This is a genomic window from Amycolatopsis kentuckyensis (assembly GCF_041679295.1).
Lineage (GTDB): Bacteria > Actinomycetota > Actinomycetes > Mycobacteriales > Pseudonocardiaceae > Amycolatopsis > Amycolatopsis kentuckyensis_A.
Window position 1 is genome coordinate 56,436 of record NZ_JBGDMD010000002.1, and the last position, 55,314, is coordinate 111,749.

General features: G+C 71.1%; 56 protein-coding genes and 2 tRNA genes (2 of these 58 running past the window's edge). 30 read left to right on the forward strand and 28 right to left on the reverse strand.

Going from position 1 to position 55,314, the window contains the following annotated elements:
• Positions 1-675, reverse strand: the beginning of a protein-coding gene (locus ACERZO_RS06055) for a DNA/RNA helicase domain-containing protein (protein WP_372663106.1). It extends 1,227 nt beyond the left edge of the window; the window shows 675 of its 1,902 coding nt (coding positions 1-675); it begins with the start codon at positions 673-675; its stop codon lies beyond the left edge, outside the window.
• A gap of 293 nt (positions 676-968) precedes the next feature.
• Here ACERZO_RS06055 and ACERZO_RS06060 point away from each other — a divergent pair, with 293 nt between their 5' ends.
• Complete coding sequence (locus tag ACERZO_RS06060) at positions 969-2,783, forward strand: DNA/RNA helicase domain-containing protein (protein WP_372663108.1); 1,815 nt, start codon at positions 969-971, stop codon at positions 2,781-2,783.
• 57 nt (positions 2,784-2,840) lie between these two features.
• Here ACERZO_RS06060 and ACERZO_RS06065 read toward each other — a convergent pair.
• Positions 2,841-2,916, reverse strand: a tRNA-Arg gene (locus tag ACERZO_RS06065).
• 76 nt (positions 2,917-2,992) lie between these two features.
• Between ACERZO_RS06065 and ACERZO_RS06070 the strand changes: the two genes are divergently transcribed.
• The 10 genes from ACERZO_RS06070 to ACERZO_RS06115 all read left to right on the forward strand — a co-directional run bounded on the left by ACERZO_RS06070 (position 2,993) and on the right by ACERZO_RS06115 (position 13,103).
• Positions 2,993-5,155 carry a hypothetical protein gene (locus ACERZO_RS06070; protein ID WP_372663110.1) on the forward strand — a complete coding sequence of 721 codons (2,163 nt, stop codon included), beginning with the start codon at positions 2,993-2,995 and terminating at the stop codon, positions 5,153-5,155.
• A gap of 35 nt (positions 5,156-5,190) precedes the next feature.
• The gene (locus ACERZO_RS06075) at positions 5,191-5,493 is read left to right on the forward strand and encodes a hypothetical protein (protein WP_372663112.1); all 303 of its coding nucleotides are present in this window, start codon (positions 5,191-5,193) and stop codon (positions 5,491-5,493) included.
• A gap of 219 nt (positions 5,494-5,712) precedes the next feature.
• Positions 5,713-6,366 (forward strand): response regulator, encoded by a 654-nt coding sequence (locus ACERZO_RS06080; RefSeq protein WP_003087851.1) that lies wholly within the window; start codon positions 5,713-5,715, stop codon positions 6,364-6,366.
• Complete coding sequence (locus ACERZO_RS06085; RefSeq protein ID WP_372663115.1) at positions 6,367-6,975, forward strand: trimeric intracellular cation channel family protein; 609 nt, start codon at positions 6,367-6,369, stop codon at positions 6,973-6,975.
• A 67-nt stretch (positions 6,976-7,042) separates the two neighbouring features.
• Entirely contained in the window at positions 7,043-7,735 is a 693-nt protein-coding gene (locus tag ACERZO_RS06090; RefSeq protein WP_125312437.1) for a response regulator transcription factor, read from the forward strand.
• Positions 7,732-9,150 (forward strand): sensor histidine kinase, encoded by a 1,419-nt coding sequence (locus ACERZO_RS06095; RefSeq protein WP_372663118.1) that lies wholly within the window; start codon positions 7,732-7,734, stop codon positions 9,148-9,150. The genes ACERZO_RS06090 and ACERZO_RS06095 overlap by 4 nt, the downstream gene beginning before the upstream one ends.
• A gap of 48 nt (positions 9,151-9,198) precedes the next feature.
• On the forward strand, positions 9,199-9,624 hold the full coding sequence (locus ACERZO_RS06100) for a hypothetical protein (RefSeq protein ID WP_372663120.1): 426 nt from the start codon (positions 9,199-9,201) through the stop codon (positions 9,622-9,624).
• 96 nt (positions 9,625-9,720) lie between these two features.
• Positions 9,721-10,521 (forward strand): DeoR/GlpR family DNA-binding transcription regulator, encoded by an 801-nt coding sequence (locus ACERZO_RS06105; protein WP_372663122.1) that lies wholly within the window; start codon positions 9,721-9,723, stop codon positions 10,519-10,521.
• Positions 10,518-11,600, forward strand: coding sequence for a galactose-1-phosphate uridylyltransferase (gene galT / locus ACERZO_RS06110; RefSeq protein ID WP_372663124.1), 1,083 nt, complete (start codon positions 10,518-10,520; stop codon positions 11,598-11,600). The genes ACERZO_RS06105 and galT overlap by 4 nt, the downstream gene beginning before the upstream one ends.
• A 72-nt stretch (positions 11,601-11,672) precedes the next feature.
• Positions 11,673-13,103 (forward strand): trypsin-like peptidase domain-containing protein, encoded by a 1,431-nt coding sequence (locus tag ACERZO_RS06115; RefSeq protein WP_372663126.1) that lies wholly within the window; start codon positions 11,673-11,675, stop codon positions 13,101-13,103.
• A gap of 141 nt (positions 13,104-13,244) precedes the next feature.
• Here the strand turns inward: ACERZO_RS06115 and ACERZO_RS06120 are convergent, their stop codons facing one another.
• The 5 genes from ACERZO_RS06120 to ACERZO_RS06140 are packed head-to-tail and all read right to left on the reverse strand — an operon-like array spanning position 13,245 to position 16,948.
• Entirely contained in the window at positions 13,245-13,886 is a 642-nt protein-coding gene (locus ACERZO_RS06120) for a hypothetical protein (protein ID WP_372663128.1), read from the reverse strand.
• Entirely contained in the window at positions 13,883-15,001 is a 1,119-nt protein-coding gene (locus tag ACERZO_RS06125) for a molybdopterin-dependent oxidoreductase (protein WP_372663130.1), read from the reverse strand. The genes ACERZO_RS06120 and ACERZO_RS06125 overlap by 4 nt, the downstream gene beginning before the upstream one ends.
• Positions 14,998-15,627: a methyltransferase domain-containing protein gene (locus ACERZO_RS06130; RefSeq protein ID WP_372663132.1), complete on the reverse strand. Its 630-nt coding sequence runs from the start codon at positions 15,625-15,627 to the stop codon at positions 14,998-15,000. Before ACERZO_RS06130 ends, ACERZO_RS06125 begins: the two co-directional genes overlap by 4 nt.
• Positions 15,624-16,307, reverse strand: coding sequence for a TIGR04282 family arsenosugar biosynthesis glycosyltransferase (locus tag ACERZO_RS06135; protein WP_372663134.1), 684 nt, complete (start codon positions 16,305-16,307; stop codon positions 15,624-15,626). Before ACERZO_RS06135 ends, ACERZO_RS06130 begins: the two co-directional genes overlap by 4 nt.
• Positions 16,304-16,948 carry a glycosyltransferase family 2 protein gene (locus ACERZO_RS06140; protein ID WP_372664573.1) on the reverse strand — a complete coding sequence of 215 codons (645 nt, stop codon included), beginning with the start codon at positions 16,946-16,948 and terminating at the stop codon, positions 16,304-16,306. Before ACERZO_RS06140 ends, ACERZO_RS06135 begins: the two co-directional genes overlap by 4 nt.
• A gap of 159 nt (positions 16,949-17,107) precedes the next feature.
• Between ACERZO_RS06140 and ACERZO_RS06145 the strand changes: the two genes are divergently transcribed.
• Genes ACERZO_RS06145 through ACERZO_RS06155 form a run of 3 tightly spaced genes read left to right on the forward strand, consistent with a single transcriptional unit; the run spans position 17,108 to position 20,296 of the window.
• Complete coding sequence (locus tag ACERZO_RS06145; RefSeq protein ID WP_372663136.1) at positions 17,108-18,535, forward strand: hypothetical protein; 1,428 nt, start codon at positions 17,108-17,110, stop codon at positions 18,533-18,535.
• Positions 18,536-18,545: 10 nt separating this feature from the next.
• Positions 18,546-19,250, forward strand: a complete 705-nt coding sequence (locus tag ACERZO_RS06150; RefSeq protein ID WP_372663138.1) for a response regulator transcription factor — start codon at positions 18,546-18,548, stop codon at positions 19,248-19,250.
• Entirely contained in the window at positions 19,247-20,296 is a 1,050-nt protein-coding gene (locus ACERZO_RS06155) for a sensor histidine kinase (protein WP_372663140.1), read from the forward strand. The genes ACERZO_RS06150 and ACERZO_RS06155 overlap by 4 nt, the downstream gene beginning before the upstream one ends.
• Here ACERZO_RS06155 and ACERZO_RS06160 read toward each other — a convergent pair.
• Both ACERZO_RS06160 and ACERZO_RS06165 read right to left on the reverse strand, forming a co-directional pair.
• The gene (locus tag ACERZO_RS06160; protein WP_372663142.1) at positions 20,293-21,123 is read right to left on the reverse strand and encodes an MBL fold metallo-hydrolase; all 831 of its coding nucleotides are present in this window, start codon (positions 21,121-21,123) and stop codon (positions 20,293-20,295) included. The two genes, ACERZO_RS06155 and ACERZO_RS06160, sit on opposite strands and share 4 nt — an antisense overlap.
• Positions 21,124-21,151: 28 nt before the next feature.
• Positions 21,152-22,219: an NAD-dependent epimerase/dehydratase family protein gene (locus ACERZO_RS06165; RefSeq protein ID WP_372663144.1), complete on the reverse strand. Its 1,068-nt coding sequence runs from the start codon at positions 22,217-22,219 to the stop codon at positions 21,152-21,154.
• Between the two features lie 122 nt (positions 22,220-22,341).
• Between ACERZO_RS06165 and ACERZO_RS06170 the strand changes: the two genes are divergently transcribed.
• The 3 genes from ACERZO_RS06170 to ACERZO_RS06180 all read left to right on the forward strand — a co-directional run bounded on the left by ACERZO_RS06170 (position 22,342) and on the right by ACERZO_RS06180 (position 23,478).
• The gene (locus ACERZO_RS06170) at positions 22,342-22,842 is read left to right on the forward strand and encodes a MogA/MoaB family molybdenum cofactor biosynthesis protein (protein ID WP_086678714.1); all 501 of its coding nucleotides are present in this window, start codon (positions 22,342-22,344) and stop codon (positions 22,840-22,842) included.
• 73 nt (positions 22,843-22,915) lie between these two features.
• Positions 22,916-23,182: a hypothetical protein gene (locus tag ACERZO_RS06175; RefSeq protein WP_372663146.1), complete on the forward strand. Its 267-nt coding sequence runs from the start codon at positions 22,916-22,918 to the stop codon at positions 23,180-23,182.
• 122 nt (positions 23,183-23,304) lie between these two features.
• Positions 23,305-23,478, forward strand: a complete 174-nt coding sequence (locus ACERZO_RS06180) for a hypothetical protein (RefSeq protein ID WP_372663148.1) — start codon at positions 23,305-23,307, stop codon at positions 23,476-23,478.
• A 6-nt stretch (positions 23,479-23,484) separates the two neighbouring features.
• Here the strand turns inward: ACERZO_RS06180 and mscL are convergent, their stop codons facing one another.
• The 4 genes from mscL to ACERZO_RS06200 all read right to left on the reverse strand — a co-directional run bounded on the left by mscL (position 23,485) and on the right by ACERZO_RS06200 (position 25,657).
• On the reverse strand, positions 23,485-23,898 hold the full coding sequence (gene mscL / locus ACERZO_RS06185) for a large-conductance mechanosensitive channel protein MscL (RefSeq protein ID WP_372663150.1): 414 nt from the start codon (positions 23,896-23,898) through the stop codon (positions 23,485-23,487).
• A 30-nt stretch (positions 23,899-23,928) separates the two neighbouring features.
• Complete coding sequence (locus tag ACERZO_RS06190) at positions 23,929-24,549, reverse strand: SAF domain-containing protein (RefSeq protein ID WP_372663152.1); 621 nt, start codon at positions 24,547-24,549, stop codon at positions 23,929-23,931.
• Between the two features lie 131 nt (positions 24,550-24,680).
• A complete protein-coding gene (locus ACERZO_RS06195; protein WP_372663154.1) occupies positions 24,681-24,980 on the reverse strand; it encodes an FmdB family zinc ribbon protein in 300 nt (99 codons plus the stop codon).
• Between the two features lie 86 nt (positions 24,981-25,066).
• The gene (locus ACERZO_RS06200) at positions 25,067-25,657 is read right to left on the reverse strand and encodes a 5-formyltetrahydrofolate cyclo-ligase (RefSeq protein WP_372663156.1); all 591 of its coding nucleotides are present in this window, start codon (positions 25,655-25,657) and stop codon (positions 25,067-25,069) included.
• Between the two features lie 24 nt (positions 25,658-25,681).
• Between ACERZO_RS06200 and ACERZO_RS06205 the strand changes: the two genes are divergently transcribed.
• From ACERZO_RS06205 to ACERZO_RS06235, 7 genes are all read left to right on the forward strand, one after another.
• Positions 25,682-26,587 carry a UTP--glucose-1-phosphate uridylyltransferase gene (locus ACERZO_RS06205; RefSeq protein WP_372663158.1) on the forward strand — a complete coding sequence of 302 codons (906 nt, stop codon included), beginning with the start codon at positions 25,682-25,684 and terminating at the stop codon, positions 26,585-26,587.
• Positions 26,584-27,861, forward strand: a complete 1,278-nt coding sequence (glp, locus tag ACERZO_RS06210; protein ID WP_372663160.1) for a molybdotransferase-like divisome protein Glp — start codon at positions 26,584-26,586, stop codon at positions 27,859-27,861. The genes ACERZO_RS06205 and glp overlap by 4 nt, the downstream gene beginning before the upstream one ends.
• Positions 27,861-28,529, forward strand: a complete 669-nt coding sequence (locus ACERZO_RS06215) for a GNAT family N-acetyltransferase (RefSeq protein ID WP_372663162.1) — start codon at positions 27,861-27,863, stop codon at positions 28,527-28,529. Before glp ends, ACERZO_RS06215 begins: the two co-directional genes overlap by 1 nt.
• 163 nt (positions 28,530-28,692) lie before the next feature.
• Positions 28,693-29,541, forward strand: a complete 849-nt coding sequence (gene sepX, locus ACERZO_RS06220; RefSeq protein ID WP_372663164.1) for a divisome protein SepX/GlpR — start codon at positions 28,693-28,695, stop codon at positions 29,539-29,541.
• Between the two features lie 53 nt (positions 29,542-29,594).
• A tRNA-Ala gene (locus ACERZO_RS06225) sits at positions 29,595-29,667 on the forward strand.
• 193 nt (positions 29,668-29,860) lie between these two features.
• Positions 29,861-30,805, forward strand: a complete 945-nt coding sequence (locus ACERZO_RS06230; protein ID WP_372663166.1) for an ATP-binding cassette domain-containing protein — start codon at positions 29,861-29,863, stop codon at positions 30,803-30,805.
• The gene (locus tag ACERZO_RS06235) at positions 30,802-31,542 is read left to right on the forward strand and encodes an ABC transporter permease (RefSeq protein ID WP_372663168.1); all 741 of its coding nucleotides are present in this window, start codon (positions 30,802-30,804) and stop codon (positions 31,540-31,542) included. The genes ACERZO_RS06230 and ACERZO_RS06235 overlap by 4 nt, the downstream gene beginning before the upstream one ends.
• Here the strand turns inward: ACERZO_RS06235 and ACERZO_RS06240 are convergent.
• Complete coding sequence (locus tag ACERZO_RS06240) at positions 31,526-34,615, reverse strand: BTAD domain-containing putative transcriptional regulator (protein ID WP_372663170.1); 3,090 nt, start codon at positions 34,613-34,615, stop codon at positions 31,526-31,528. The genes ACERZO_RS06235 and ACERZO_RS06240 overlap by 17 nt on opposite strands.
• 104 nt (positions 34,616-34,719) lie before the next feature.
• Here ACERZO_RS06240 and ACERZO_RS06245 point away from each other — a divergent pair, with 104 nt between their 5' ends.
• Positions 34,720-35,922 (forward strand): cytochrome P450, encoded by a 1,203-nt coding sequence (locus tag ACERZO_RS06245; protein WP_372663172.1) that lies wholly within the window; start codon positions 34,720-34,722, stop codon positions 35,920-35,922.
• Positions 35,923-35,961: 39 nt separating this feature from the next.
• On the opposite strand, the gene ACERZO_RS06250 is transcribed toward ACERZO_RS06245, so the two are convergent.
• The 5 genes from ACERZO_RS06250 to ACERZO_RS06270 form a co-directional block, all read right to left on the reverse strand.
• Positions 35,962-37,290, reverse strand: coding sequence for a restriction system modified-DNA reader domain-containing protein (locus ACERZO_RS06250; protein ID WP_372663175.1), 1,329 nt, complete (start codon positions 37,288-37,290; stop codon positions 35,962-35,964).
• 53 nt (positions 37,291-37,343) lie between these two features.
• Complete coding sequence (locus ACERZO_RS06255) at positions 37,344-38,000, reverse strand: hypothetical protein (protein WP_372663177.1); 657 nt, start codon at positions 37,998-38,000, stop codon at positions 37,344-37,346.
• Complete coding sequence (locus ACERZO_RS06260) at positions 37,997-38,944, reverse strand: ParA family protein (protein ID WP_372663179.1); 948 nt, start codon at positions 38,942-38,944, stop codon at positions 37,997-37,999. The genes ACERZO_RS06255 and ACERZO_RS06260 overlap by 4 nt, the downstream gene beginning before the upstream one ends.
• 191 nt (positions 38,945-39,135) lie before the next feature.
• Complete coding sequence (locus ACERZO_RS06265; RefSeq protein ID WP_372664574.1) at positions 39,136-40,008, reverse strand: alpha/beta hydrolase; 873 nt, start codon at positions 40,006-40,008, stop codon at positions 39,136-39,138.
• 121 nt (positions 40,009-40,129) lie between these two features.
• Complete coding sequence (locus ACERZO_RS06270) at positions 40,130-41,431, reverse strand: cytochrome P450 (protein ID WP_372663181.1); 1,302 nt, start codon at positions 41,429-41,431, stop codon at positions 40,130-40,132.
• A gap of 180 nt (positions 41,432-41,611) precedes the next feature.
• Between ACERZO_RS06270 and ACERZO_RS06275 the strand changes: the two genes are divergently transcribed.
• Both ACERZO_RS06275 and ACERZO_RS06280 read left to right on the forward strand, forming a co-directional pair.
• On the forward strand, positions 41,612-42,430 hold the full coding sequence (locus tag ACERZO_RS06275; RefSeq protein WP_372664575.1) for an SAM-dependent methyltransferase: 819 nt from the start codon (positions 41,612-41,614) through the stop codon (positions 42,428-42,430).
• 13 nt (positions 42,431-42,443) lie between these two features.
• Positions 42,444-44,555, forward strand: a complete 2,112-nt coding sequence (locus ACERZO_RS06280) for a putative bifunctional diguanylate cyclase/phosphodiesterase (RefSeq protein ID WP_372663184.1) — start codon at positions 42,444-42,446, stop codon at positions 44,553-44,555.
• Here ACERZO_RS06280 and ACERZO_RS06285 read toward each other — a convergent pair.
• From ACERZO_RS06285 to ACERZO_RS06310, 6 genes are all read right to left on the reverse strand, one after another.
• On the reverse strand, positions 44,510-45,394 hold the full coding sequence (locus tag ACERZO_RS06285) for a DMT family transporter (RefSeq protein WP_372663186.1): 885 nt from the start codon (positions 45,392-45,394) through the stop codon (positions 44,510-44,512). The two genes, ACERZO_RS06280 and ACERZO_RS06285, sit on opposite strands and share 46 nt — an antisense overlap.
• 30 nt (positions 45,395-45,424) lie before the next feature.
• Complete coding sequence (locus tag ACERZO_RS06290; RefSeq protein WP_372663188.1) at positions 45,425-47,539, reverse strand: MMPL family transporter; 2,115 nt, start codon at positions 47,537-47,539, stop codon at positions 45,425-45,427.
• Between the two features lie 113 nt (positions 47,540-47,652).
• Entirely contained in the window at positions 47,653-47,901 is a 249-nt protein-coding gene (locus ACERZO_RS06295; protein ID WP_364451598.1) for a hypothetical protein, read from the reverse strand.
• Positions 47,898-48,239: an ArsR/SmtB family transcription factor gene (locus tag ACERZO_RS06300; RefSeq protein WP_372663190.1), complete on the reverse strand. Its 342-nt coding sequence runs from the start codon at positions 48,237-48,239 to the stop codon at positions 47,898-47,900. Before ACERZO_RS06300 ends, ACERZO_RS06295 begins: the two co-directional genes overlap by 4 nt.
• A gap of 55 nt (positions 48,240-48,294) precedes the next feature.
• Positions 48,295-49,032, reverse strand: coding sequence for a Long-chain-fatty-acid--CoA ligase (locus ACERZO_RS06305; protein ID WP_372663192.1), 738 nt, complete (start codon positions 49,030-49,032; stop codon positions 48,295-48,297).
• Between the two features lie 132 nt (positions 49,033-49,164).
• On the reverse strand, positions 49,165-49,887 hold the full coding sequence (locus ACERZO_RS06310; protein WP_372663194.1) for a DUF2786 domain-containing protein: 723 nt from the start codon (positions 49,885-49,887) through the stop codon (positions 49,165-49,167).
• Between the two features lie 88 nt (positions 49,888-49,975).
• Between ACERZO_RS06310 and ACERZO_RS06315 the strand changes: the two genes are divergently transcribed.
• Entirely contained in the window at positions 49,976-50,974 is a 999-nt protein-coding gene (locus tag ACERZO_RS06315; protein WP_372663196.1) for a GNAT family N-acetyltransferase, read from the forward strand.
• On the opposite strand, the gene ACERZO_RS06320 is transcribed toward ACERZO_RS06315, so the two are convergent.
• On the reverse strand, positions 50,949-51,506 hold the full coding sequence (locus tag ACERZO_RS06320) for a TetR/AcrR family transcriptional regulator (RefSeq protein WP_372663198.1): 558 nt from the start codon (positions 51,504-51,506) through the stop codon (positions 50,949-50,951). The two genes, ACERZO_RS06315 and ACERZO_RS06320, sit on opposite strands and share 26 nt — an antisense overlap.
• Positions 51,485-52,282 (reverse strand): SGNH/GDSL hydrolase family protein, encoded by a 798-nt coding sequence (locus ACERZO_RS06325; protein WP_372663200.1) that lies wholly within the window; start codon positions 52,280-52,282, stop codon positions 51,485-51,487. The genes ACERZO_RS06320 and ACERZO_RS06325 overlap by 22 nt, the downstream gene beginning before the upstream one ends.
• Positions 52,283-52,391: 109 nt before the next feature.
• Here ACERZO_RS06325 and ACERZO_RS06330 point away from each other — a divergent pair, with 109 nt between their 5' ends.
• On the forward strand, positions 52,392-52,817 hold the full coding sequence (locus ACERZO_RS06330) for a YybH family protein (protein WP_372663202.1): 426 nt from the start codon (positions 52,392-52,394) through the stop codon (positions 52,815-52,817).
• A gap of 3 nt (positions 52,818-52,820) precedes the next feature.
• Here the strand turns inward: ACERZO_RS06330 and ACERZO_RS06335 are convergent, their stop codons facing one another.
• A complete protein-coding gene (locus tag ACERZO_RS06335) occupies positions 52,821-54,293 on the reverse strand; it encodes a helix-turn-helix domain-containing protein (protein WP_372663204.1) in 1,473 nt (490 codons plus the stop codon).
• Between the two features lie 104 nt (positions 54,294-54,397).
• Between ACERZO_RS06335 and exaC the strand changes: the two genes are divergently transcribed.
• Positions 54,398-55,314: the 5' portion of an acetaldehyde dehydrogenase ExaC gene (exaC, locus tag ACERZO_RS06340; RefSeq protein WP_372663206.1), read on the forward strand. The gene runs 607 nt beyond the window's last position; the window shows 917 of its 1,524 coding nt (coding positions 1-917); it begins with the start codon at positions 54,398-54,400; its stop codon lies off the right edge, out of view.

Below are 55,314 nucleotides of genomic sequence, written 5' to 3' on the forward strand. Positions count from 1 at the left end.
GTGGGCGAGCAGTGGCTTGGTCGGCCGGTGGGCGAAGCCGAGGAACTCGTCGCCCGCGGCCCGGTTGGCTCTCGGTTCTGCGGCGGAGTCGAGCAGTGAGAGCAGGTGGTCGGCCAGCTTGGCCCTGTCGTCCATCGTGAACAACTGGCTGTGTGTGCTGACCGGATAACGTGTCAGCCCGACGACGTCCGTGCGCCGGGCATTGTGCAAATAGGCCACACCGTGAACCGCGCCCGGCCGGTCGACCAGCGCGGGTGTGTGATCGGTGAAGTACTGGCAATAGCCGCGCACCTGCTCAGCCGGGTGGAGGTGGTGCCCGGGCAGCCCGGCCACGTTGAGGACATCGGCAACGTGGATCTCGGCTTTCGACCATTGCTTGAGTTCGACGAACACGAAGCTGCTGTCGCCGGTGCGGGGGTGGGTTCCGCAAAGCACCACGTCGATCCGCTGCTTGCTGTGCGGAAGCTGGTGCTCCAGCAGTACTTCCACCTCCCCAAGCCCGGCGTCGACCAGGTCGCGGAGCAGAACCGGCAGGCTTTTGCGCCAGGAGTTGACCTCGCCGAGCCCGGCGCGGGTACCGAGGACGTAACCGGACTGCTCGCGGAGCCGGACGTGCAGGTGGCCGGCCTTCGCTTCGGTGAGAAGCGCGGTTGCCGTTCCGCGGATCAGAGCCACTTCGTTCCCCCAAAGACGCGCGTCATCGACGACGGTTTTGGGGGCAACGACGAGGGAGCCTCGGTGCCCGGCGGGCCGTGTCGACCACGGTAGTCGATTCGCCCCGGTCGGCTACGAATCGGTTGCCGACCAGGACCTCTGATTGCAACAGAGGGCGATGCTATAGCTTGAACGGGTTAATTCGAAAGTGTGACTTGGGGAGGTTGCGCTTGCTCTCGACGGCGGACTCCGCCCAGAACTTGCGGCGAGTCGATCGTGAGGTTCTTGTTCGTCAGCTGGCCAGGCAGACTGGGGTGCGCTACCTGCCAGGTGAGGACCGAGGCCAGCTGGGTGCCTGGCGCAACAGCCTGCCGGCCCTGTTCGACCTGCTTTGCACCGTCGGACTCGGGCACGTTCAGGTCCTGCTCGAACACCGGTTGCCGTACAGTCCCCGCAGGGTCGACGCCATGCTCTGCGGCGTGCATCCGGAGACCGGCCGACCGTCGTACGTGCTCGTCGAACTCAAGCAATGGTCGAAACCGACCATGGTCGCACGGGGCCTGGTGCGAGGCTTCGCGCAAAGCGGCCAGCCGGATCTTCACCCGGCCGAACAAGTCCGGCGGTACTGCCGCTACCTGCTGGACTTCACGCCGCAGCTGGCGCGCAATCCGGCGCAGGTGAAGGGGTTGGCGTACCTGCACAACGCCGAACGGTCGGCCGGCTGGAACCTGGACGATTTCCACTTCGACGATTTCGGGCAGTTGTACACGCGCGACCAGATGGGCGATCTGGTCGCGGACTTGACCGGATTGCTGGCCGATGACCCGCACAGTGCCGATGCCGCGCGAAGTGCCGCTCAGGCCCTCGTCGAGGCACCGCGTACGCCGGCGCGCACGTTGCTCAAGGCGGCTGCCGACGCGATCGCGGGCAGGGGGAGTTTCCTGCTGCTCGACGAGCAGAAGGTCGCCTACGACCGGGTGCTGAGCGCTGTGGAGCGAGCCGACCGTCCGGCTGGGCGCGACGATTGGCGGAAGACGGTAGTCATCGTTCGCGGTGGTCCCGGATCCGGCAAGAGCGCGATCGCGATAGCGCTCTTGAGTGCGCTGGCCGGTCGGCGGGAGAAAGTCCTGCACGCCACGGGTTCGCGCGCTTTCACCGAGACACTCTGGCGGGAAGTCGCCGGCGGTGACGAGCGGATCATGGACCTCTTCAAGTACTTCAACAACTTCGACCATAGCGCCGAAAACTCGTTGGACGTACTGATCTGCGACGAGGCGCACCGCATCCGCGACAACAACAATGTCCCCGCTCGCTGGCAGCACAAGATCCCACCCCAGGTCGCTCAGCTGATAGATGTGGCCAAGGTGCCAGTCTTCCTGCTCGACGAACACCAAGCGGTGCGGCCTGGTGAAGCCCACACCGTTCGGCGGATCGCCGAGGTGGCGGAGGCGAAGGGCTGCCTGGTCGAGAAGATCACGCTCGACGGTCAGTTCCGGTGCGGCGGCTCGTCCTACTACGACGACTGGGTCTTGCGGTTGCTCGGCGTCGCAAGCGGTGGCCCGGTCGTGTGGTCCGAGTTCGTCGCCGGGACGGACGACGAGTACGTCGTCGATTCCGTGAACTCCCCGGACGGCCTCGAGGCTTGGCTTAACCGCCAGGTGGACAACTTCTCCGGGACCGCCAGGATCGCTGCCGGCTACTGCTGGGAGTGGAAGAACCCACTTCGTGAGAATGGTGGCTACACGCCTGTCCGGGACGTCCGGATCGGGGGCTGGAGCCGGCCGTGGAACATCAGGCAGGGACATGAGGCTGAGGGATTCCCGTCCGCCTCGTATTGGGCGTCCGATCCCGACGGCTTCGGTCAGGTGGGCTGCATCTACACGGCCCAGGGCTTCGAATACGACTGGTCTGGCGTCATTTTCGGCGAGGACCTGGTGATCCGGAACGGACAGTGGCGGCCTCAACCAGGCAAGTCGTACGACGGGTCGGTGAACAGGACGGACCCGCAGACCTTCGGGCGGCTGGTGCGCAATACGTACAAGGTGTTGATGACGCGCGGCATGTCAGGCACGTGCTTGTACTCGGTCGACGAAGAGACCAATGAATTCCTGCACGAGTATTGCCGATAGCCACCTGGACGCGACCGCTCGCTCGGACGGCGACGCAGTCGCCTGCATTCACAGGTCTGGTGCCCCCGGCAGGATTCGAACCTGCGACACCCGCTTTAGGAGAGCGGTGCTCTATCCCCTGAGCTACGAGGGCCTGTGTATCCCGTACAGGCTACCCGACAGCCGGCGGACAGAGTGGTGGGGCTCGCGAGCGGGCTCCGGATCAGGCCATGAGCTTCTCGGTGCAGAGAGACGTGATCAGTGACAACTTGTCACTCAGTGTATCGCTGAGGCCGCAGGCGGGTTCGACCTCCTTGATGGTTGTCCGGCTCTCGGCACTACCGTCTTCGGCATTCCAAAGGACGGGAGCCGGAGTGCGGACCTACTACGACGAGGACGACTACGAGGGCTACGAGGCGGGGCAGGACCTGCTGGTCCGCCGCTTCACCGCCTGGGCGGCCACGCAGGGGTGCGAGATCGACCCGTACGCCGTCATCTCGGCGATCGAGTTCCGGCACACGTCGGTCGACGGGCGGCTCGCCTATTGGACCGCCGCTCTGGTTCGGGACTTCCTCCTCTCTTATGTGCCGCGCACGTTGTCGGCCACCGCTGATGACGCCGTGCTTGTGCCCGGGACGTTGCTCCGGTTCCTCCGGTACCTGCACGAGACCGGGCTGGCCGATCCGACGGGCGAGCCCTTCGCCGACCTCGAAGAGGCCGTTGCGAAGGCGACGGCCGAGTTTCCGGCCGCCATGGCTGACGAGCGCAACTTCGGTGTCGGCAAGTACTGGGTGATGACCGCCATGCGGAACGGGGTCGATCCCGCCGACTCCGATGCCATGAATGCCTTCCTCGCCGAGGTTCGCAAGGGGAAGTACCCATACGACGCCGAACTCGTTGCCGACCTTGCCGCCAGGCAGGTCATCGAACAGTCCGGACGGGCGCTTCCGCAACTACCGGTGTCGTTGCCGGCGGAGGCGGAGCTCGTGGACGCCGCGGAACGCTCCTCACTCGTGGTCAAGCTGCGGAAGTTCGTCGAATGGGTGGGTGACGGCCGGGCGCTGACCGGTACCGGCACCCTCAAACTGGCCGACGCCCGGGAGCTCGTGTCACTGCTGGATACCGGTGACCGGCTCGAATGGGAACTCGGTGGCGCGGTCCACCATGTCCGCAGCAGCGCCGATCTGCCGAACCTCGGCGCCCTCGTCGAAATCGCGAAGCGCGCGCGGATCGTGCGGGTGGTCAAGGGCAAGCTCGTTCGGGTGGCGAAAGCGGTGCCGCTGGTGAAGAACGCTCTCGCCTTGTGGGCTGCGGCGTTCGACACGCTCGCCGAGCGGGGCCTGCTGGTCAAGGAGCGTGGTTGGGCCCCCGGCTACGCCGTGCTGCTCGACGACTGTCTTGACCTCGTGCTGCCGGACGTGCTCAACACGGTGTACGGGATGCCCGAGCCGATACCCGTGGTGCGGCTCGCCGAAAGTTCCTGGCTGGCCTGCCTGGAAAGTGCTTACCTCGATCTCGACCCGTCGACCGAGGCGATGTGGCGGGACGGGTTCGCCGGCGAGTTCCGGCGGTTGCTCACCAAGCTGGCCGAATTCGGTGCGGTCGAGCTGACGACGGGACCGGCCGACCCGATGTACACCATGGACCTCGTGCCGGAGAACCCCGAGCTCCCGCCGGATGTCCAAGGCCGCCTGCGGGACGCTCTCGACGCGCCGTCGCTCGACCTGGTCGCCCTCACTCCGCTGGCGACCTGGGCGGTCCGGGAACGGCTGCTGCGAGAGGGCCGGTTCGCGCCGGTGGTGGGTGAGCTCGCCGCCGCCGCTCCCGCGGCCATGCTGGGCGTCGTCACGGAACATTTCAGTGAAGAGGCGGCCGTGGCCGAAATCGGCGGCTGGCTGGCCGCGCACGGTGGCCGCGAGGCCGGGCTGCCCTTGCTGCTGGACGCCGTCCGCGCGTGCCCGTTCCGCACGCGAGCATCCGTCATGCTCGGGATCCTCGTCGATTCCCTTTCCGACGGCGGTGCGGTGCTCGACGGTCTGCGCGCCGACCCGGACCTGGGTCCGATCGCGATTCAGCTGCTGGTCGAGCGCGGCGAACTGGCTCTCGAAGACTTGGATGCGCGCGAAGGTCTGCTTGGCATCACCGAGCAATTCCTCGCGCTGCTGGAGACGGCCGGGCCGGAAGGGACGGCAGCGACGTTGGCCGAGGTGCCCGCCGACGAACGCGCGCACCTCGCGGAAGCGATCTCCGCGTCAGGCCATCCGGACGAGGTGGGGCTCGCGGAGCTGGCCGAAGTGTTCGAGGAGGTCCGGTCCGTCCAAACCGCACATCCGCTCGGTGGTGTGACCCGGTCCCGGAAGAGCAAGGGGAAGAGCAAGAAGCGCCGACGCTGACCCGGGCGCGCGCCAGTGCCGGATAATGTGCTGCTGTGGGGACGAAGGACGAGCGTCGGGCGGCTCGTGAGGCTGTCGCCGCTTACCACGAAGCGCGGCTCGCCGAACTGGTTGCGCGCGTGGCCGAGGCGGTCGACCACCATCGGGCAGGCGAACTGGATGCCTTCGAGGTCGACGAGGTGATCCACCAGTACCACCGCGCCGCCCGAAAGCTGTGGACATTCTGCGAGCGATTCGGTTCGCACGCCGAGATCACCGCACACACCATTCAGCACATGGCCGACGAGGGCGAGTCCATCGACTGGTGGGAGCGTGGCGCGGCTCGCCGCCATGGGTGATCACTGAGGCGACCAGACTCTCGTCGTCACCCAGGTGAGTGGTTCTTACCCGCAGCCGACAGCGTGGATACACCCAGCCGGACAGCCCACCGCACCTGACCTGGACGGACCAGTGCCTCACCTGGTCGTGTCTGGTTTCGAACTGCTGAACAACAGTAGGTAACCTTCGTTAACGGGACGCGGGGAGCCGCCTCCTACTGGCTGTTGCGGAGGGCTTCGTTGATCAAGCTCATGTTCGCCGACGACGAGGAACTGGTGCGCTCGGGGTTGCGCGCGATGATGTCCGGGGCTCAGGACATCGAGATCGTGGGCGAGGCCTCCGATGGCAGATCCGCAGTGGAGGTCGCCCGGCGGTACCACCCCGATGTTGCCCTGCTCGACATCAAGATGCGGGCTCCTGACGACGGCATTCGCGCGCTCCGGGCCATCCTTGCCCTTCCCGATCCGCCCACCGTTGCCATGCTGACCACCTTCGACATCGACGAATACGTCAGCCTCGCTCTCCGGCTCGGTGCCAACGGCTTCCTCCTGAAGGACATCGATCCCGCCGCGCTGCTCCGGGCGGTCAGGGACCTCGCGCGCGGGGGTGCCGTCCTCGATCCCGGGGTCGCCGCGCGGATGGTTCAGTCCCACCGGGACGAACAACGCGCTGCTCAGCCCGCCCGGAAGCTGCTCGCCTCACTGTCCGAACGCGAACGGGAGGTCGTCGCGCTGATCGGGCAGGGATTGAGCAACGCCGAGATCGGCGGGCGCCTGCACCTCTCCGAAGCCACCGTCAAGGGGTACGTCTCCGCCGTGCTCTCGAAGATCGGCGCCGCCAACCGCGTGCAGGCCGCTCTGCTGGCCTATCGCGGGGGCCTGCTCGACCAGTAGATGCTGCTCACGGCGCTGGAGTTCCTCGGGCTCGTCGCCTTCGCGGCGTCCGGGGCGCTCGCCGCCGTGCGGGCTCGGCTCGACGTCTTCGGCGTCGTGGTCGTCGGGCTCACCACCGCGCTCGGCGGGGGTGTCATCCGGGACGTCCTGCTCGGCATCCACCCGCCCACGACGCTGCGAAACTGGCCCTACCTCGCCGTCTGCGCCGCGACCGCCCTCGTCGTCTTCGCCTTCCACCCGCAGGTCGCGCGGCTCCGGCGGGGCGTGCTGCTCGCCGACGCGCTCGGGCTCGGCGTCTTCGCGACCGCCGGGACGACCATCGCCCTGAACGCCGGCGCGACCGTCTACGCCGCGTGCCTGATCGGGATGACGACCGGCATCGGCGGCGGGGCCGTACGGGATCTGCTGCTCCGGGAAATCCCCCTCGTCCTGCGGAAAGAGATCTACGCGATGGCCGCGCTGGCCGGCTCGGTGCTCGTCGTCGTCGGTCACGTCGCGCGACTTCCGGAGGGACCGGTCACCGTCGCGGCGGCCGCAGTCGTCGTCGCCGTCCGGATGATTGCGCTCTGGCGGCACTGGAACGCGCCCGTCGCGCGGGCGCCGGAGTGAGGATTCTCTTTGTTAGTTCTGTGTGTGTTCTTAGGCGAGTCTCAGCACGCTGAGTAAGACTGACGCCATGCGCATCCTTGTGGTGGACGACGACCGCGCCGTCCGTGAGTCGCTCCGGCGGTCCCTGGAGTTCAACGGCTACCAGGTCGAGCTGGCCAGCGACGGTGCGCAGGCCCTGGAGGCGATCATCGCCGACCGGCCGGACGCGATGGTCCTCGACGTCATGATGCCCCGGCTCGACGGCCTCGAGGTGGCCCGCCGCCTGCGCAGCACCGGCGACGACCTGCCGATCCTCGTGCTCACCGCGCGCGACACCGTCTCCGACCGGGTGTCCGGGCTCGACGCCGGCGCCGACGACTACCTGCCGAAGCCGTTCGCGCTGGAGGAACTGCTCGCCCGGCTGCGGGCGCTGCTGCGCCGCGCCAGCCCGGACGCCCAGAACGGCCAGGCGTCCGAGATCCTGTCCTTCGCGGACCTGACGCTCGACCCCGGCACGCGCGAGGTCCGCCGCGGCGGCCGCGAGATCAGCCTGACCCGGACCGAGTTCGCACTGCTGGAACTGTTCCTCTCCTACCCGAAGCACGTCCTCACGCGGGGCCGGATCCTGGAGGAAGTATGGGGTTACGACTTCCCGACGTCGGGCAACGCGCTGGAGGTCTACGTCGGCTACTTGCGCCGCAAGACGGAGGCCGAGGGGGAGCCGAGGCTGATCCACACGGTGCGGGGGGTGGGGTACGTCCTGCGGGAAACCCCACCGTGATCGACGCCGGCGAGCCCGGTGATCCCCGCGGCACGCGCTGGGGGACGCGCCGGTTCTCGCTGCGCGGCCGGGTGACGCTGCTCGCCGCCGCATGCGTGGCCGGCGCCGTCGCGCTGGTGTCGATCGGCGCGTACATGGTCGTGCGCAGCAACCTCTACCAGCAGCTGGACGACGGCCTCATGGCACGCGCGCAGGCGGCCGTCGCGTCGCCGCAGGTGCAGACCGAGCTGCGGCAGGTGCCGGGGGCCTTCCTGGCCAGCGCCGACCTGCAGATCGGGCAGCTCAACGCCGCGCCCGACGTCGCACACGCCGTCATGACCTACCCCCTGTCGAGCTCGGCGCCGCCGTTCGACCAGCGCGAGCTGGCCGTCGCGAACGGCGACTCGCCGGAGTCGATGCGGACGGACTTCCGCACCGACAGCCGCGTGGTCGCGCTGCCGTCCGGGCACGGCGAGGCGATCGTGCTGGCCCAGTCGATGGGCCCGACCAAGCGGACGCTGAACGAGCTCGCGCTGGTGCTGTTCCTGATCGGCGGCGCCGGCATCCTGGTCGCCGCCGCGGCGGGCACCGCGGTCGCGCGGGCCGGCCTGCGCCCGGTCGACCGGCTGACGTCGGCCGCCGAGCGCGTCGCCAAGACCGGCGACCTGCGGCCCATCCCGGTCAGCGGCGACGACGAGCTCGCGCGCCTCACCACGACCTTCAACACGATGCTCGGCACGGTCGCGGACTCGCAGGAACGCCAGCGCCAGCTGGTCGCGGACGCCGGCCACGAGCTGCGGACGCCGTTGACGTCGCTGCGCACCAACCTCGAGCTGCTGCTCGCCGCGAGCAAGCCGGGCGCGCCGCCGCTGCCGGACGAGGACCGGATCGACATCGTGGCGGACATCAGCGGCCAGCTCGACGAGCTGACCCAGCTGATCGGCGACCTCGTCGAGCTCGCGCGCCAGGACGAGCCGCGCGAGCGCTTCGAACGCGTCGAGCTGCTGGACGTCGTCGAGCGCGCGCTGGACCGGGCGCGGCGGCGGGCGGGGGAGATCAACTTCGACGTCTCGCTGCAGCCGTGGGTGCTCACCGGCGACAACAGCTCGCTCGAGCGCGCGGTGCTGAACCTGTTGGACAACGCGGTGAAGTTCTCGCCGCCGGACGCGACCGTCTGGGTGCGGCTCTACCCGCTCGGCGACGGCACGGCCGTGGTCGAGGTGGCCGACGCCGGCCCGGGCATCGCCGAAGAGGACCTGCCCAAGGTGTTCGACCGGTTCTACCGCTCGTCGGAGGCGCGGACGCTGCCCGGCTCCGGGCTCGGCCTGGCGATCGTGAAGCACGCGGCCGAGCGGCACGGCGGAGCGGTGTACGCCTCGCAGGCGCCCGAGGGCGGCGCACTGATGACGATCCGGCTGCCGGGGGCGCCCGGCTGATCCGGGCGTTTTCGAGACGCCGCGGGCGGCATCGGCCAGGATCGGCGGATGTCCGCCCGCGAACTGATCCTGCGTTGCGTGGTCGCGGCGGCGAGCGGGCTGCTGGCGACGCTGGCCTTGTGGGCGCTTCCGGCGAAGGACCTGTGCGCCGGATCGGCGTGCTTCTTCGTCGCGCTCCTCGCCGTGCCGCTCATGGTGCTCGGTGCGGCGCTGCTCGCGTATGCGCTCATGGCGCTGGCGCGCGTCCGTCCGGCCTGGCCCGTCGCGCTCGGCGGGCCGTTCGTGGGCCTCTCGCTGCTCACCACCGTGCTCCACCCGTCGTCGTTCCCGGTCTTCGCCGCCGTGGTCGCCGGCTGCTACGCGCTCGCGGCGCTCGTCACGGCGGACGGACTGCCGAACCCGTGGCGGGTTGCGCTCGGGTCGCCGGTGGTGGTGTTGTTCGCGTGGGGCGTGGTGTGGCCGATCCTGCGGTGACCTGGTCATTCGAAGTTCACCCGCGCTGATCCTGCGAATCCGGTGTTGAATCGTGTAGGATTTTGTGTGGTTGGGGTGCGACGGACGGAGTGAGCGGTGCTGGCGCGTCAGCGACAGGCGGTGATCCTGGAAGAGGCACGCCGGACCGGGGCGGTCCGGGTCAGTGACCTCGTGACCAGGCTGGGCGTGTCCGACATGACGGTGCGCCGCGACCTCGACGTCCTCGCCGGGCGCGGGCTCGTCGAGAAGGTCTACGGCGGCGCCACCTCGATCGTCGGCAAGAGCACCGACGAACCCGGCTTCGAGGCGAAGTCCGTGCGCCAGCGCGCGCAGAAGGAGGCCATCGCCGAGCTCGCCGCGACGCTCGTCCGGCCCGGCACCGCGATCGGCATCTCCGCCGGTACCACCACCTGGACGCTCGCCCGCGCGCTCGACGCCATCCCCGGGCTCACCATCGTGACCAACTCGATCCAGGTCGCCGACGTGCTCCGCGGGTCGACGCAGCCGGACCGCACCGTCGTGCTCACCGGCGGGGTGCGGACGCCGTCGGACGCGCTGGTCGGCCCGGTCGCCGTGCACAGCCTGCGGTCGCTGCACCTCGACGTCGTCTTCCTCGGCGTGCACGGGATGGCCGACGGGCCGGGCTTCACCACGCCGAACCTGACCGAAAGCGAGACCGACCGCGCGCTGGTCGAGGCCGGGCGCAAGCTCGTCGTGCTCGCCGACCACACCAAGTGGGGCACCGTCGGGATCTCCACGATCGCCGACCTGGACGAGGCCGACGTCGTCGTCACCGATGACGGGATTCCCGACGAGGCCAAGGAAGTACTCGCCGAACGGGCGGGGGAACTCATGATCGCCGAGACGGCGGAGACGGACGAGGCCCAAGAAGCGTGAAGCGCACCGTACGACACCTGGCCGACGGCCGGGAGATCATCTACTTCGACCAGCCCGGCGCGCCCGACCGCGTCGCCGAGGACACCCGCGACCTGCCGCCGGTCGCGGCCGCGTCCGAAATCCGGCTGGACCCGCTGACCGGTGAGTGGGTCGCGATGGCCGCGCACCGGCAGACGCGGACCTACAAGCCGCCGGCCGACCTCTGCCCGTTGTGTCCGAGCAAGCCCGGAAAACCGAGCGAAATCCCCGAAAGCGACTACGACGTCGTCGTCTTCGAGAACCGCTTCCCGTCCTTCGCCGAGGACGTCATCGGCGAGCCGTCCACTGTGGACGGACTCGGGCTGGTGCCGGTGCGGCCCGGACGTGGCCGCTGCGAGGTCGTCTGCTTCACCAGCGACCACGAGGGCGCTTTCTCGCGGCTGAGCCCGAAGCAGGTGCGAGCCGTCGTCGACGCGTGGGCCGACCGCACGGCCGCGCTGTCCGAAGTGCCCGGTGTGGAACAGGTCTTCCCGTTCGAGAACCGCGGCGAGGAAATCGGCGTCACGCTGTCGCACCCGCACGGGCAGATCTACGGCTACCCGTTCGTCACGCCCAAGACCGAGCGGATGCTCGACGTCGCCCGCGCCTACCAGGCCGAACACGGCCGCCCGGTGCTCGGCGACGTGCTGGCCGCCGAGCGGAAGTCCGGTGCGCGCGTGGTGGCGTCCGGCGAGCACTGGACGGCGTACGTGCCGCCGGCGGCCCGCTGGCCGATCGAGGTCCACGTGGTGCCGCACCGGCAGGTCGCGGACATCCCCGCGCTCACCGACGCCGAGCGCGACGACTTCGCCGACGTCTACCTCGACGTGCTGCGCCGCTGCGACGCGCTGTACGACCGGCCACTGCCGTACATCGCGGCGTGGCACCAGGCGCCGGTGCGCCGGGACCGCGAGCTAGGCTGGCTCCACCTGGAACTGTTCTCTGTGTTGCGCGCCAAGGACAAGCTGAAGTACCTGGCGGGGTCCGAATCGGGCATGGCGGTGTGGGTCAACGACGCGACGCCGGAACAAATCGCGGAACGGCTCCGCGCGGCGGGCTGATCCGGCCATACTCATCTCCGATGCACAGGTTCGGCTCAGGAACCTCTCAGGACCATCGCGCAAGGTGAGGACATGACCGAGAACGACCCCAGCGCGCACGACCCCGCGGCGCCGCGGCACCCCGAGACCGGCCAGCAGGCGGTTCCGGGCGGTTGGGCGGGGAGCCCGTACGGTGACCAGGCCGCCACGCCAGAGTCCGGCGGCACGCCGCACTACTCGGCGCCGGAGCCGTCCTACCACGCGGTGACCGGGGCCGATCCCTCCTACGGGGCGCAGCAGACCGCAAACCCCTGGTCCGCGCAGGGGGCCGTACCGGGCCAGACCCAGCAGAGCGTCTACCCGAACCCGAACCCCTACACGCAGCCCGGTACGGCCGCCTACGGCACGCCGCCGGCGCCGCCCGCGCAGCCGAAGCGGTCCGGCGGCAAGCTGCTCGCCGGCGTCGCGCTGGTCGCGCTGCTGGTCGGCGGTATCGCGGGCGGAACGGTCGGGTACTTCACCGGCGGGACGTCCGGGCCGGTCGGCAACGCGCTCGACGCGCCGAAGCCGGCGCAGCAGACCGGCAACGCGCCCGCCGGCTCGGTCGAGGCGGTCGCGCAGAAGCTGTCGCCCAGCGTCGTCGAGCTGCAGGTGAGCGGGCAGCAGGGGGCCGGTGAAGGCTCCGGGTTCGTCATCAGCACCGACGGCTACATCCTGACCAACAACCACGTCGTCGAGGTCGCCGCGAACGGCGGCCAGATCCAGGCCGTGTTCCAGGACGGCAAGAAGGCCGCCGCCAAGGTCGTCGGCCGCGACCCGACGACCGACATCGCGGTCGTCAAGGTCGACGGCGTCAGCAACCTGACCCCGGTGGAGATCGGCCGGTCCGACGACCTGCGCGTCGGCCAGTCGGTGGTCGCCATCGGCTCGCCGTTCGAGCTGGCCGGCACGGTCACCTCGGGCATCGTCAGCTCGCTGCACCGGCCGGTGCGCGCGGGCGGTGGCCAGGGCGGCCAGGAGACGGTGATGGACGCCGTCCAGACCGACGCGGCGATCAACCCGGGCAACTCGGGCGGCCCGCTGGCGAACATGTCCGGCCAGGTCATCGGCATCAACTCGGCGATCTACAGCCCGCAGTCGGCGTCCGGCGGCCAGGGGCAGGGCGGCTCGGAGAGCGGCAACGTCGGCATCGGGTTCGCGATCCCGATCGACCAGGCCCGCCGCACTGCGGACACGATCATCAAGACCGGCCAGGCGGTGCAGACCTACATCGGCGCCCAGGTCACGGACGCCCCGCAGGGCGGCGCGAAGCTCGGCGCCATCACGCCGGGCAGCCCGGCGGAGAAGGCCGGCCTCAAGTCCGGCGACGTCGTGACGAAGATCGACGACCGCAACATCGACACGTCGGACACACTGGTCGCGGCGATCCGCACCCGCGCCCCGGACGAGAAGGCGACGTTCACGCTTTCCGACGGCCGCACGGTCGAGGTGACGCTCGGCGGCCAGCCCGTCCCGGCCAACTGATCCCTTCCAGACGCTCGGCCGCCCTGGTGCGGCCGAGACCAAACATCGGCTCGACCCCCGCATCTCGGGGCCGGACCCCCAAGGCCACGCGCGACCCAGGCATTCCATGCCGGTCGCGCGTGGCCGCATTTGTAGGTGGGGTCAGGCGGTGGGAGGGTCGGTTGGCTTGCCGGTCGGGTCGGTCGGCGTGCGGGGAGGGGTTTGGCGCGAACCGGGCGGGTCGACGGGCGGCTCAGCCGGCGCGCCGAGAGCGGCGGGGCCGGTGCTGGATGGCTCGGCCGGCGTGCCGGGCGGGTCGCTTGGCGCGCCAGGAGGAGCGGCCGGCGTAACGTTCGTGTCGGTTCGCGTGTCCGGTGTGGCACCTCGAGTACTCGCGGGAACGACACGGCGGACCAGCGGGACAGCCAGTGCTACCAGCCAGACCGCGGCCAGCGTCAGAGCCAACCCCAGGCCTGGGTTGCCGTCGTGCAGGCCTGGCATCGGCGGCGTTCCGTACGGGCGCCAGAGCAGCGGGAACGCCACGATCAGCAGCACCCCCGTGATGACCGTCCCCGTGACCACCGGGACCCGCCACGGCCGCGGGACGACCCGGGCCAGGATGATGCCGAGCACCGCCGTCAGCGGGGCGACCACACCGTCGTTGACCAGCGGGCCGCCGACGATCCAGCCCACGGTGCCGAACACGTCCGGGCGCAGCGGGAACGCGTATTCGACGAACAGCACCACACCCCACGCCAGCGCCGCGAGGCCCGGCAGGACGAGCAGCGTGCGAGCGGTTTTCACAGCGCCTCCAGCTTCGTTACCCACTTCGTCTGCAGCACGCCGGGACGGTTCGGGGCGATGATCCGGCACGGGAAGCCGTGGTCGAGGTCGAGGACCTCGCCGTTCAGCTCCAAGGCGAGCAACGTCAGCTCGTCCGACGTGTGCTCGCCGGGCAGGACGCTCACCCCGTACAGCCCGGAACGCTCCGAAGAGGACACTCGCACCGCTGTGCCCGGCGCCACGCCGACGGCTTTCAGCAGCGCCGGCAGGGAAACGCCGCGCCAGGTCGCCGACTGGCTCCAGCCCTCCACGCACGCGATCGGCAGCTCGGCCGTCGTCTGCGGGAGCGCGCGCAGCTCGTCGAGTGAGAACTTCTTCGTCCCGGCCGGAGTCACCACCGAGAGCCGCCACGACGCCGACCACGTGACGCCCGCGGCCGCCGCTGTGCGGTTCACCGGGAGACCTTGCGTGCCCTTGCTCGTCTTCCAGGCGAGGCCGGAAACGCCGCGCAGGAACGGGACCGTCGCGCCGGCCGTGGCGACGACCGCGACGCCCGTCGCAAGCCCGGTGGTGCGGAGGAATCCGCGGCGGGACAGGCCGGCGGCCGATGGCTCGTCCTCGGGGGCGCCGCGGGTCAGCGCCCGGCGGATGATCGGCAGCTTCACCGCCACGTGCACCAGGATCGAGCCGATCGCCAGCCACGCCACCGCGTAGTGCACCTGCGGGAAGTAGAAGCCCCACGGGTAGTTCTGCGCGACGTTCAGCAATCCCGTCGTCAGCTCGAAGAACGCCGCGCCCGAGAGCACCAGGATCGACAGGCGCTCCAGCGCGTGCGGCAGCGAGCGGACGAGCGGTCGGCCGAACAGCTTCGGGTAGACGCTCCACAGCTTCGCCAGCAGCAGCGGGATCGACGCGACGCCGGAGATCACGTGCAGCCCCTGCGTGACGCGGTAGAGCCCGACCGGGCGGCTGGGCCAGAAGAACCACGCCGGCGGGTGCTGGATCAGGTGGCTGATCAAGCCGGTCACGAAACAGGTCGTGAACGTGACGGCGAGCGCCAAGCCGATCTTCGACGTCACGCGCTCGTCGTGCGCCGGCGCCTTGAACTGTTCTTCACTGGGAATCGGCAGCTTCACGACCGCTCCAATCGCGTGAACCAGCGGTGGCCGTGCCGGGTGGTCCAGCCGACGCGCAACCCGGCGCGCGCGGCGACTTCGGCGATCGCGTCCACGCCGACCCACGCCCAGGTGAACCAGGCGACCTCGGCGTGCCCCGGCCGCAGCCGGACGCGCTCGCGCCGCAGTCCGCGTCCGGGCGGCTCCAGCTCGACGAGCACGTCACCGTCGGCCGCGATCAGCTGGGCCGCGCGGCGCAGCAGGACGACCGGGTCGCCGCCGATGCCGATGTTGCCGTCGGCGAGCAGGGCGTGCCGCCACCGGCCTTCGCCGGGCACGCGGTCGAAGACGTTGCGGTGCAACGCACTCCCGCCGCGCCGCCGCGTCAGCCGGACGGCTGTGCGCGAGCTGTCCACGCCCAGCGCGACGACCCCGCGGCCGGCCAGGGCGGCGGTGAGCCGACCGGGACCGCAGCCGATGTCGAGGGTCGGGCCGCCGCAGGCGTCGAGCAGCACCTCGTCGCCGTCGGACGGCGCGGTCCAGCGCTCGACCGGCAGCTCAACCCGCTCGCCGTTCGCCAGTTCGAGCCAGCACCGGTGGCCGAGCAGACCGCGGTCGAACTCGTTGCCGAGAAGCGCCGTCTTCATGCGACCGCCTGCCCGCGCACCGCCGCGACGGCACGGGCGAACCGGCCGTCCGGGCACATCGCCGCCACCGTCCGAGCGTCCGTCATTGTGTCCACATCGGACAGTTCGGCCGCCCGCCGCGGCCGCAAGCCACACGCGGTGAGCGCGCGCATCGTGCGTTCGCCGGTGTCTTCGCGGGACATCGGGACGCCCGCGAGCACCTGTGCGTGCCGCGGCTCGGCGAGTCCCAGCGCCCACCAGCCACCGTCGACGGCCGGGCCGAGCACCGAGTCGTGCCCGCCGTCCACGACCGGCGCGGCCGCCTCGGCGAGGGACGCCGGCGTGACCTGCGGCGTGTCCATGCCGATCTGGAGGATCGGCAGGCCCGAGTGCACCGCGGCCGCGTCGGCGTGGGCGTGGGCCAAGCGGGCCCCGAAGTCCCAGCCGCGCTGGGGAATCGTGGTGACGTGCCGCAGCGCCGCCCCGATTTCGGGGGCCAGCGCGGCGGCGCCGAGGTCGCCGGTCATCGCGACGACCGGCGCGGCGCCGGGGACCGCGCACACGGCGTCGAGCGTGTCCAGCAACGCGGCCGCGGCGATCCGCGCGGCCTGCGCCGGGGTCGCCGGCGGAGACAGCCGGGTCTTGGCGAGCCCCGGCACCGGCGCCTTGGCCACGACCAGCAGAACGAACTTCGCCGTCATCGCGCCAGCACCCGCCCGAAGTCGCGGACCGCGCGCAGCGTGCCCCGCACCGACCCGGAGACCTTCGACTTCGTTCCCTTGGCGCGTTCGCCGTAGCGGACGTCGAACTCGCGCACCCGCCACCCGGCGCGCTGAGCCTTGACCAGCAGCTCGAGCGGGTAGCCGAACGCGCGGTCCGTGATGCCCAGGCCGAGCAGCGCCCGCCGGTCCGCGGCTCGCAGGGGCGCGATGTCCCGCACCGGCAGTCCGCGGTGGCGCAGGAGCCGTGCCAGCACGAAGTTGCCGGCGCGCGCGTGCCACGGCCACACGCCGGGCCCGGTCGGCACCCGCCGTCCGACGGCCAGGTCGGCGCCGCCCTCGACCGCGGTCACCAGCCGCGGCAGGTCGCGCAGGTCCAGGGACTCGTCGGCGTCGGCGAAGCACACGATGTCCGCGGTGGCGGCTTCCAGGCCCGTGTGCACAGCCGCGCCGTAACCGCGGCGCGGCTCGTGGACGACCTTCGCACCGAGGGAGGCCGCCACTTCGGGCGAGCCGTCGGCCGAACCGTTGTCGACCACGATCGCGCGGTAGCCCGGCGGCAGCCCGGCCAGCACGCCGGGGAGGGCGCCCGCTTCGTCGAGGCAAGGGAGGACCACGTCCACTCCTGAGTCAGTCACGGCGCCGACCGTAAGTCCGGGATGGACCGTGGAAAACCCTTGCGCTCCTTACTGAATCATGACGAGTGACGAGTTCTTACCGCGTCGTTACGGCTGCCCCGGCCGGCCCGCCGAACGCCGCTCGCGGGCTTATGGTGGACAGCGATGAGCGAGCCGAACCCGGCAGCCCGGCTCGCCGAGCCGCCTGCCCGCGAACCCGAAAACCCGGCACCCGATCGGCCCGGACGCCGCGCCACCCGGGCCGATCTCCTCTCTGTCGCGGCGGCCGTGCTGCTCGTCGCCGCGGCCGCCGCGGTCGGCACCTACTACAACCGGCCGCACTCCGGCGTGGTCATCTTCGTGTCGGCGCCTCCGCTGTTCGCGGACTGGCTGCCGCACGTCGGCCCGGGCTCGGTGTTCGCCGTCCTCATCGCCGCCGCGGTCGTGCTGCACGGGCCGGCGCTGGCCGCCCGCCTCCCGTGGCGCCGGGCGCTCGCCGTCGGCTACCTGGCCTCGCTCGCCTGGATCTTCTCGCTGGCCATGGTCGACGGCTGGGCCCGCGGGTTCGCCGGGCACCTGACCATTCCGCAGGAGTACCTCCACGAGGTCCCCGGTATCACCGACATCCCGCGGATGCTGCGCGAGTTCTCCTCCCGCATCCTCGACTTCCAGCCGAATTCGTGGACGACGCACGTGTCCGGGCACCCACCGGGCGCGACGCTCGTCTTCGTCTGGCTGGACCGGCTCGGCCTGCACGGCGGCGCCTGGGCCGCGACGGCCGTCGTGCTCGTCGGCAGCCTGGTCGCGGTGGCCGTGCCCGCGACGGTCGCCCTGCTCGGCCGGCCCGACGCGGCTCGCGTGGTCCTGCCCTTCGCCATCCTGACCCCCGGCGCGGTGTGGATCGGTGTGTCGGCGGACGGCCTGTTCGCCGGGACGACCGCCACCGGGCTGGCGCTGCTCGCGTTGTCCGCGCGCGGGTTCGCCGACGGTCGCCGGTACGCCGGGCCGGCCGGGCTGGCGGCCGGCGTGCTGCTCGGCTTCGGGATCTTCCTGTCGTACGGCCTCGTGCTGCTCGGCCTGCTCGCGGTGGCCGTGGCCGTCCTCGGCCGGCAGTGGCGAGCCGCCGTCCTGGCCGTCGCGGCTGCGCTGGCCGTCGTGGGCGTCTTCGCCTGGGCCGGGTTCTGGTGGCTCGACGGCTACCACCTGGTCGTCGAGCGCTACTACCAGGGCGTCGCGCTGGTGCGGCCCTATTCGTACTGGGTGTGGGCGGACCTGGCCGCGGTGACCGTCGCCCTCGGTCCCGCGGTGATAGCCGCGCTCCGGCGTGGCCTCGCCGACGCCTTCTTGCCCAGCCCGCGTCGAGCCCTGCTCGCCGATCCGGTGCTGCTCCTGGGCCTCGCCGCCCTGCTCACCATCGTGCTCGCCGACGTCTCGGGCCTGTCGAAGGCCGAGACCGAACGGATCTGGCTACCGTTCGGGGTGTGGTTGCTGCCGCTGACGGCCCTGCTGCCGCGGCCCGGACGCCGGTGGTGGCTCGCCGCCCAGGCGGCGACGGCCCTGGCGGCCAACCACCTGTTGCTGACCGGCTGGTGAGGGAGACGTGATGAACGACGATCAGGCCGGGCGCGTGCTCGTGGTCGACGACGACGAGACGGTCCGCGACGTCGTCCGCCGCTACCTCGAGGTCGCCGGCTTCACCGTCGACCAGGCCGGCGACGGCGCCGACGGGCTGGCCAAGTTCGCCGCCCACGAGCCGGACCTGGTCGTCCTCGACGTCATGATGCCGGGGATCAACGGGCTCGAGGTCTGCAAGCGGCTGCGCCAGGTCAGCCAGGTACCGATCGTCATGCTCACCGCCCTCGGTGAGGAGGAGAACCGGATCGCCGGGCTCCAGCTCGGCGCCGACGACTACGTCACGAAACCCTTCAGCCCCAAGGAACTCGCCCTCCGCGTCGCGTCGGTGCTGCGCCGCGCGCGGATGCCGCGTCCGCAACCGGCCGCCGCCGAGCTGGTGGACGGCGACCTGCGCCTGCAGATGACCGCGCGCACCGCGACGCTCGCCGGCCGCGAACTGCCGTTGACGAGCCGGGAGTTCGACCTGCTGGCGTTCTTCCTCGCCCACCCCGGCGTCGCCTACTCGCGCGCGGACCTGCTCGAGAAGGTGTGGGGCTGGGACTTCGGCGATCAGTCCACTGTGACCGTCCACGTGCGACGGTTGCGCGAGAAGATCGAGCGCGACCCGGCCAAACCGACGAGGGTGGCGACGGTGTGGGGAGTCGGCTACCGCTACGACCGGGAGCAGCCGTGATCGAACCGGGTGAATCCGTTGCGGAGACGCTGACGCACCTATGGCACATCCTGCCGCTGGCGTTGCTCTTCTCCTTGCCGATCGCCGCGCTCGGCGGGGTGGTGCTCTACCTCCTGCGCCGGGGTTCCTTGGCCACCACGCTCACGGTGCTGGTGCTGATCCCGGTGCTGTCCACGCTGGTCGGCGTCCTGGGCGTCAGCGGGTTCATGTTCACCCCGGCGCTGACCACGATGCTGCTGGTCTGCCTGCTCGTCGCCGTCGTCACGGTGCCGGCGGCGATCATCCTCGGCCGGGCCATCGCGCGCCGCAGTGTGTGGGAACGGGAGGCGCGCGACCGCGAGCGCGCGGCCGAGGCGTCGCGGCGCGAACTGGTCGCCTGGATCAGCCACGACCTGCGCAGCCCCCTGGCCGGCATCCAGGCGATGGCCGAGGCGCTGGCCGACGGCGTGGTGTCCGAACGCGACGAGGTCGCCGACTACGCCCAGCGGATCAGCGGCGAGACCACCCGGCTGTCCGCGATGGTCGGCGACCTGTTCGAACTCTCGCGGATCACCGCCGGCGCCCTCGAGCTCACGATGTCCGCGGTGCCGCTGCGAGACGTCGTCAGCGACGCCGTCGCCGCCCAGTCGCCGGTCGCCGAGCGGAAGCGCGTGCGGGTGCTCGCCAACGCGTCGACCTGGCCGGTCGTCACCGGGAGCGACCCGGAACTGGCCCGGATCGTGCGGAACCTGGTGTCCAACGCGATCCGCCACACCCCGCCGGACGGGACGGTCGCGGTGCAGATCGGCGTCGACGGCGACGAGGCCCTCCTCGCCGTCGACGACTCCTGCGGCGGCATCCCGGACGACGAGATCACCCGCGTGTTCGACGTCGCCTTCCGCGGGACGCAGGCCCGGACGCCCGAGCGCGGCGGGACGACCAGCGGCGGCGGGCTCGGCCTGGCCATCACCAAGGGGCTCGTGGAGGCGCACCGCGGGAAGATCGGCGTCCACAACCACGGGCCCGGGTGCCGGTTCGAGGTCCGGTTGCCGCTGGCGATGTCCTAGACGGCGCGAGGTGTGCGGTCCGGACCGAGCCGCAGGAACTCCATCCCGGGGAAGTGGGCGGCCGCGATCACCGTGTTCGTGCCCGCGATCTCGGCCAGCCAGCGCTGCCGGGTGCGGGCCGCCTCGTCCGGGTCGAAGTCGCCGATGAACCGGACCCGGTCGTCACGCAGCTGCACGGGCGTGTGGATGACGTCGCCGAGCAGGACCAGGCGCTCGTCGTCCGCCTCGACGTCCAGCACGTAGTGGCCGGGGGTGTGGCCCGGCGTGTGCCGCGCGGTGATGCCCGGGGCCAGCGCGACGGCGTCGCCGTGGATCGCCTCGACGCTGCCGGCCGCCCGCACCGCCTCCAGGCCGACGCGGCTCCAGTCGTCGTGGGGCAGCCCGCCGATCAGCGGCTCCCAGTCCGCGGCGCCGTGGACGATCCGCGCCCGCTTGAAGGCCGGCGTGCCTTCGGGTGCCAGCCAGCCCACGTGGTCGGAGTGCAGGTGCGTGACGAAGACGGTGTCGACGTCTTCGGGTCGCACGCCCGCCTCATCCAAGGCTGTCAGGAGGTCGCCTCCCACCCCCATCGGTCCCGGGTCGCCGCCCGCCGGGGCCATGCCGTCCGGGTAACCCATCTCCCGCGGGCCGAACCCGGCGTCGACCAGGATCGTCCGGCCCTGGCCGCGGACGAGGAACCCGCCGACGGGCACGTGCACCGTGCCGTCGGGATCGAGGACTCCGGGGTGCTCGGCCGGGTCGAGGCCGGGGAAGAACGGGGTCGGGAGCCGGACGAGCCCGTCGGTCAGTGCCTCGATCGCGTAGCCGCCCACCGTGATCCGCTGCATGACCGTGCCAAGTTCGATTGTGATCGAACTATTCCCCGGGTTGCACCGGTGCGCGCAGCTCGGCCGTCGCGAAGCCGGCGATGCCCTCCTCGAAGCCGATCTCGGCCTTGAACCCCAGCAGTTCGCGAGCGCGGGCCGGGTCGGCGACGACGTGGCGGACGTCGGCCGGGCGGGCGCCGCCGGCCACCTCCGGCGCCGGGCCGGCGCAGGCGCGCGCCAGCACTTCGGCCAGCTCGCCGACCGTGTGCGGGGTGCCGGAGCAGACGTTGACCGGCGTGATGTCGCCTTCCGGGCCGGCTGTCCGAAGCGCCAGGACGTTCGCCCTGGCGACGTCGTGGACGTGCACGAAGTCGCGCTGCTGGTGGCCGTCCTCCAGGACACGCGGTGCTTCGCCGCGCAGCAGGGCCGAGCGGAACAGCGACGCCACTCCCGCGTACGGGGTGTTCTGCGGCATCCGCGGGCCGTAGACGTTGTGGTAGCGCATCGCCCACACGGTGCCGCCGGTCTGGCGGGCCCACGCGCCGGCCAGGTGCTCCTGCGCCAGCTTCGTCGCCGCGTACGTGCTGCGCGGGTTCAGCGGCGCGTCCTCGGGCACCAGCCGCCAGCTCAGCTCGGCGTCGCACACCGGGCACCGCGGCTCGAACCGGCCGGCGTCCACATCGGACGCCCGGCGCGGCGACGGCGGGACGAGGCCGTGGTCCGGGCACGCGTACCGGCCTTCGCCGTAGACGACCATCGACGACGCCAGCACCAGCTTCCGCACCCCGGCCGCGTGCATCCCGGCCAGCAGGACCGCCGTGCCGTAGTCGTTGTGCAGGGCGTACGACGGCGCGTCGGACGGGTCGACGCCGTGCCCGACGACCGCGGCCTGGTGGCAGACCGCGTCGACGCCGTCCAGCAGTTCGGCGACGATCTCGGCGTCGGTGACGTCGCCGCGCAGGAACCGGTGCCTGCCGGAGTACGACGGCGGGGTGCGGGAGCCGTGGGCCGTGGGGAGGAGGTTGTCGAGCACGACGACCTCGTCACCGCCGTCGGCGAGCAGATCGGCGATGTGGGACCCGATGAACCCGGCTCCGCCGGTGACCAGTACGCGCACACCGGCCACGCTAGGGGCGTTCGCCCGAGCCCGCTCACGGCTGAGATGGCACGTCACGGAATCGTCAGAACTCACCCGGCATCTCTCGGCGGCGGGATGGCGAAACCGACTACGGTGGCGGCATGGAACGGAGTGCACAACGGCTGGGCCGGGCCCTCGTGGTCATCGTGGACGATCGCGTGGCGCACGGCGAGCACGAGGACACCACTGGCCCGCTGGTCACGGAGCTGCTCGAAGAAGCGGGCTTCATCGTCGACGGTGTCGTGGTCGTCGAGGCCGAGACCGCAGGTATCCGCAACGCGCTCAACACCGCCGTGATCGGCGGCGCCGACCTGGTGATCACGGTCGGTGGCACCGGTGTGCTGCCGCGTGACCGGACTCCGGACGCCACCTCCGGTGTGCTCGACCGGCCGCTCCCGGGCATCAGCGAGGCGATCCGGGCTTCCGGGCTGGCCGCCGGGGCCGTGGACGCGGGGATCTCGCGCGGGCTCGCCGGGGTTTCCGGCAGCACCCTCGTGGTGAACCTTGCCGGGTCGCGGTCCGCGGTGCGCGACGGGATGGCGACGCTGACCTCGCTCGTGCCGCACGTGATCGACGAGCTTTCGGGTCTCGAAGAGGTCTGATCCGCACTTTGCCGGGCCGGGGGTGATGAGGTGTCGCTCCCGGCCTGAAGCATGCCTGGCGTATGGAGGTGAGATGACCGGGCCGGACCTGAGCGAGATCGAGGCCTGGTTCGACGGTGTCTTCACCGGGCGGATCAGCCGCGACGCGGCCGATCGCTGGGCCATGCGATGGCTCAGCGACGACTTCGAGGGCCGGGTCGACCTCGACGCGGATCAGCTGTGGGCGCTCGACTTGCTCGGGGGCGTCGACCTCCCCGACGGGCCGGGTGCCGGATTCCTGCACAGCGAGGACCAAATCCGCGGATGGCGGGACGAGGTGCGGGCTCGTCGCCGGCGTTGAGGTGCGGCCACGGCGGTCGCGAGGTGGCTGGTCGCCGGGCTCGGCGCGCGACGAGGTGTGAGGCGCCGCCGTGGGGATTCGCTCTGGAGTTGTCAATCAACGTGTCGTGGGAGACTTGGGGCATGGCCGGCCCCGAGCGTGATCCCAAGACGAGCAGCGACCAGCGTCGGCGGGTCGATGAAATCTTCGGGGACGTCCTGCCCGAGACGACCTCCGATGAGCGGGACGTCGAGCGGCGTACCGGGCTCCCGGACGGCTGGTACCGGGAGAACCGGCCGCCGCACCACGATCGGTGACCCCACTCAGTCGCGGCCGTTGTCGCGCTGGGACTGGGCGCGCAGCAGGTCGCGGATCTCGGTGAGCAGCTCGACGTCCGTGGGCTCCGACGGGCCCGGCTCCTGGCCGCGCTTGCGGCGCTCCTGGACGTGCTTCACCGGCAGCACGATCACGAAGTAGACCACCGCCGCGACCAGCACGAAGTTGATCGCCGCGTTGATCACGCCGCCGAAGTCGAGGAACGTGGCTTCGTTGTTGTCGAAGATCTGGTAGCCGAGGCCCTTCGCGGCGTCCGTGCCGCCGATCGTGCTGATCAGCGGCTTGATGAGGCCGTTGGTGAACGCCGTGACGATGGCCGTGAACGCCGAGCCGATGACCACCGCGACGGCGAGGTCGACGACGTTGCCGCGCATCAGGAAGTCCTTGAAACCCTTGAACACTTGCTCTCCTCGAGAACGGGCTGGTGGGGGCTAGCGGAGAGTAACCGTTACCGGTCGCTCCAGTGAAATCGCCGCCACCCTCGTCGCCACCTCCTCCGGTAGCCGAAGCAGCACCAAGGGCCCCTTCGCCGCGGACGGCCCGACCGCCACCACCGTCGCCCCGCCGGCCAGCACTGACGCGGGAACGCCCGGTTCGGGGGCCGCGACGACGTCGACGTGGCCGCCGGGCTCCAGCAGCTCCGCGACGCCGGCGTCGGCCAGGCGCACCGGGACCGTCGCCGTCGAGGGATCACCCGCGCCGGGGAGGGACGTCGCCAGCCGGACGTCGGTCAAGGGTTCGCCGGCGCGGACGGCGCCCGCCAGCAGCCGGCCGTCCACAGCGGACGGGGTGGTCAACGCGCCTGTTGGACGGGCGGCGTCGGGGAGGTCGGCCAGCCGGACGTCAGAAGCGCGCAGCGCCGAGCCGGAAGGAAGGTCGCGTGCCGCGACGACGGTCGGGGTCGTCGGTTCGCCCCTCGCGGAACCGGGGTACGCGAACAGCAGGCCGCCGGCCAGCAGCAGACAGACGGCGAGCCAGCGGCGCAGCAGCCGCGTCCGCCTGCCCCGCAGCCGGGTCAGATCAGGTGGGTGGAACTTCGCCAGGACGTCCACGGTGCCCCCTCGGCCGGATCGGGTGCGGCGGTGTGCCGCACGAGATCGACGTTAGGGAAGCCGGACGGGCCGCCGGAAGGACCACGTCCGGCACCTGTGGACAACTGGGGTGTTGTGGATAACTCGGCGCCTCAGGAGGCCGCGGCGGTCGTTTTCGTCGTACCCGCGGAGGACGATGCCGAGCTCGTGTCGGACTTCGTCTCCGTCTTGGTCTCGGTCTTCGCCGGGGTCGACGCGGTGCTCGACTTGCTCGAGTCGCGCGAATCGGTGCGGTAGAACCCGCTGCCCTTGAAGACCACGCCGACCGAGCTGAAGACCTTGCGCAGCGCGCCGGAGCACTGCGGGCACACGGTCAGGCTGGGGTCCGAGAACGACTGCACGGCTTCGAACCGGTGGTCGCATTCTTTGCAGGCGTACTGGTACGTAGGCACTGACGGCTCCTTTGCTGGCACTCATCCGACCAGAGTGCTAACCCAATTGTGCTTGAAAGCATTCCCCGAAAGCAATTCCTCGTTGCTCACATCGGCAGCTCGAGCACGCCTCGACCCGGCGTCAAGGCCCCGCTCATGCGGACGTCGTGAGGTTCCCCCGGCAGCCGTTCGACCAGCTCTTCGTCCCGGACGACGGCCAGCAGCACCGCCCCGGGCGCCGCGAACACCAGCGAGCGATCGTAGTGGCCGGCACCCCGGCCGAGCCGGACGCCCCGGTGGTCGACGGCCAGCGCGGGCACCAAGATCAGCTCGGCCGCCCCCACAGCGTCGGTACCCAGGCGTTTTCCGCCCGGCTCGCGGATCCCGCGGAACCGGCTGGGCACCAGGTCGGCCTCGCCCGTGTACTCGGCCCAGTCGAGCGGGTCCGTCCGCGACAGGATGACCGGCAGCAACACGCGCGCGCCGCCCGCCGCGAGCGTGTCGACGAGCGCCGTCGTGCCCGGTTCGGTGCCGAACGGGAGATACGCGCACACCGTGCCGGATGTGACCTTCGACACCGCGCTGACCAGCGCCGACGCCTCCTGGGCGTGCGATTCGGCCGTCTGGTCCGCCCGCGCGCGCGTCAGCCGGTCACGCCACTCCGCCTTGCTCAGGTGCTCATTGCCCAGCGCGTGCATGACCTCACGTTAGGCTTTGCGCCCATGACGGGCGCCGCAACCTCCCAGACGTTCAGAACCGCCATCGTGCCGGCCGCCGGCCTGGGGACACGCTTCCTCCCGGCGACGAAGGCCGTGCCCAAGGAACTGCTGCCGGTGGTGGACACGCCGGGGATCGAGCTGGTCGCGGCCGAAGCCGCCGCCGCGGGCGCGGAACGCCTGGTCATCGTGACCTCGCCGGGCAAGGACGCCGTCGTCCGGTACTTCGAGAAGCAGCCCGAGCTGGAGCAGAACCTCGAGGCCAAGGGCAAGGACGCGCTGCTGGAGAAGGTCCGCCGCGGCTCCGGCCTCCTCGCCGTCGAGACCGCCATCCAGGAGCAGGCCCTCGGCCTCGGCCACGCCGTCGCGCAGGCCGAGCCGAACCTGCGCCCGGACGACGAGGCCGTGGCCGTGCTGCTCCCGGACGACCTGGTGCTGCCCACCGGCGTGCTCGAGAAGATGAGCGCGGTCCGGGCCGAGTTCGGCGGCAGCGTGCTCTGCGCGTTCGACATCCCGAAGGCCGAGATCTCGCCGTACGGCGTCTTCGACGTCACCGACACCGACGACGAAGACGTCAAGCGCGTGCACGGCATGGTCGAGAAGCCGAAGCCGGAGGACGCGCCCTCGACCTACGCCGCGGCCGGCCGCTACCTGCTCGACCGGGCGATCTTCGACGCGCTGAAGCGGATCACCCCGGGCAGCGGCGGCGAGCTGCAGCTGACCGACGCGGTCGCGCTGCTGATCACCGAAGGGCACCCCGTGCACGTCGTCGTCCACCGCGGTGGACGCCACGACCTGGGGAATCCGGGTGGTTTCCTGCGCGCCGCGGTCGACTTCGCGCTTGAAACGCCCGAGTACGGTCCATCTTTACGGGCGTGGCTCACGGAACGGATCGGGACAGATCGCCCATGACGGAATCCCTCGACGCGGCGCGGCCGGAAGCGGCCGGGGACGAAGCCGAGCTGCGCTCGGTCGACGCGCAGATCTCGATGACCTTGGAAGCCGCCGTCCGGCCGCAGCCGGTGCGCGTGGCGATCTCCGAGGCCCAGGGGCTGCTCTGCGCCGAGGAGGTCGTCGCCGAGCACGCGCTGCCCGGGTTCGACCAGGCCGCGATCGACGGTTACGCCGTGCGCAGCGTCGACGTGCGCACCGCCGGGCAGGAACCCGTGCAACTGCCGGTCGTCGGCGAGATCGCGGCGGGCTCGCGCCAGCCGCGGCGCCTGCAGCCGGGCCAGGCCGTGCGCGTCGACACCGGCGCGCCGCTGCCGACGCTCGCCGACGCCGTCGTGCCGCTCGCCTACACCGACGGGCACCAGGCCAAGGTCACGGTGCACCGCTCGGTGCCGTCGGCGGGGTACGTGCGCCGGGCGGGCGAGGACGTCCAGATCGGGGACGTCGCGGTCCGCCGCGGCGACACGATCGGCTCGGCGCAGGTCGGCCTGCTGGCCGCGGTCGGCCGGGCGAAGGTCCTGGTCTACCCGCGGCCGCGGGTGTCGATCGTGTCGGTCGGTGACGAACTGGTCGACATCGACCGGACGCCGTCGGTCGGGCAGGTCTACGACGTCAACTCCTACGCGCTCGCCGCGGCCGCGCGGGACGCGGGCGCCGAGGTCAGCCGGGTCGGCATCGTGCCGAGCGAGCCGAAGCGGCTGCGGGAGATCGTCGAGGGCCGGCTGCTGATGTCGGAGATCGTCGTGGTCGCGGGCGGCGCCGGGGGCGCCACCGGCGACGAGGTCCACGCCGCCCTGTCCGACCTGGGCCGGATCGACATGACGCGGGTCGCGATGCACCCGGGGTCGGTGCAGGGGTTCGGCAGGCTCGGCCCCGACTCGGTGCCGACGTTCCTGATCCCCGGCAACCCGATGAGCGCGCTGGTCGTGTTCGAGGTGCTGGTCCGGCCGTTGATCCGGGCGGCGCGCGGGACGCGCAACCCGCACCGGCGGATCGTCGGGGCGCGGTTGCTGTCGCCGATCACCTCGACCGAGGGGCGGCGCGGATTCCTCCGCGGCCAGCTCCTGCGCGACGAGGCCAACGGCGAGTACCTCGTCCAGCCGCTCGGCCAGTCCGGGGCGCACCTGCTGGCGTCGCTGGCCGAGGCGAACTGCCTCATCAACGTGCCCGAAGAGCTGACCGACGTCCCCGCGGGCGAGCAGGTCCAGGTCACCTTCCTGGCGCAACGGGCCTGATGAACTCCGTGACGGGCGTGTCCTACCCGGTCGAGAGCCGGCACCCGGGCTGGCCGGCCCGGCTCGGCCCGCTGCGGGTGCCCGCCGGGGTGGTCGCGATCCGGCCGGTGCGGCTGCGCGACGCGGGCGAGTGGAGCCGGATCCGGCTCCGCGACCGGGCGCACCTCGAGATGTGGGAGCCGACCGGCGTCGGCCCGTGGCCGGAACGCAACGCCTTCTGGTCGTGGCCGTCGCAGTGGGCGGCGCTGCGTTCGCTCGCTCGCCGTGGTCAGTGCCTGCCCTTCACGATCACCCTCGACGGGCGGCTTGCGGGCCAGATCACTGTGGGTAACGTCATCCGGGCGTCGCTGCGGTCGGCCTGGATCGGCTACTGGGTGTCCTCGGAGGTGGTCCGCGGCGGGGTCGCGACGGCCGCCGTCGCGCTGGTCACCGACCACGCCTTCGGACTGGCCGGGCTGCACCGGCTGGAGGCCACCGTGCGGCCGGAAAACGTCGCCAGCCTGCGGGTTCTCACCAAGGCGGGCTACCGCCAGGAGGGCCTGTTCGAGCGGTACCTCGACGTCGCGGGGGGCTGGCGGGACCACTACTGCTTCGCCATCACGCGCGAGGAGACCGGAGCCGGCCTGGTGTCGCGGCTGGTGGCGTCGGGACGTGCCGACTACACCTGAGGGTGATTACCCACCCGGCGCAGTGAGCGCGTTACCACATGCTGTGAGTTTCACCTAATCCGGTGAGGCATTTCCGTGATCGAACCCGGCGAGCCTCCGCCCGATCTGTTACTCCTGTGACTAGCGTGATTTCAGGTGGATGGATCGGGGGAGGTGACGGGAGATGCCCAGCTCCGTGATCATCGTCGCGCTCGCCGCGGCATGGCTCGTCGTTCTCGTGCCCATGGTCGCGCGAAAGCGGCAGCAGGTGGCCCGCACGGCCGACTCCGCGCTCGCGGCCAGGGTCGTGCGCAGTGGACGCAACGAAGACCGGGAGGAATTCGCCATGTCCGACGAGCCAGGGAAGTCCCGGCCTTCGGTCGAGGACGACCTCGCGGAGCTCGAAGCCGAGCTCGAGCTCGAAGACGAACTCGACGAACCGGAGCCCGACCCCGAGCCGCTCCCGCAGCCGTCCCGCGCCGAGCGGGCGGAGCGGGCCGAACGCGCCGCGTACCGCCCTGGTCGCGGCGGCTTCGACCCCGAAGCGGCGGAGATCGCGGCGCGCGCGAAGTACAGCTTCCGGCAGCGCGTCGTCGTCATCCTGCTGGTGGTCGCGGTGGCCACGGCGGGCATCGCGGGCTTCCTCGTGCCGCTGGTCTGGTGGGGCCACGCGCTCGCCGACGTCGTGCTGGTCGGGTACCTCGTGTACCTGCGCCGGCAGGTGCGGATCGAGGAGGAGATCCGGCAGCGCCGGCTGGCCCGCTTCAACAGCACGCGGGCGCCTCGCCGTCCGTCGCCGCGGTCGTCGGCTCCCGCGGAGGATTCCTTCTCGGAGGCCGAAGAGCCGGTCGAGGACGTCGAGGACGTGGACGTCGTCGAGCCGGTCCGGCGCGAGGTGGTCGAGCGCCGTCCGTCGCCGACTTCGCGGGTCCGTCGCAGCGCGGTGGTCGTCGATCTGGACGACGAGGACCCGGCGTTCGAGGAGCTCGACGAGCCCGGGACCGGGCCTTATCGGCGGGCCGTCGGGGAGTGACCCCCCGTGTTCGGTGCTCGTAGGGCACTGCTACGCTCTACGAGCACGACCAAGGGGCTGTAGCGCAGTTGGTAGCGCGTCTCGTTCGCATCGAGAAGGTCAGGGGTTCGATTCCCCTCAGCTCCACTCGTTCGTAAGTGAGCCCTGTCCGCGGAAAGCGCGGACAGGGCTCACTTCGTTGTGTTCTGTGGGGGCCGAGCCCCCACGCCCCCGCCGGGGGCGCGCCCCCGGACCCCCGCGTGTGGTCCCGTTGACGTGTCAGTAGCCGTGTCAGTTCGGGGTCAGGTCGGTGTCAGGGCCTCGCTTCAGAGTTTCTTCCATGACCACTTCGGCGATCACCGCCTCCGGGCTCCGGAAGGCCTACCAAGACAAAGTCGTCCTCGAGGGGATCGATCTCGATGTCCCCGCGGGCAGCGTCTTCTCGCTCCTCGGGCCCAACGGGGCCGGGAAGACCACCACCGTCAACATCCTCACCACGCTCGCCCAAGCCGACGGCGGGACCGTGCGCGTCGCCGGGCATGACGTCGACTCCGATGCCAAAGCCGTCCGGAAGGCCATCGGGGTCACCGGGCAGTTCGCCGCCGTCGACGAGCTGCTCACCGGGCAGGAAAACCTGCAGCTCATGGTCGATCTCAGCCCCGTCAAGAACGGGAAGCGGGTCGTCGCGGACCTGCTCGAGCGCTTCGAACTGACCGAGTCCGCGCAGAAGCCCGCGTCCACCTACTCCGGGGGCATGCGGCGGAAGCTCGACCTCGCCATGACGCTCGTCGGGGATCCGCGGATCATCTTCCTCGACGAGCCCACCACCGGCCTCGACCCGCGCAGCCGGCGCACCATGTGGTCCATCGTCAAGGACCTCGTCGCCGACGGCGTCACCATCTTCCTCACCACCCAGTACCTCGACGAAGCCGACCAGCTCGCCGACAAGATCGCCGTGCTCGACCGGGGGCGGCTGGTTGCCCAGGGCACGCCCGACGAGCTCAAGCGCCAGATCCCCGGCACCCACGTCCGGCTCCGGTTCACGTCCGTTTCCGAGCTCGACGCGGCCGCGCGGGTCATCAGCGGCTCCACCCGCGACGACGAGTCGCTCACCCTGCGCGTTCCCGGCGACGGCGGCACGAAGTCGCTGCGCAACCTGCTCGACCGGCTCGACGAGTACGCCATCAGCGCCGAAGAGTTCTCCGTCCACACCCCCGACCTCGACGACGTTTTCCTCGCCCTGACCGGCCACGCCGTGTCCAACTCGGAGGTTCCCGCGAAATGAGCGCCCAGACCGTCATGCTGCGCCGCAACTTCAAGCACATCGCCCGGAACCCGACCTCGGTGTTCAACGCGGTCCTGATGCCGATCGTGATCATGCTGATGTTCGTCTACATGCTCGGGGACGCGTTCAGCGTCGGCGTGAACTACGTCGACTACGCGACGCCCGGCCTCATGCTGCTGGCCGTCTGCTACGGCCTCGGCGCGACCGCGACGTCGGTGAACTCCGACATGACCAAGGGCATCATCAACCGGTTCAAGGTCATGGACGTCTCGCGGGGCGCGGTGCTGACCGGGCACGTCGTCGCGAGCGTCCTGACGAACCTGGTCGCCATCGCCGCGCTCGTCGGGGTGGCCTTCGCGCTGGGTTTCCGTCCCCACGCGAGCTTCCTCGACTGGCTGGGCGTGCTCGGCGTGGTCGTGCTGCTGGCCTTCGCGGCCGGCTGGCTGACCGTCGCGTTGGGACTGTTCGCGAAGTCGCCGGAGACGGCGGGGCTCGCTTCCGTGCCGCTGGTCATGCTGCCGTTCTTCAGCAGCGCGATCGCTCCGGCGGACAAGATGGGGCCGGGCCTGCGGCAGTTCGCGGAGTACCAGCCCTTCACGCCGATCATCGAAACCGTGCGCGGGCTGCTCAACGGCACCCCGTCCACCGGGTACGCGATCACCGCCGTCGCCTGGTGCCTCGGCATCGCCCTCGCCGGCTATTTCTGGGCGCGGTCGTTGTTCAAGAAGCGAGCGTGACTTCGGCGAGTTCCCGCCAGTCCGCCCGTGCCCCTTCCGCAGCCGCCTCGGTGAACCCCTCGTCACCGAGGCGGCTTCGCGCGGCTTCCTCGATCCGGGCCAGGTCCGGCCGGGACCGGTCCGGCAGGCCGCGCACGCCGGCGCTCGCCGCCAGCAGCCGCGCGGCCTGCTCGTGCTGTTCGCGCCGCGACGCCAGATCCGCGATGCCGACGAGGACCTGCGCGAGCAGCGGCGGGTGGCCCACTTCGGCCGCTGCCGCGAAGGCCGCCGCACGGTGTTCGTGGGCTTCGGCGGGATCCTCGGTGAGGTAGCCGAGCAGGTCGTGGATCATCGCGCGGATCTGGGGCCGCTCGGCCGCGGTGCCCAGCATCGCCGTCGCGACGTCGAGCTGGCGGCGGGCCTGCGCGGAGTCGCCGCTCCAGCGGGCGAGCTCCGCCTTCGACAGGGCCAGTTCGGTCAGCGCCTCGGGCCAGGCGACCCGTGCCGCGTGCCGCTGCGCCTCCGCGAGGGCGGCCGCGCTCGCCTCTTCTTCCCCGGCAAGCCAGTACAGCTGGGCCTGCCGCGCCCGCATCCGCACGACGTCTTCGATGGCGCCGACCTCGGTGACGATCGCGGTCGCGGCTTCGTAGTGCTCGCACGCCCCGGCGAAGTCGCCGCGCATGGCGATGAGGTCGGCCAGCTCGGTCTGGGCGAACGAAGTGCCCCACCGCTCGCCGAGCGCGCGGAATTCGGCGAGGGCCTGCTCGATGTACGCGTCGGCGTCCTGCCCTTCCCGGCCGAGCTGGATCCGCATCTTGCCGAGCTGCAACCGGGCCAGCGCGCGGACCCACGGGTCTTCGTCGGTGGTCAGCGGTTCCCACGTGGCCGCGAACGCGTCCGGCGCCTGCACCATGCGCTCCAGCGCGGCGACGAGCGACACCGCCGGGTGCGGGTGCTCGAGGCGAGCGCAGATCTCGTGCACTTGGTGGATCCACTCGACCGCCTGGTTCTGGTCGCTTTCGCGGCCGGCGGTCAGGAACCCGGTGACGAACGCGTAGACCGTCGCGCGGGTTTCGTCGGCCACTTCGCCCGGCATGGCGGTGGCCGCCATCAGCAGTTCGCTGCCTTCGGACTTGTGCCCGGCGAGCCACCAGTACCAGCCGGCGCCCGCCGCGAGCCGCATCGCCCCGGCCGCCTCGCCCGCCGCCAGCGCACCGCGCATCGCGGCGGCGATGTTGTCGTGCTCGGCGTCGAGGGTGGCGAGCCACTTCAGCTGGTCGGTACGGCGCAGGTGCGGCTCCGCGGTTTCGGCGAACTCGGTGAAGTACGCGAGGTGCGCCTGCCGGGCGGCGTCGGTGTCGCCGGCTTCGGCGAGCCGCTGCTGCGCGTACTCCTTGATCGTGCCGAGCATCCGGTAGCGCGGCGCCTGGTCGCCTTCGGTGACCACCAGCGACTTCTCGGCCAGCGCGGTCAGGATCTCCTCGACGGCGTCGTTCCCGCAGACCCGCTCGGCCGCCTCCAGGCTCGCCCCGCCGGCGAACACCGAGAGCCGGGACAGGACGGCGCGCTCGTCGTCGGAAAGCAGTTCCCAGCTCCAGTCGATGACCGCGCGCAGCGTCCGGTGCCGTGGCAGCGCGGTGCGGCTGCCGCCGGTCAGCAGGCGGAACCGGTCGTCGAGCCGGTTGGCGAGCTGCTCGAGCGACATCGTGCGCAGCCGGGCCGCGGCGAGCTCGATGGCCAGCGGCATCCCGTCCAGCGCCCGGCAGACGCGGGCCAGTGTCGGGGCGTCGGCCACGAAGTCCTTGCGCACCGCGGCGGCCCGGTCCCGCAGCAGCCGGACGGCCGGGGCTTCCTCGATCTTCGCGGGGTCGGCGTCCTCGGCCGGCAGGACGAGCGGGGCGACCGGCCACAGCGCCTCACCGGTGATGCCGAGGGGTTCGCGGCTCGTCGCGAGGATGCGCAGCCGCCGGCACTCGCCGAGCAACCGGTGGGCGAAGGCCGCCGCAGACTCGATGACGTGCTCGCAGTTGTCCAAGACCAGCACCATGTCGCGGTCCTGCAACGCGGCGATGACCCGGTCGGTGGGTTCGGCCTCCGGCACGTCGCCGAGCAGGGCGTCACGCAGCTTGAGCGCGGCGAGCGTGGCCTGGGCCACGTCGCCTTCGGTCGGCGCGAGCTCCACCAGCCAGGCGCCGTCCGGGACGTCGCCGAGCAGCGTGCGCGCCGTCTCGGTGGCCAGCCGGGTCTTGCCCGAGCCGCCCGGTCCGACCAGCGTGGTGAGCCGGTGTTCGGTGACCAGCCCGCGGACGGCGGCGACGTCGTCGTCCTTGCCGACGTAGCTGGTCAGCTCGGCGCGGAGGTTCGTCTTGCGGGGCTCTTCGCGCCGGGTCAGCTCGCCGCGCAGCAGCGCGACGTGCAGCGCGGCCAGCTCCGGCGACGGGTCGACGCCCAGTTCGTCGGCCAGCGTCTCGCGCGTGCGCTCGTAGACGCGCAGGGCCTCGGTGTCCCGGCCGGTCGCCACCAGGCCGCGCATCAACGCGCCGACGAGTCGCTCCCGGGCCGGGTGGGCGGCCACCAGGTCGGTGAGCTCGGTGACGACGCCCTGGCCGAAGTCGGTTTCCGCGTCGAACCGGTCCTCGAGGGCGGCCAGCCGGAGCCCTTCGAGCCGGGTGACCGCGGCGTCGAACGCGGCGCTCTCGGTCAGGCCGACGTCCTGCATGGCCGCGCCGCGCCACAACGCCAGCGCCTCACGCAGCTGCCGGAGATCGCCGCCGGCCTGGGCGACGAGGCGTTCGAACCGCACGGCGTCGACGGCGTCGGGGTCCACCACGAGCCGGTAGCCGGCCGGGCGGCCCTCGACCGCGCCGTCGGGAAGCACTTTCCGCAGCCGGGAAACCAAGCGCTGCAACGCGTTCGCGGCGTCGGCCGGCGGCTGCTCGCCCCAGATCCAGTCGATGAGCGTCGCCTTCGGGACCACTCGCCCCGGGTCCAGCGCGAGGGCGATCAGCAGTCCGCGCAGGCGGGCGCCCGGTACGTCGGCCACGACGCCGTCGTCCGCGCGGACTTCGAAGGACCCCAGTATCCCGATGTGCACCCGGCCGATCATGCCACGCGCGCCGGTGGTGGCCGGGCCGTGTCAGCGCCGTGTCAGGCCGGGCGGCGAGGGTGGTCGGCACAACCACCACGAAAGGACCTCCGATGAGCGACATCCCGCAGGGTCTGCCGATGGAGCGCGACGCGGGCCCCTTCGACCCGCCCCGCGAGATCACCCGGCTGCGCTCGGTGCGCCCGGTCAGCCCGATGGTTTTCCCGGACGGCCACGAGGGCTGGCTCGTCACGGGCTACGAAGCGGTGCGCCAGATGATGGCCGACACGCGGTTCAGCTCGCGGCTGGACCTCGACGTCGTCCACGTGCCGTACGAGACGCCCGGCATGCCCGTCGCGACCGAGCCGTCCCCGCAGCTGCCGGGCATGTTCATCGCGATGGACCCGCCGGACCACGGCCGGCTGCGCAAGCGCCTGACCGGCGCGTTCACCGTCAAGCGGATGAAGGAGCTCGAGGAGCGCATCGCCGAGGTCGTCGAGCAGCAGCTGGACCACCTTTCCCGGTTGGCTCCGCCGGTCGACCTGGTGGCGGAGTTCGCGCTGCCGGTGCCGTCGCTGGTGATCTGCGAACTGCTCGGCGTCCCGTACGAGGACCGCGAGAGCTTTCAGACCAATTCGGCGCAGTTCATGGTCCGCGACCAGACGCTCGAGCAGAAGATGGGCGCGTACATCGCGCTGAACACGTACCTGACCGAATTGGTCACCCGCAAGCGTTCTGCGCCGACGGAGGACATCCTGTCCGACCTGGCCCGGCACGAGGACCTGACGATCGAGGAGCTGACCGGGGCCGCGTTCCTGCTGCTGATCGCCGGCCACGAGACGACGGCGAACATGCTGTCGCTGGGAACGTTCGCGCTGCTGGAACATCCGGCCGAGCTGGCAACGCTGCGCTCCGAGCCGGAGTTGATGCCGGGGGCGGTGGAGGAGCTGCTGCGGTACCTGTCCGTGGCGGACATCTTCTTCCGCTACGCGACGGAGGACCTTTCGCTTGGGGGTGAAACGATCCCGGCGGGGTCGACGGTCGTGGTGTCGCTGCTGGCCGCCAACCGGGACCCTTCGCGGTTCTCCGATCCGGACGTCCTCGACATCCGCCGCAATGCCCGGGGGTTGCTGTCGTTCGGGCATGGGGTGCACCAGTGCCTGGGGCAGCAGCTGGCGCGGATCGAGATGCGGGCCGGGTTCGAGGGGTTGCTGCGGCGGTTCCCGACATTGCGGCTGGCTGTCGGCGCGGAGGAGGTGCGGCTGCGGACCGACATGAACATCTACGGGGTGCACGAGCTGCCGGTCACCTGGTGAGTTCCGGCGGTGATACGCGAGAGGGGCACTTCTCGCGTGTCACGCCGGATCGCGGTACTGGTGCAGCAACTTGGTGAAGTTCTTCAGCTTCTCGATGGTGTCTTCGGACACCGGGTCCGGGTGGAAGTGCATGACACTGTTGCGGATGAGGCGGATCTCCTCCAACCGTGCGATGAAGACCTGGCGGTCCAGTGGCCAGTCCAACCTCTCCCACATGTCCGGGTTGCCGAGGATGCGCTGGTAGTCGCCGAACCCGAGCTCTTCGAACTTCTTGATGGTCCTGCTGCACAGCGGCTGGATGGTCGGGAGGTCGAACCTGCGGCTCAGGATCCACCGCAGTGTCTGGTCGAGTTCGCCGAGCTGGAAGTACGGCGTGGCCATCTCACCGTAGCGGTGGGCCACGTCCGCCGTCGTGACGATGCCCTTCACCTCCCGGCTCTCGTTCGTCACGAAGACGAATTCGCGTTGCTGCAGCGTGGGGAGCACGTCGAACAGATCGCGGTCGTACGTCACGACCTCGACATAGGGGTCGATCGCGTCGGAGACGCTCGCGTCGGACTTCTGGTGCATCGCCTCGGCGATCGAGCGCCAGGTCACGGCACCGCGCAAGGTGCGAGGCCCGTTCAGGACGGCGAGTTGCGAGTAGTCGTTGAGGAGCATCGTCGTGATGGCCTCTTCGAGCGAGCTGTGCGGCCCCACGGATCCGACGCCGTCGAGCGGAGACAGGTTTCCCACGGTGAGGCGGACGTTCAGATCGCTGCCGCCTTCGTCATCGGCTGACGGCTCTGCCGCTGTGGTCTCTTCCGGCTCGTCCCGCGGCGTGGTCAGCGTCACCACGGTGTCCAGGGTCACCGCGCGGAAGCTGGGGGAGGTGACCAACCCGTGGTTGGCCAGGTCTGCTTCGATCCGGCTGACCTGATCGCCGCGGTCGGTCACTCCCCACAGCGCCAGGAGGTCGCGGACGGAGATGCGTTCGGGGTTCCGATCGTCGGCGCGGCTACGCGCCTGCCTGAGACGTTCGTGGACGCGCTGACGAACCTGGTCATCGTTCTGCTGGTGTGCGGCGGTCGAGATCGCCCGGTCGAGGAGTTCTTGGCGCACGGCGTCCAGCAAGCGGTCCTGGTCGACCACCACCCACGCCCGCCAGCCGTCGACCGCCCGCATCCCGGCTGCCACCATGGCCGCTCGCGAAGGGGAACGGAACTCTTCACCGCCGGGCTCCAGCCGGATCCGGCCCTTGGCGGTCACCGTCGCGTCGTAAACCACCCCGATCCGGTTGCGCTTGAACCGAAGTCTTGCCCCCGCTTCAAGCAGGCCGGCCTCGAGGAGATCGGCAACCATCACGCGGCGGCCGCCGATGAGGTACATCGAGCGGCCGGACTCGTCGTTCGGCATCGCCGTCGCCTGACCGGTCACCGGCGTCACCAGTTCCGGAGGCCGGCGAACTTGCGCCGCGCGCCGATCGCCTGCTTGAGCACCCTCTTCTCGAGCTCCGGCTGACTCAGCCGGCTCACGCGCGTCAGCTGGAGCTCGGCGGCGACCGCCAGCAAGGTTTCCCGGTCGAGACGCTGTTCGTGCAGGTAGGCGGCGCCCTGTGCCTCGCTGTCGAGGTCACGCAAGTGCGCGGCGACGTCGGCGACGTCGACGTCCGGCCTCGTCACGTGAGCGGGCGAATCCGGGCTGTCGCCCGGCGGAGCGGGCGGCGGCGCCGACGTGCTCGCCTCGGTCCGGTTCGGCCCGTGGCTCGCCAGTACCGCGATGAGCTTGGCGCGGGTGAGGCCGCTGTAGCCGCGCAGTCCCATCGACCTCGCCACGTCCCGCAGTGCCTTGACCGGCAGCTTGGCGGAGTTCAGGTACCGCAGCCGCTCGCCTTCGGACGGCAGCGTCGAAAGATCCTGTGCCACCTGCCACGGACCTGCCGAGCTCGCCGGGAGCCGGACGGGTCGAGCCGTGTCGGCGCCGGCAACGGCCAGCCGCGCCGAACCGCTGGCGATGGCCTGCAGGGTCGCCTCGTCCTGCTGTTCCAGGAATTCGAACAACCGAGCCTGCAGGGCCACGAAACTCTTCAGGTCGCTCACCGGTTCTCACCCGGCTTCACGCCGAGCGCGCCCAGGACCTCGTCGGCCAGCTGGTCGAATTCCCGGACCACCTCGTCGCGCCGGGTGGTCCGCAGCATCGCCGGCACACCGCTCTCGCCCGCGTTCCCGAAGTGGCTGGGGCTGTTGCGGATCTTGCTCTCCAGTACGGGCACCTGCGAGTTCAGGCGCACTTCCTCGATGTAGTTGTGCTGGGCCAGGACGACCTGCTGCGAATAGATCTGCACCATCGTGAAGACGACTCCCAGGACGCCGGGATCGATCGGCCGGTGACTCCGGTCGCCGCCCTTGTGGTGGACGTAGTCGTTGAACTGCTCTACCAGCGCCCTCAAGTTGCCGACCAGGTAGTCGAGTCCCAGCGTCGACAGGTAGTCGGCTTTGGCGGGCACGAGGATCTGCTCGCTGGCGACGATCGCGGTCTTCGTGACGAGCCCGAAGTTCGGGGCGCAGTCGATGAGGACCAGGTCGTACCCGGCGAACCGGTCGTCCCCGAGTGCGCGTCGCAGGCAACCGTGCAGGTCGAGGAACTTCCGCTTGGAACCTTCGAGCGTGGTGGCTCCGCCCAGCCGGGCGGCGAGTTCCAGGTCGATGTCGATGAGGCCGAGGTGCGAAGAGATCAGGTCGACGCACCCGCCGGTGCCGCCGAGGACCGCGTTGATCCGCTCCGGCGTGACGACGAGGTCGGTGAGGGACGTGTCCCGTCCGGGCAGTTCGTCTTCGTACCACCGCTTGATCGTGCGGCCGGTGTCTTTGAGCTGGTGGTGCCACTCGTCGATCGAGTAGAACGAGAAGGTCAGGTTGGTCTGCGGGTCGAGGTCGATGAGGAGCACGCGCAGACCGCGGCTCGCGGCGACCGCGCCGAGGTTCGCGGTGAGCGTCGTCTTGCCCACGCCGCCCTTGTAGTTCATGACCGCCACGACCCGCATACGCTTCTCCCCGGTGGTCTCGTGCTCGACGGACCGATTGTCGTGGCCGGGTGTCTGCGTCGACGAGAGACGAATGCGCACTGTCCACGAGATGTCAACAATTTGGCAACTCAGGTGCGGGCGCGCATCCACAGGACGACGTCCAGGCAGCGCAGCAAGCTGGTGCCGGGTCGCGCTCGTCCGATCTGCCGTTACGGCAGGGTTTTAAGCCAGTTTCCCACCACTCCGAAGTACCGCGGCGCGTTCTGCGCGTAGTTGATCGCGTGGCCGTAGCCGTTCAGGATGTACGTCTGCAGCTGTGAAGTACCGAAGTACGGCGCTTCGGAGGCCCGCAACGCCTGCGGTGACGAACAGTCGCTGCCCAGCAGCCCGCAGAAGTTCGGGTCGTCGCCGACCACCAGCAGGACCGGGGCCGTGATCTGCTGGGACGCCGGGATGACCACCGTGGTCAAGGTCAGGCTGTCCACCGCTTCGGTCGCCGCGAAGACGTCCTTTGTGGACTCGTCGTAGGCGAGCGCGCCGTCGTCGAGGGGACCCGGCGTGTGGAAGGCCGCGTAGCGGGTGCCCGGGTCGGTCGTCAGGTAGCCCGCGTCGCGGCCGGGCGTCGCCGGGTCCAGCGGGGCCGGGTGCATCTGGGCCAGCGTGGGGATCACCGAAACCAGGTTCATCCGGTGCGTCATCCCGGTGACGAGCACGCCGTCGACGTCGCGGTAGCGGCCGGCCTCGATCATCGCCATCGCCGAGCCGATCGAGTGGCCGCCGATGACCACCTTCGCGAACCGGGGGCGGACCGCCTGGACCACCTGGTGCGCCGCCGTCGCCTGGACGGACGCGCTCAGCAGCGTGCTCAGCGGCTTCGAGCTCAGCCCGGTGCCGAGGCGGTCGAGCGCGAGCGTCGCGATTCCAGCCCCGTTCACCGCGAGGCGGAACGAGCGGATCTCCGGGGTGTAGCCGATGTCCCAATAGGACGCGTTGTACGTGCCGCCGGGGATCAGGACCACCACCGTCGTCGCCCCGGGCGGGCCGCACAGGCGCCCGTGCATCGTTTGCGGGAGGAGCGCCACCGTGACCGGGACGTACAGGTCTTCGCACGTCGCCGCGTAGGCCGGCGCGGGCACGAACAGCGAGGCCGCGAACAGCACGAAGACAGCGCAAATTCGGCGTAACACGGGGAAAGACCTCCAGCTAGCGACGGGGGACAGCCGTCATCGGCAGGCTGTCCGGGTAGGCGGCGGAGGTGAACTTCACGCGCACCGGCCGGCCCGGGAGCGGGACCAGCCGCCAGCGCGCGGCCACCGTGGCCACCGTGATGACGATTTCGTTCTGGGCGAAGCGGTTCCCGATGCACTGCCGCCCGCCGGCGCCGAACGGGATGAACGCCCCCTTGGGCAGCCGCGCCGCTCGCTCCGGCTCCCAGCGGCCGGGATCGAACCGGTCCGGGTCGGGGAACGACGCGGGGTCGTGGTGCAGGGCGTGCGGGCTGACGATCACCTCGGCGCCTCCTGGGATCCGCGTGCCGCCGAGGTCGACCTCTTCGAGCGTCCGGCGCATCAGCATCCACAGCGGGTAGCAGCGCAGGACTTCGTCCACCACCTGCCGGACGTAGGTCAGCCGCGGCAGGTCGTCGACGGTGACCGGACGGCCGTCCAGCACCTCGTCGACCTCGGCGTGCACCCGGGCTTCGACGTCCGGGTGCTTGCCGAGCTCGTGGAACGTCCACGACAGCGCGAGCGCGGTCGTCTCGATGCCGGCGGTGAGCAGGGTGAGCACCTCGTCGCGGGCCTGCTCGTCGGTCATGCCGGCCAGCAGGAGCGTCGACAGCAGGTCGCCGTGGTCCACGCTTTCGGTGCGCCAGTCGCGGATCACGTCGACGACGATTTCCCGCATCCGCTCGATCGCTTCGTCGAACCGCCGGTTGCCGGGCACCGGCAGGTTTTCGACGAACTTCGGCGACAACGCGCGAATCATTCCCTGCTGGATGATCAGGTAAATGGACCGCCGGGCTTCGTCGACCGCCTGTTTCCCGATTTCCGTGTGGAACAGGGCCTCACCGACGATCGTCACCGCGAGCTGCTGCAGATCTTCGTCGAGCGGACGCACTTCGCCCGGCCGCCACGAGTCGCTCAGTTCGGCCGCGGCGCGCTGCATCGTCTCCGCGTACACGGCCAGGCGGTCGCGGTGGAACGCCGGCTGCATCAGCCGCCGCTGCCGGAGGTGGAAGTCGCCGTTCGAGAGCACCAGGCCGTTTCCGACGAACGGCTTGAACTTGTCGAACATGACGCCCTTGCGGAACTTCGGGCCCGCCGTGACCAGCACTTCATGGGCCAGCCGTGGGCTGGTGACGAAGTAGGCGGGCATCGGGCCGAGGTGGAGTTTGACGATTTCTCCGTGTTCGTGCAGGGAATCGGTGAATGCGAAGCGTCGCCGCAGCAGTGCCGGGGTGTGCCCGAGAAAAGGCCACCGGCCCGGGGCTTCCGGCACGGTCATGCGGGCTCCTCGTTACGCCATTGTGTGGATTTCCCAAGGAGACGGCCTACGGTAGGCGCGTCCGGCCGAACGGGACAGTGCCCGATCGGGTGGTGTGCCCTCACGCGGATGGCGCAGTCACCGGTCGTTCGGGAATCGCTAAGCTCTTTCCGGTCCGACGCGGCTGAGAAGGTGTTTCTCGTGACACGATCACCGGAATGGGTTCCACCGGGTGTCGATATCTCCGTGCCCAGCATGGCGCGCACTTACGACTTCATGCTCGGCGGCGGCCACAACTTCGCCGTCGATCGCGCGGTCGGCGCGCAGATCGAGCGCGCGATGCCCGGCCTGCGCGACGCCGCGCGCGTGAACCGCGCGTTTCTCGGGCGCGCGGTGCGGTTCATGACGGCCAACGGGATCCGCCAGTTCCTCGACATCGGTTCGGGGATTCCGACGGTGGCGAACGTCCACGAAGTCGCGCAGGCGCAGGACCCGGACTGCCGCGTGGTGTACGTCGACCGCGATCCGGTGGCGGTCGCGCACAGCGAGCTCCTGCTGACGGGGAACGATCGCGCCGCTATCGTGCAGGCCGACATGCGGGATCCGGAGAAGATCCTCGAATCGCCGCAGGTGCGCGGGCTGCTCGATCTCGAAAAGCCGATCGGGCTGCTGATGCTGTTGATGTTGCACTGGGTCCCGGACGAATCCGGGCCGCTCGAACTCGTCGGCCGGTACGGTTCGGCGCTCGCGCCGGGCAGTTTCCTCGCGATCACCCACGTCACCGGCGACCACCAGGGCGAAAACCTCGAAGAAGCGACGGACGTGATCAAAGAAAGCCGCAGCCCCGACCAAGTGACGTTGCGGACGCACGCCCAGGTGGCCACCCTTTTCACCGGTTTCGAAATCGTCGAACCGGGCCTGGTCGGCTGCGGCGAATGGCGGCCGTCCGGGCCGGCGGACATCTCCGCGGCGGCCGAGATGAACATGCTGGTCTACGCCGGCATCGGCCGAAAGAGCTGAACGGGCGCCGCACATGCCGATGATCGAACAACGACCGGAACGACCGGCGGGGCCCGACCCGGAACGCGCGCGGACCGTCCTCGCCCGCAAATGGGCTTACCTGCTCAGCGGCGTCACCGTCGTTTCGCTGAGCCGTGAGCTCCTCGACGAGGAACTGCGCGGAATGCTGGACACGCTCGTCGAGTCCCTCCTGGGCTCGCCCGCGGACACCGCGCCCGCCGAACGGATCGGCGCGCGGCTGGTGGGGCTCGGCTACGTCGGCGAACCCGGGCTGCGGTGCACGCTCGACGTCCTCGGGAAGGGCCTGCCGTCGCTGCCGGAGCTGCGGCCGGCGGACCGCTTCGTCGAGCGGATCGTGGTGGCCCTGGGCGCGCTCTCCTGCGGATTCCTGCTCGCGCACGAGCGAAGCGTGCTGGACCAGCAGGAGATCATGCACCTGTCGCTGCTCAAGGCGGTGCGGGACGCGCAGTGGAACCTGAAGCAGAGCGAGGCGCGTTTCGACGAGGTCGTGACGTCGTCCGCGAGCGGCATCGCGCTGGTCGCCCTCGACGGCCGGATCGTGCGCGCGAACGCCGCGCTGGCCGAGATGCTCGGCCACCCGGCGGGCGTATTGACCGGGACGCAGCTGGCCGACCACGTGCACCCGGAGACCGTCGACGTCCTCCGCGAGGCGATGACCGAGCTCGTCGGCGGCGGCAAGGAGCGGATCCGGCAGTCCCAGAGGCTGCTGCGCAAGGACGGCGACGTCGCCCGCATCTCGCTCACCGCGTCGCTGCTGCGCGACGCCGAAGACCAGCCCGGCCACTTCGTCGTCGTGGTCGAGGACGGCACCGAGCTGATGCTGCTGCAGGGCGAGCTGAGCCGCCAGGCCCTGCACGACGTGCTGACCGGGCTGCCGAACCGCCAGTACTTCGGCACCCACCTCGAAGCCGCGCTGCGGCGCGCCGACCCGGAGTACGGGGTCACGCTGCTCCACGTCGACCTCGACGCGTTCGGCATGGTCTGCAACAGCCTCGGCCGCCGCGTCGGCGAGCAGCTGCTGGTGCACTTCGCCCAGCGGCTGAAGTCCGTGATGGCCCGCGAAAAGGCGATGATCGCGCGGTTCCACGCCGACGAGTTCGGCATCCTGGTCGAGAACTCCGCGTCGACGCCGGACATCGACGCCACCGTCCGCGCGATCAACGACGAGCTCGCCGAGCCGTTCTTCGTCGACGGGCACGGCCTCGCGCTGTCGGCCAGCGCGGGCGTGGTCCACCGGCCCGCCAAGACCATCGACCCGGCGGAGCTGCTGCGCGCGGCCGATCAGACGCTGCGGCGCGCCAAGGTGCGGCGGCGCGGCCAGTGGAAGATGTTCGACCGCGACGCCGACGCCGAAGACCGGCGGACGCAGGCACTGGCCGTGGGCATGGCCGGTGCGTGGGAGAACGGCGAGATCGCCGTGCGCTACCGCCCGCTCGCGCGGCTGGCCGACGGCGAGGTCGCCGGATATGAGGCCCGGCTGCACTGGGACCGGCCGGGCGCCGCGGTGCTCCAGCACGAACGCTGCGCGGAGCTCGCCGAGTCGACCGGGCTGGTGTTGCCGCTCGGGGACTGGCTGCTGCGCGCGGCGGCCCGGCAGGGCGAATGGTGGCGCCAGCGCGCGGGCTCCCGGCTGCCCATGGTCGCCGGGCTGACCGGCCACCAGGTGTCGGACGAAGCGCTCGGCACCCGCGTGACGCGGTTGCTTTCGGACACCGGCCTGCCGCCGGAGCAGCTGATGCTCGGCGTCCCGGTCGGCGCGCTCAAGGTGTCCGGTGTCCTCGACAACGTCACCGCGCTCGCCGCCCTCGGCGTGTCCGTCATGCTCGACGAGTTCGGGCTCGGCCCGGACGACCTGCGCGCGGTCGAGGACCTGCCGGTCGGCATCGTCCGCGTCGACCGCCGGCTCGCGGAGTGGCAGGCGTGGTCGGATTCGACGTTCCTGGGCGCGCTGGTCCCGCTGGTCCGCCAGGTCGGTGCCACGCTGGTCGTCGACGGCATCCACACCGAGGACCAAGCGGACTGGTGGGGCGCGGCCGGCGCGGAGCTGGGCACGGGCGACTACTTCGGGATGGCGAGGGCGCCGGGCGAACTGGCCTTCGTTTGAGCGGGACGGCGTGTCAGGCCGACCGCGATCAGCACGACGACCATGCCGCCGAGCACGCGCGGGGACAGCGGTTCGCCGAGGAAGAGCGCGCCCAAGGCGATCGAGACGACCGGGAGCAGGTAGCCGACCGTCGCGGCCGCCGTGGGGCCTTCCTCGGTGAGGACCTGGTAGTTGAGGTAGAAGGTGACGCCGGTCCCGAACACGCCGAGGACCACCACCGCCAGCAGCGCGGTCAGGTTCGGGTGCGGGGCCGCGCCCGACACCGGCAGCGCCAAGGTGGTCAACGCGGTCGCCGTCGTCAACTGGGCGGCCGAGACCGCGAGCGGCGCCCCGCCGGGCGGCAGTTTCCGGGCCATGTAGGCGAACGCGATCGCGTAGCTCAGGCCGGCGCCGAGCAGCGCGAGCGCGCCCGTGCTCAGCAGCCCGGACTGCTCCCAGGGCGCGAAGATCACCAGCACGCCGGCGAACCCGAGGGCCAGCCCGAGCAGCCGCACCGGGCCGAGGCGGCGGTCCGTGCCGAGCAGGACGCCGATCAGCAGCGACCACAACGGCGTCGTCGCGTTCATCACGCCCGCGACACCGGAGTCCACCGTGCGTTCCCCGATGCCGAAGAGCGCGAAGGGCAGGGCGTTGCAGAAGAACGCGGCGACGACCAGCCGCCCCCACGTCCGGCGGTCACGCGGAAGCCGCTGGCCGGCCGCGAAGGCCAGGACCAGCAGCGTCAGTGCACCGAGGGCGCAGCGGATCAGCGTGAGGTGGACGGGGCTCAGCCCGGTCAGGGCCAGCTTGATCCAGAGGAATCCCGAGCCCCACAGCAGGGCCAGCACGGCTATGCGCATCACGTGATCCACGGTGCCGTGGCGGACCTGTCAGGACAAGTGAAGAGTTCTGGACCGATCCTTAAGGGTTGCTACAGCTTTGGGTCGCCAGAGCCGGTCGCCGAACAGTGCCAGGGCCGCCGGGAGCAGCACGCCGCGCACGAGCGTCGCGTCGAGGAGGATCGCGAACGCCATCCCGAGCCCGAGCATCTTGTACTCGATCGCCGCCAGGCTCAGGAAGATGCTGAAGACGCCGGTCATGATCAGCGCGGCGCTCGTCACCACGCCGGAACTGCGCGCGGTGCCCTCCACGATCGCCTCCCGCGCCGAACCGCCCGCCTGCCGTCGTTCGCGGATCCGGCTGAGGATGAAGACGTGGTAGTCGGTGCTCAGCCCGAACAGCAGCACGAACAGGAACATCGGCAGCCAGCCGAGTACCCCGCCGTACGGCGTGAAACCCAGTAGTGGCGCGAGAAAGCCGTTCTGGAACACGAGCGTGAGCACGCCGTACGCCGCGCCGACCGACAGCAGGTTGAGCAGGATCGACACCGCGGGCACCGCGACCGACCGGAACACCACGAGCAGCAGCGCGAACGCGAGCAGCAGGATGAACCCGAAGACGTACGGCGCCCGCGCGAGCACTTGCGCGGTGAAGTCGTGCGCTTCGGCCGTCCGGCCCGCCACCGCGTAGCCGACGCCGTCCAGCCGCCCGATCGCTTGGGGCAGCAGGGTTTCCCGCAATATCGTGAGCGTGCGGCTCGCGGCTTCGTCGTTGCCGGTGCCGCCGAGCGGGATCCGGACGACGAGCGCCTGGTCCACCGGGACGACCACGGCCGGTTTCGGTGTGCTCGCCGTGAGTTCGCCGATGGCTCGGCGGAGCGCGGGTGTGTCGACCGGGCCGCCGTTCTCGTTCCAGAGGACGACGTGCGCGGGCATCGTCACGCCGGGAAACGCTTCCTGGACGCGCGCGGCCGCGTCGATCACCGGGATGCTGCGTGGCAGGCTTTCGGTCGGTGCGGGGTCCTGCAGCCGGATTCCCAGTGCGGGCAACGTGAGCAGAACCAGGAGCGCGGTCGCGACCCCGCTCCAGAGCGCGGGCCGGCGGGTGACGACGCCGGCCACCGCCGCCCAGAACCGCGAGCGCGTGCCGCGGTCGCCGAGCCGCGGGATCCGGCCGCGGTCGACGCGGTGCCCGAGCAGCGAGAGCGTCGCGGGCAGCACCGTCACCGCGGCCAGGACGGCCAGTCCGACGACCAGGACCGTGCTCACCGTCAGCCCGCGGAGGTTGTCGAGGCCGGTGAACAGCAGGCCGGTCACGCACAGCACGACCGTCAGCCCCGACACGACGATCACGTGCCCGGACGTTCGGGCGGCGATCCGGATCGACTCCTCCACGCCGTGGGCGCGCTCTTCCCGCGCCCGGCGCAGGAAGAACAGCGAATAGTCGACGCCGACCGCCATGCCGATGAGGAGCGTCATCGCGGAAGTGGCGCTGTTGACCGGGATCCAGTTGTCCACAAGGGACAGGAAGCCGAACGCGGCGGCTACCGTCGTGCCCGCGAGCAGCACCGGGATCGCGGCCGCGACCAGCGAGCCGAACACGACCAGCAGGATCAGCGCGGTCAGCGGGAGCGACCGGGTCTCGGACCGCTTGATGTCCTCCTTGATGCTCTGGTCGACCGCGCCGGACACGCTGAGGTCGCCGGCCTGGGCCAGATGGGCGTCCGGGTGCCGCGCGGCGACGGCCCGGACGGCGGCGGTCGCCGTCGCGAGGTGGTCCCGGACTTCCGTGCCGGTGCCGAGGATCCGGAAGGTGACCAGGCCGGACCGGCCGTCGGCGGAGACCTGGGCCGGGTCGTCGAGCGGGGACCGGATGTCGGCGGCACCGGCCGTCCGCAAGCTCGCCACCAGGTCGGCGACGGCCGGAGAGTCACGGGGGACGAGGACGTTTTCCCAGAACGGTTCGCGGGTGGCTTGGCGGTCGAGGACGGCTTGGCCGATTCCGGCGTTCCCGGCGGGACTCGAGCGCGCGTCTGTGCCGGGCACGAAGGTGCCGATGGCCCAGGCGAAAATGACGAGCGCCAGCCAGCCGAGGATCGCGGCGGCGCGGTGGCGCAACGACCAGTTCGTGACGCGTTCGACCACGGGGGGTTTCGCGGGCAGCATGAACTAAAGTCCTTCCGTGAAGGAGTGATCCGATGAGAGCTCGTCCCTCGGGCGAGTGGGTGCTTCTTCCTCCTGGGCCGCCGAGTTGCCGCTCGGCGGTCCAGGGCCTCAGCTCAGTCGACCTCCTTGAGCACGTGTTCGATGGACCGCAGCCGGTCCTGGACGTCCTTCAGCTGCCGCTCGGTTTCCTCCTGCGTCCGGACGGCTTTTTCGGCCAAGCTCCGGTATTCGCTTTCGCGGGCGAGCGCGGCCTTGGCGCGCCAGGTCGAGGCCAGCTGCACGATCGCGATCGACAGCACGACGGTGATCAGGACGAAGACCCCGGTCACGCCGATGATCTCCTGCCACTGGTGCCAGTTCATGTCCGTCCCTCCTCGCCGTCCCCCTGGACGGACTCCGGTGTGGTCAGCGTCGGCACGGCGGCCGCGATCGTCTCCGGCGTCAGCTCGACGGAGAACGGGGTGAGCTCGTAGAACCGCAGCGTCTTGCCGTCTTCGCCGACCTCGAAGCTCGCCTCGACCAGGCCGGCGGCTTCGAGCTTGCGCAGGTGCACCTGCAGCAGCGCGCGGCTGATCCGCAGCTCGCGCGCGAGCTTGCTGACGTAGGTGCGCTCGGCGCGCAGGGCGGCGATGATCCGCAGCCGGTGCGGGTTGCCGAGGGCACCCAGCTGCCGCAGGAGCTCGTCGCCCGTGGTCCACATGCCAACAAAAGTTAGCAGGTGGCTTCGCGGGGAGCTATCGGGGTGATCCTCGATTTCACATCGGGTGGTCCATCCAGACGTTCGGCTCGACGTACGTCGCCGTGTCGTAGGCGGTCGACGCGTAGACCGGGGCGATGCCGCCCGGAATGAAGTTCTCGCCGTCCTCAAGCTTCACGCCGGTCCACGCGCGCCAGTCGGCGAGGGAACCGGACAGCGTCACCGCGAACGGGCACACCTTCACGACTCGCGCGCCGAGACGCTCGTGGGTGCGCAGCCAGCGGTCCGCGAGCAGGCCGTCCTCGCGGCGGCGGGCGGCGTACTCCGGCATCGGGACCGCCGGCTCGGCCTCCTTGCCGATCGGGCGGACCGACACGATCAGCTTGCGCAGCCCCGTTTCCGCGGCTCGCGCCTTCAGCGCTTTGAGCATCGGCGCGGCCAGCCCGCGGCCACGCAGGTGCGGCGCGATGACGACTTCCAGCGCGCACAACGCGGTGGGCTCGCGGCCGTCCATGACGTCCTGGGCGGCCCACTCGATTGCCTGGTCCCAGCCGTGGTCCGGGAGTTCGGCGCGGTCTGCCGCCGGGAACGCGAGCGGGACCGACAACGCGCGTGCCATCGGGACGCCGTCGTCGTCGAGGGCGATCAGGAAGTAGCTCGCCCAGTGGCGCAGGAACCGCTCGCCGGTGATCATCCGGCCGCTGGCGCCCTGGTAGATGAACTGGCCGCCGACGTCGCCGAGAGCGAGCGCGGCGTCGAGCAGGTCAGGGCGGGAGGCAAGATCGACAACGCGCATGCGCCCAGTGAAGCGAAAAGATCACCCAGCGGACACCGGCATCCGGGCGACGCGGGGCCGCGCTTAGGTCTTGAATGAGTCATTCAAGACCCCGGAGGTCCTGAATGACTCATTCAAGACCTCCGGGCCGGCTCAGCGCAGGGCCTTGAGCCGGCGGGTGAGCGCCGACGGGTCGAGGTTGGCGCGCGTGCCGGCGTCGTGGCCGTCGAGGTAGCCGCTGCCGGACAGCCGGCGGGGTGCGGCCGAACGCAGGTCGCCGTACTCGGCGTCGAACGCGTGCTGCACCATCTGCGCGCGGTCGCGGACCACCAGCTCGGCCGACTTCCCGCCGCCGGTCGCCGCGGTGCGGACCGCTTCCTGCTCGGCCTCGGACAGCCGCTCGTGCACCGCGCGGGCGAAGCCGTGCAGCCAGGTGCGCCGGTAGGCGGCGAGCGACTCGCCGGGGAAGAAGCCGTCCGGCCGGACGCGCGTCAGCTGCGTGCTGGCCTGCAGCAGCAGGCTGGTGAACAGCAGTTCGACCCGGCCGAGGTCCGAGCGGTAGCCGAAGACCGTGACGCTGTCGACCTTCTGGCCGAACCGGTGCAGCAGCGTCCGGCAGCGCAGCGGGTAGGCGACCGAGGTCAGCAGGCTCGCCTTGTCGCGGCTGTAGGGGTCGTTCATCGGGATCTTCAGCGTGCCGATGTCGTCGGAGCTCGCCCCGGACGCGGCGAGCATCGCCTGGTCGATCCCGTACCGCGCGACCAGCTCGGCGGCCTTCTTGTTGTAGGCCTCGGCCTCCGCCTCGGTGACCGCCGGGTCCTCGGCCTTCGCCAGCAGCTTCCGGATGCGCTCGAGCTGCGGGTCTGACTCGGTCATGGAGGGCAGGGTATTCGATCAGGTGTTCGGACGCGTGCAAGGGGGTCGGCGTGTCCTGGACACTGGACGGACGACCGAAGGGGGAACGGTGGATCTGGAAATCGCGCGGTTCGACCCGGCGGTGGCCGACCTCGCCCGCTGCCACGACCTGCTGGTGGCGAGCCACCTCGCCGACCGGCCCGGCGAACCCCCGCTGCCGCTGGCGGAACTGGCGGGGCGGTGGACGCGGTCCCTGCCGGGCATGGGCTCGGCCGAGCGCTGGCTGGGCTTCCGCGGCGGCGACCTCGTCGCGCTCGCCCAAGTGCACTTCCTCGACGCCGAGAACAGCGCGATCGGGTTGACGCACGTCGTCGTGCACCCGGCCGCCCGGCGGGCCGGGATCGGCGGCGCGATGCTGCGCACGGTCCTGCCCGTCCTGCGGGAGCGGGGCCGGCGGGTCGTCGAGGGCTGGGAGGTCGTCGCCGGCACCGCGGGCGAGCCGTGGGCCGCGGCGATGGGCTTCCGGCCGGTGCGCACGATCGTGCGGCAGGCGCTGGTGACCGCCGAGGCCGACCGGTCGCGCTGGGACGTCCCGGTCCCGGCGGGCTACCGGCTGCTGCGGTGGGCCGGTGCCGCGCCGGACGCCGTGCTCGAGTCCTACGCCGCCGCGCGGGGTGCGATCCACGACGCCCCGCTGGGAGAGTCGGGCTACCGCTGGCCGCAGTGGTCGCCCGCGCGGGTGCGGGCCGCCGAGGCCGAGGCGCGGGAGCAGGGTCTCGAGCAGCGGATCGTGGCCGCGGTCCACGAGCGCACCGGAGACGTCGCCGCTTTCACCGAGGTCTGCGTGCACCCGCGCCGCCCGGACTGGGGATACCAGCGCGACACCGCCGTGGTGGCCGCGCACCGGGGTCGGGGTCTCGGCCGGTGCATCAAGGCGCACATGGTGCGGTGGCTGCTCGCCGAACGTCCCGCCGTCGCCCGGATCAGCACCACCACCGGCGCCGACAACGCGCACATGATCCGCGTCAACGAGGAGATCGGCTATACGACGCTGCCGGCCATGATCGCCGTGCAGCGGGAGCTCACCCCAAGTACGCGTCCAGCGTGACGGCCAGCGCCGACTCCGGGGACGGCGCGAAGCTCGCTCCCGCCAGCCCACCCCACAGCCACAGCTGCGCCAAGCCGTGCAGCGCCGCCCACAACGACGCCGCGACCAGCCGCAGATCGGCGCCGGAGCGCGCGAGCGGGGTCGGGACCGCCGCCACCAGTACCGCGAACGTGTCGAACACCGCGCTCGCCGCCGCCGACAGTGCCGGGTCGTCCGCGTCCACCAGGTCCCGGCGGAACATCAGCTCGAACATCGCCGGGTTGGCCAGCGCGAAGTCGAGGTAGCTGTGGCACGCGGCGGTCAGCCGCTCTCGCGGCGAGTTCCCCGGCAGCGTGTCGCGGCGGGCGAGCAGATCGGCGTACCCGCGCGTCGCCACCGCGGACAGCAGTTCGGCGCGGCCGGAGAAGTGCCGCAGCGGCGCGCCGTGCGAAACGCCGGCCGCCTTGGCGATCCCGCGCAGCGTCACCGCCTCGACGCCGCCGTCCACCAGCAGCTCGGACGCGGTGTCGATCAGGCGTTGCCGGGTGCCCATGCCTCGTCCCGGGTCATGGGGAGCAGGTCCGGGCGCTTCGGGAAGAACCCGTCGCCGGGCTGGCGGCCGATCATCCGGTTGCGCGTGCGCGTCACCGCGACCGGCAGGACCTCGCGCAGCAGCCAGTGCACGTCGGCGCGCCAGCCGCCGGGTGCCGCGACGCCGGGCAGGGGTTCGAGCCACGCGGGGTCGTGGCTGACGCCGAGCAGGCCCAGGACGTACGCGGCGAGCCGGCGGTGGCCGTGCGCGGACAGGTGCAGCCGGTCGGCGCCGAAGTACCGCGAGTCGGTGACGGCCTGGTCGGGCCACAGGTCGATCAGCAGCGCGCCGTAGCTGACGGCGGCCTCGCGGATGGCCTCGTTGAGCGCGACGATCCGCGGCCGCATCCGGCGCCCGAGCGGCATCCGGTGCGAGACGTCGCTGAGGGTGAACGTCACGACGACGGGCGAGATCTCCGTGCACGCGCGGACGGCGGCGTCGACCCGCCGGGCGACGGTCCGCGCGTCCCACCCGCGGCTCATGACGTCGTTGCCGCCGCCGAAGAGGGCGACGAGGTCGGGTGCCAGCCGCGTCGCCGCCGGGACCTGCTCGGGGACGATCTGGTCGAGCCGCCGGCCGCGCACGGCCAGGTTGGCGTAGCGGAAGCCGGGCTCGTCCTGGGCGAGGCGGGCGGCGACGAAGTCGGCCCAGCCCCGGTAGGCGCGCCGGTCCGGGTACGGGTCGTCGAGTCCTTCGGCGCAGCTGTCGCCGAGGACGACGAAACGGTGGTAGCTCATTCCGATCTCCGTAACCCGTGGTTCACCTTGTAGACACTGTCTATCAAACTTCTGTAGACGGTGTCTACTTCGGTCGTCACAATCAGGGGCCCCGCTTCGTCGAGCGGGTATGACACACGAATCGGAAGTCACCCGGCACCTCGGCAAGATCATCGAAGGGCTGCGGGCCAAGGACCTCGACGCGCTGCGGGGGCTCTACGCCCCGGACGTCGTGTCCTTCGACGTCGAGCCGCCGCTGCAGCACGTCGGAGTGGACGCGAAGCTGAAGAACTGGGCGAAGGTGTTCGCCATTTTCGAAACGGTCGACTACGAGCTGCGCGACCTGACCGTCACGGTGAGCGGCGACCTCGCCGTCGGGCACGGCTTCGGCCGGGTCAGCGGCACGCTGGCCGGCGGGAAGCCGGTCGAGGGCATGTGGGTCCGGGCGACCTTCGTCCTCCGCGAGACCGGCGACGGCTGGGTGATCGTCCACGACCAGGCGTCCGTGCCGTTCGACATCGCGACCGGCAAGGGCGTGACCGACCTCCAGCCGTGACGCTCAGGCGAGCCGCGCGCGGTGGGCCGAGACGGCGGCCCGCCGCGGGTCGGCCGCCGGGAGCGTCCGCAGCAGGGCGTCCAGCACCGCGAAGTCGTCGACGCCGCAGGCGGTCTCCCAGAACGACCACAGCACGCCCGGGTCGCCGCTGTTCAGCGCCACCTGGCGCACCTGGGCCGTGAGCGTCTCGCGCTCCTCGCGGATCGCGGGCGCCTCCGACTCCGGCAGCAGCGGTCCGCGGAAGAGACGCAGGACGTCGGACGGCGATCCGGTGCGCAGGCGCGCTTTGGCCGTGGCGAAGTCCGCGTCGACGTCGGCCGCCAGCCGGTACGGACGCGTCTGCACCACCGAGGCGCCCAGCTGGGACCGCAGGCGGTGGATCTCCGCGCGGACCGTCACCGGGTTGCCGGTCTCGCCGTAGAGCTGCAGAGCCAGCCGTTCCGCCGAAAGGCCGTTCGGATGCAACGCCAGCAGCGTGAGGATCTCCGCGTGCCGCAACGTCAGTGGGACTTCGCGACCGTCCACAGTGGTCACGTGCGGGCCGTCCGACAGGTACTCCAGCCGCAGTCGTGACCGTTGGCTGCCGCCGCCGGAGGAAAGCCGGAGCAGGTAGCCCTCTTCGAGGGGCTCCACCGTGGCGAGCCGCCCGTCGGGCAGGGCGACCGTCCCGCCACCGCGCCGGATGTCCACTGTGGACGGCAGCAGGCACGACTGGGCGGCCAGCACCCGGCCGCCGGCGGACAGCAGTGCGCCGGGGCGGCCGCGCAGTGCCTCCAGGTGCGGCATGTTGACGCGCCGCAGGCGTTCGTCGCGGATCGCGAGCTGGGCGCGCAGCTGGCCCTCGGCGAGCTGGGCCGTGGCCGTGACCAGCGAGATCATCGCCGGGTGGACCGTGCGCAGCGGCCCGCTGACGTCGATCGAGCCGAGCAGGACGCCGGTCTCGGGGTCGCGCACGGGCGCCGCCGCGCACGTCCACGTGTGGTAGCGCCGGACCAGGTGCTCGGCCGAGTGGATCTGCACCGGCTCGCCGGTGGCCAGCGCCGTGCCCATGGCGTTGGTGCCGATCGCCGCCTCGCTCCACCGCGTGCCTTCGGCGAGCCCGACGCGGTCGCCGCGCAGCAGCTGGGCCGCCGCGCCCTCGCGCCACAGGATCAGCCCTTCGGCGTCGGTCACGATCATCACGTGCTCGGCGTCGTCGGCGATGCTCACCAGCATCTGCCGCAGCACTGGCAGCACCGGGGCCAGCGGGTGGGCTTCGCGCAGCGAGGAAAGGGCGTCCGCGGAGTAGACGAACGGCGCTTCGCCCTCGTCCGGATCGACCTGTGCGGCGAGCGAGCGGTTCCACGAGTCGTGGACCACGGAGCGTGGCGAACGCGGGCCCGGCACCCCGGCCAGCACCGCCTCACGGACGTGCTCCAGCAGCCGCGCGTAGGACCCGGGGTCCCGCAGCATCTCCGGTTCGGGCGTCTCTGCCACGTTCACCAGCGTAGATAGCCCGCAGGCCGCGGTGCAACGCGCTTGCAACGTTGCCGGACCTACGTTCGCGGCACTCCGTCACTCCGAGCAACGAGGCAGGGAAGATGGTCCAGTACGCCGCACCGAACACCGAAGGCAGCGTCGTCAGCTACGAGTCGCGCTACGACCACTACATCGGCGGCGAGTACGTACCGCCCGCGAGCGGCCAGTACTTCGAGAACCCGACGCCCGTCACCGGCAAGACCTTCTGCGAGATCGCCCGGGGTAACGCCGAGGACGTCGAGAAGGCCCTCGACGCGGCCCACGGCGCCGCACCCGCGTGGGGCCGGACCTCGCCCGAGGCACGCGCCAACATCCTGCTGAAGATCGCCGACCGGATGGAACAGAACCTCGAGGCGATCGCCGTCGCCGAAGCCTGGGAGAACGGCAAGGCCGTCCGCGAGACCCTCGCCGCCGACATCCCGCTCGCCATCGACCACTTCCGCTACTTCGCCGGCGCCCTGCGCGCCCAGGAGGGCGGCATCTCGCAGGTCGACGAGAACACCGTCGCCTACCACTTCCACGAGCCGCTCGGCGTGGTCGCGCAGATCATCCCGTGGAACTTCCCGATCCTGATGGCGGTCTGGAAGCTCGCCCCGGCGCTGGCCGCGGGCAACGCGATCGTGCTCAAGCCGGCCGAGCAGACCCCGGCGTCGATCCACCTGCTGTTCTCGATCATCGGCGACCTGATCCCGCCGGGCGTGGTCAACATCGTCAACGGGTTCGGCGTCGAGGCGGGCAAGCCGCTGGCCTCCAGCAACCGCGTCCGGAAGGTCGCCTTCACCGGCGAGACGACGACCGGCCGGCTGATCCTGCAGTACGCCAGCGAAAACATCATCCCGGTGACCGTCGAGCTCGGCGGCAAGAGCCCGAACATCTTCTTCGACGACGTCGCCGCGCAGAACGACGACTTCTATAACAAGGCCCAGGAAGGCTTCGCGCTCTTCGCGCTCAACCAGGGCGAGGTCTGCACCTGCCCGTC

Excerpts from the sequence above, each read along its gene's own strand:
- ACERZO_RS06290 (WP_372663188.1), bottom strand. The coding sequence starts at position 47,539 with ATGCTGCCCGCGAAACCCCCCGTGGTCGAACGCGTCACGAACTGGTCG.
- sepX (WP_372663164.1), top strand. The coding sequence starts at position 28,693 with ATGCCCAGCTCCGTGATCATCGTCGCGCTCGCCGCGGCATGGCTCGTC.
- ACERZO_RS06115 (WP_372663126.1), top strand. The coding sequence starts at position 11,673 with ATGACCGAGAACGACCCCAGCGCGCACGACCCCGCGGCGCCGCGGCAC.
- ACERZO_RS06160 (WP_372663142.1), bottom strand. The coding sequence starts at position 21,123 with ATGCAGCGGATCACGGTGGGCGGCTACGCGATCGAGGCACTGACCGAC.
- ACERZO_RS06200 (WP_372663156.1), bottom strand. The coding sequence starts at position 25,657 with ATGCACGCGCTGGGCAATGAGCACCTGAGCAAGGCGGAGTGGCGTGAC.
- ACERZO_RS06070 (WP_372663110.1), top strand. The coding sequence starts at position 2,993 with ATGAGCTTCTCGGTGCAGAGAGACGTGATCAGTGACAACTTGTCACTC.
- ACERZO_RS06145 (WP_372663136.1), top strand. The coding sequence starts at position 17,108 with ATGAGCGAGCCGAACCCGGCAGCCCGGCTCGCCGAGCCGCCTGCCCGC.
- ACERZO_RS06135 (WP_372663134.1), bottom strand. The coding sequence starts at position 16,307 with ATGACGGCGAAGTTCGTTCTGCTGGTCGTGGCCAAGGCGCCGGTGCCG.
- ACERZO_RS06205 (WP_372663158.1), top strand. The coding sequence starts at position 25,682 with ATGACGGGCGCCGCAACCTCCCAGACGTTCAGAACCGCCATCGTGCCG.
- ACERZO_RS06235 (WP_372663168.1), top strand. The coding sequence starts at position 30,802 with ATGAGCGCCCAGACCGTCATGCTGCGCCGCAACTTCAAGCACATCGCC.
- ACERZO_RS06130 (WP_372663132.1), bottom strand. The coding sequence starts at position 15,627 with ATGAAGACGGCGCTTCTCGGCAACGAGTTCGACCGCGGTCTGCTCGGC.
- ACERZO_RS06250 (WP_372663175.1), bottom strand. The coding sequence starts at position 37,290 with ATGTACCTCATCGGCGGCCGCCGCGTGATGGTTGCCGATCTCCTCGAG.
- ACERZO_RS06295 (WP_364451598.1), bottom strand. The coding sequence starts at position 47,901 with ATGAACTGGCACCAGTGGCAGGAGATCATCGGCGTGACCGGGGTCTTC.
- ACERZO_RS06085 (WP_372663115.1), top strand. The coding sequence starts at position 6,367 with ATGCTGCTCACGGCGCTGGAGTTCCTCGGGCTCGTCGCCTTCGCGGCG.
- ACERZO_RS06090 (WP_125312437.1), top strand. The coding sequence starts at position 7,043 with ATGCGCATCCTTGTGGTGGACGACGACCGCGCCGTCCGTGAGTCGCTC.
- ACERZO_RS06310 (WP_372663194.1), bottom strand. The coding sequence starts at position 49,887 with ATGACCGAGTCAGACCCGCAGCTCGAGCGCATCCGGAAGCTGCTGGCG.
- ACERZO_RS06325 (WP_372663200.1), bottom strand. The coding sequence starts at position 52,282 with ATGAGCTACCACCGTTTCGTCGTCCTCGGCGACAGCTGCGCCGAAGGA.
- ACERZO_RS06180 (WP_372663148.1), top strand. The coding sequence starts at position 23,305 with ATGGCCGGCCCCGAGCGTGATCCCAAGACGAGCAGCGACCAGCGTCGG.
- ACERZO_RS06305 (WP_372663192.1), bottom strand. The coding sequence starts at position 49,032 with ATGCGCGTTGTCGATCTTGCCTCCCGCCCTGACCTGCTCGACGCCGCG.
- ACERZO_RS06280 (WP_372663184.1), top strand. The coding sequence starts at position 42,444 with ATGCCGATGATCGAACAACGACCGGAACGACCGGCGGGGCCCGACCCG.
- glp (WP_372663160.1), top strand. The coding sequence starts at position 26,584 with ATGACGGAATCCCTCGACGCGGCGCGGCCGGAAGCGGCCGGGGACGAA.
- ACERZO_RS06270 (WP_372663181.1), bottom strand. The coding sequence starts at position 41,431 with ATGACCGTGCCGGAAGCCCCGGGCCGGTGGCCTTTTCTCGGGCACACC.
- ACERZO_RS06300 (WP_372663190.1), bottom strand. The coding sequence starts at position 48,239 with ATGTGGACCACGGGCGACGAGCTCCTGCGGCAGCTGGGTGCCCTCGGC.
- ACERZO_RS06285 (WP_372663186.1), bottom strand. The coding sequence starts at position 45,394 with ATGCGCATAGCCGTGCTGGCCCTGCTGTGGGGCTCGGGATTCCTCTGG.
- ACERZO_RS06260 (WP_372663179.1), bottom strand. The coding sequence starts at position 38,944 with ATGCGGGTCGTGGCGGTCATGAACTACAAGGGCGGCGTGGGCAAGACG.
- ACERZO_RS06150 (WP_372663138.1), top strand. The coding sequence starts at position 18,546 with ATGAACGACGATCAGGCCGGGCGCGTGCTCGTGGTCGACGACGACGAG.
- ACERZO_RS06100 (WP_372663120.1), top strand. The coding sequence starts at position 9,199 with ATGTCCGCCCGCGAACTGATCCTGCGTTGCGTGGTCGCGGCGGCGAGC.
- ACERZO_RS06330 (WP_372663202.1), top strand. The coding sequence starts at position 52,392 with ATGACACACGAATCGGAAGTCACCCGGCACCTCGGCAAGATCATCGAA.
- ACERZO_RS06170 (WP_086678714.1), top strand. The coding sequence starts at position 22,342 with ATGGAACGGAGTGCACAACGGCTGGGCCGGGCCCTCGTGGTCATCGTG.
- ACERZO_RS06215 (WP_372663162.1), top strand. The coding sequence starts at position 27,861 with ATGAACTCCGTGACGGGCGTGTCCTACCCGGTCGAGAGCCGGCACCCG.
- ACERZO_RS06320 (WP_372663198.1), bottom strand. The coding sequence starts at position 51,506 with ATGGGCACCCGGCAACGCCTGATCGACACCGCGTCCGAGCTGCTGGTG.
- ACERZO_RS06230 (WP_372663166.1), top strand. The coding sequence starts at position 29,861 with ATGACCACTTCGGCGATCACCGCCTCCGGGCTCCGGAAGGCCTACCAA.
- ACERZO_RS06175 (WP_372663146.1), top strand. The coding sequence starts at position 22,916 with ATGACCGGGCCGGACCTGAGCGAGATCGAGGCCTGGTTCGACGGTGTC.
- ACERZO_RS06245 (WP_372663172.1), top strand. The coding sequence starts at position 34,720 with ATGAGCGACATCCCGCAGGGTCTGCCGATGGAGCGCGACGCGGGCCCC.